Genomic DNA, 57,195 nt, shown 5'->3' on the forward strand with positions numbered 1-57,195 from the left:
CGCCACCGGTGTCCAGAATGGTGCGGGAGTCAATCTTGGAAGTTACTTTGAAAGAGATGCGGCACGGAAAGTTGGCCTTGATAATACCGGTGATTACGTTCACGGAAGGCCGCTGCGTAGCTACAATCAGGTGAATACCAATGGCACGCGCCAATTGAGCCAGACGCGCGATGGGTGTTTCCACCTCCTTCCCTGCTGTCATCATCAAGTCGGCCAACTCATCGATAACCAGCACAATGAATGGCATGAACCGGTGGCCTTTTTTAGGGCTAAGCCGACGCTCTACAAACTTGCGGTTGTACTCCTTCAGGTTGCGGCAGCCAGCATCCTTTAATAGGTCGTAGCGCCGATCCATCTCCATACATAAGGAGTTGAGCGTGTTCACCACCTTTTTTGTGTCGGTGATGATGGCTTCTTCCGTGTCGGGGAGTTTAGCTAGGAAGTGGCGCTCTATCTTGTTGAAGATGCTCAATTCCACCTTTTTAGGATCGACAAGCACAAACTTCAACTGCGAAGGATGACGCTTGTAAATCAATGATGCCAGAATCACGTTCAAGCCCACTGACTTACCCTGACCTGTAGCACCAGCCATGAGTAAGTGTGGCATTTTAGCCAAATCGGCCACAAACACTTCGTTGGTAATCGTGCGGCCGAAGGCAATGGGCAGGTCCATTTCGCTCGTGCGAAACTTCTCGTGGCTCAGCACCGAACGGATGCTCACCATTTCCTTCTTGGTATTCGGCACCTCAATACCAATGGTTCCTTTACCCGGGATAGGCGCAATGATGCGAATACCTAAGGCCGCCAAACTCAGGGCAATATCATCTTCCAAGCTCTTAATCTTGGAGATGCGCACGCCGGCATCCGGCACAATCTCATACAGCGTCACCGTGGGGCCGATGGTGGCTTTGATGCTGGCGATGTTGATGCCATAGTGCCCCAGCGTTTCAACGATGCGGTCTTTGTTGTCCTCTAGTTCCTCCTTGCTCACCTGGGCTTTGGCGGCACCGTAGTCGTTGAGTAGTTCTAGGGTTGGATATTGGTAGCGCGAGAGGTCAAGCGTGGGGTCGTAGTTCTCCGTGCCCTCGGCGAAGAAATCGTCGTCATCGGCCACGGTGATAGCTATGGGGGGCGTTTCGGCGGGAGTTGCCGGGGCAACAGTTAAAGGTGGTGAACTGGGCGCAGCAGCAGTGCCATCAGCCAGATCAGCTAGGGAAAGCGGCGTAGGTACACGGCTACTTACGGGAGCTACCTCGGCATCAACCGGCATTTCAACGGAGAAGCTAGGTCCGCTGATGCTAGCAGCCGAAGCAGCCAATGCTGCCGCGCTCGACGTGGCCACGCTGGGCGCAACCGACAACGGTAGGGACTCGCCGGCTGGCGCTGTTACGCTGAAAGATGGAGAGGCAACCGAACCTGTATATGACGGAACTTCCACTTCCAACTCATCACTTTCGTCCTCCCCTATTGTTGAGGTAAACTGAGGCGCAACTCCCTCCTCCGGTTCCCTCCTAGCGACGGGCTTTATGTTGCGCAGCGTCATCTGGGGGGCAATTTCGGACTCTTCAGCATCGAGTGAGGCGGTGGGGTCAGCCCCGTGATTCACGCCAAGGCCGGTGCGACCATACAGATCTAATCCATCGGTGCTTGCGTTGGGGCTCGCGGCATCTGCTTCCTCTTCGGCAGCCGTTCCCATGTTCAGACTGGTAACATTAAAGAAGAAGACCACGAAGGAAATCAGCAAAAATGCCAGCAGTAGTACCGTGCCCCAGCCAATCAGGCTATCGAGCCAGTAGGCTACTTCGTACCCGATGCCGCCACTCAAAAAATCGAGGGTATGCGCCAGGTTTGGGTCGGCGTCGGGGGTTTGGAGGGTAAGTACCACGTAGCCAAGCAAAGCACTCAGCCACAGCATCGAAAACAGGCACAAGGCAATAACGTAGCTGAGCGACACGCCTATTCCTGCCCGTCGGAACACGATTTTATACCCCAAGAAGAAGACGATCGGAATGACCGCAAACGCGGCTACCCCAAAGCCTTTATAAATGAGCACCTGCGCGGCCATTGCCCCTAACAGGCCCAGCCAGTTACCCGATTCTTGCCCCGCTTCCTTGGCGGGCGTGGTGGCCAAGCTACCCACTACGCTCTGATCGGCGTGGCCCGTAAACAGGAACGACACGAAGGCAATAGTGAGGTAAATGGACCCTAGCAGGAAGAAAAAACCGAGAAAGAGTTGAAAGCGACGGTCGCGCACAAAGCTAAAAATGCCCCCCAATGAAGGCAGCTTCGGCCATTGGCGCGGCGGTTTCGGGGCTTTGATAGCAGCCTTAGCTGCTGGTTTTGGACCAGCCTCATTGCGGCGACTATTCTCGCGGGGCGCCGGAGCGGGGTCTGGCGCGGGCGTTGGGCGCGTGGCGGGACGGGCGGACGGGCGGGGCTCGTTGCCGCGGGCCGGCGGAGTGATGGGTTGTTTATATGTATTCTTTGCCATGCTTAGGCACCGAAAGGCTAAATGTAAAAGTCACGAGGCGGCAGTGTGGCTTCTGCGGGGAATGGGTTCTCCCGGCAGCCAACACCTCACGCTTCGTAAAGATACACTTGCCCGCCCGCAGTCCTAACCGAAAATTTGCCCCCCAAATTGCCCAGATGCTTGAATATGCTGGTTCCAAAACCCTTACAGGGCAAAAAGCCAATAGCAAATAACAAGCTTGAGCCCTTGGGCGGAGCTATCTAATGGCTCTACTCAAGGGCTCAATACAAAGTTGATCTGATACTGCGTGTTTAGCTGCGCGGGTGAAACTCAGTTATAACCTGCTTGAGGTAATCCCGATCGAGGTGGGTGTAAATTTCAGTAGTGGTAATGCTTTCGTGGCCCAGCATTTCCTGCACGGCGCGCAGGTCGGCACCGCCTTCAATAAGGTGGGTAGCAAAGCTGTGTCGGAACGTATGTGGGCTTATAGTTTTGCGAATTCCCGCTTTGTCGGCCAGCGCTTTGATGATGTTAAAGATCATCACCCGCGACAATTTTGCCCCCCGCCGATTCAAAAACACGAAATCCTCGTGACCGCGCTCAATGTCGAGATGGCAGCGCACACCAGTGAGGTATATATTCAGGTGCTTGAGGGCATCGCGGCCAATGGGCACGAGGCGTTCCTTATTGCCTTTGCCCGTGACGCGCACAAAGCCCTGATCAGCATACAAATTGGACAAGCGCAGCTCCGTCAGTTCGGATACACGCAGGCCTGAGGAGTACAGCACTTCCAGGATGGCGCGGTTGCGAGTGCCCTCGTTGGTGCTCACGTCCACTGCATCCAACAATTGTGTTATTTCTTCATACGCCAAGGTATCAGGCAGCTTACGGCCAATTTTAGGCGCCTCCAGCGTATCAGTTGGGTCGAGCAGCAGCATATCCTCCATAATAAGGAAGCTATAAAAGGCTTTGATACCGGAAAGCGTACGGGCTTGGGAAGTAGCCCCAAGGCCCAACTCTCCCAACCAAGCCAGAAAATCGCGTAGAATACGAGTTGTTACCTGCTCTGGGTTAGCCGGGAGTTTCGATATTTCTAGGTACTGCCGCAATTTGCCCACATCCCGCACATACGCCTCCACACTATTGCCTGATAATGACTTTTCGAGTTGTAAATAGCCTTCAAATTGCTTGAGGCTGACGGACCAATTCAATAGTATAAAAGTTAGAAGCGTGAGGTGTGAGGAAGAATCCAAGAGTCGTGCCGAATGGGGGCTTTTTCCAGGAATCTGTAGGAGCATTAGGGTCGGGTAATAGATGTAGCAGCAAGTAGTACTTTTTGGCTCAATCTAGAAAACGCTAGTTTTAGCCACGTTCCCCGACCTTTACCTTTTCGCTTCACTCCTGCTTCATGAAAATCATCATCATCAACGGTCCCAACCTCAACTTATTGGGTCGCCGCGAACCGGGCATCTATGGCAACCGCTCTTTCGAGGACTTTCTGCCTGATTTGCACGAGGCATTTCCCGCCATTAAGCTCGAGTATTTTCAGTCGAGCCACGAAGGCGAGCTAATTGATAAGCTGCATGAAGTGGGCTTCACTTTTCATGGCATTGTGCTCAACGCCGGCGGGTACACGCATACCAGCGTTGCCCTAGCCGATGCCGTGGCCGCTATCAATACGCCTGTAATAGAGGTACATCTGTCTAACCTGGCAGCCCGCGAAGAGTTTCGGCAGAAAAGTTTACTGGGCAAACATTGCGTCGGCACTATCACCGGCTTCAAGCTCGACAGCTACCGGCTGGCCCTGCATTATTTTGAAGGATTACGGCCCAAGCGCGTTGGTTTTAAGGTGTAAAGCTTAATTGGTTGCTGGGGGGCTTTTTTGTGTTCAGGCTCATATACTGAACATGAATCAAGCCACGGTAGGCGTTAGTTACCCTAAGAAAGGCAGCGGCCAAACTCCGCTCCTACTACCTTTGTCTTCTCCACTAGCAATCACCAACTGAATGTATACTTTCAATCCTGGACCATCGGCTGTGTATCCGGCCGTGCGCCAATACCTCACGGATGCCTTCGATGAAGGCTGGCTATCGGCTCCGCACCGCGGCGAGCGTTTCACGGGCTTGGTGCGCCAAACCGTGACTGATCTTCGGGCTAAGCTTAATATCCCACAAGACTACACCGTTTTCTTCCTCAGCTCGGCCACGGAGTGCTGGGAAGTTTTGACCCAAAGCCTGACGCCCACCAAGAGCTTTCACTTGTATAGTGGCGCCTTCGGGGAAAAGTGGCTCGACTATGCCCGCGCCCTGCGCCCTGCCTCTACCGGCCTAGCCTTTGGACTCGATGAGCTGCCCAATGTGCACACGCTCCCCTTCAACGACGACACCGATCTGGTTTGCCTTACCCAGAACGAGACCTCAAACGCGACTCAACTCCGCGATGGTTTTATCCTGAACGTGTTCAACCGCCTCGGCAACGCTTTACTAGCCATCGATGCCACTTCGTCGCTGGGGGCATTCAACTCAAATATATTAAGGCTGATATTTGGTTTGCTTCGGTGCAGAAGGCTTTTGGCTTGCCCGCTGGCTTAGCGCTTATGGTGCTTTCGCCTCGGGCAGTGGCTCGCTTCCGTCACCTCAACGAGCGCGCCCACTACAATAGCCTGACGGCCCAGTACGAGAAAATGCTCAACTGGCAAACCAATTACACTCCCAACGTACTCGGCATATATTTGCTCAGCCGCGTGCTTCAGGATCGAGCACCTATTAAGGCCGTGCACCAGCACCTTCAAGACCGGGCCACCAAGCTCTACGATTTCTTCGATAGCGCTACCCAGCTGAGCCCGCTGGTGCAAAACCCCGAGACCCGCTCCACCACCGTCATTGGCTTGCAAGGCCCCCCAGCCCTCATCGACGAGATAAAGCGCAGCGCTTTGGCCCAAGGCATGCAACTGGGCAATGGCTATGGCACCTGGAAAGCGAATAGCCTACGCATTGCCAACTTCCCAGCCATTCCAGATGCAGCCTACGAGAAGCTGGTGCAGTTTTTCGCTAAGGACTTCGCCTGATTTCAACTTTAAGCGTCAGCAGGCTCCTTCACTTCACAAAGTAGCCGATGGGCGTTATTCTAATTGTTTTGCTCCTCCACTCAGGCTGCATTTTGCAGCCCTCCGGTTGAGGTTACCAGTATGTTTTCACTCAAAGAAATCTTCTCCGTCACGCTTACGCTGTTCGCTATCATTGATATTTTGGGCTCCATTCCCATTATTATTCAGATCCGGCAGCGTGAGGGCAAAGTGCATTCCGAGAAAGCCACGTTGGTAGCGGGGGCACTCATGGTGATCTTCCTATTTCTCGGCCAAAGCATTTTGTCCTTATTTGGTGTTGACTTTCAATCGTTTGCCTTAGCCGGCGCCATCATCATCTTCCTCATTGGCATGGAGATGATTCTGGGCATTGAGCTATTCCGCAACGATCCACTGGCGGCGTCGGGCTCCATCGTGCCTCTTGCTTTCCCCATCATCGTAGGGGCCGGCACCATGACCACCTTACTCTCGCTGCGGGCGGCGTATTCCTTGCCTAATGTACTGGTAGGCATCGCGCTGAATCTTGTCTTTGTATACGCGGTACTCAAAAGCAGCGCTTGGATTGAGCGCAAGCTCGGCAAGGCCGGAGAAGACATTCTACGCCGCGTTTTCGGGGTGATTCTGCTAGCAATTGCTATTAAGCTATTCAAAGCCAACTTTTAAGTAAGTATCTGATTATCCGGATTGTCGGCTGACCATTCACACATCCAATCGATGCGCGGTCAGGCAGTCGGCAATTCGGATATATTGCCATCCAATCCGTAAGAATGATTTATCTTTTTACCGACGGGTCGTCCCGCGGAAACCCTGGTCCGGGCGGCTATGGTGCCATTCTACGCTTCGGCCGACATGAGAAAGAGCTTACTGAAGGCTTTCGGCTCACCACAAATAACCGAATGGAGCTACTTGCAGTAATTGTTGGTTTGGAAGCTGTTACGCGTCCCGAAATGCCCATCACCGTAGTCACCGACTCGAAATATGTGGTTGATGCCGTTGAGAAGCGTTGGGTATTCGGTTGGGCGATGAAGCCTGATTTTGGCAAGAAAGCTAATGAAGACCTCTGGCGTCGCTTCCTAAAGGTATATAAGCAACGCACGGTACATTTTCGCTGGGTGCGTGGCCACAATGGCCACCCCGAGAATGAGCGCTGCGACCGACTAGCTGTATTCAGTGCTACCCAAGGCAAACTACTCGTGGATGAAGGCTATGAGCTTATTGAGGCTAAACGGTAAATTCACGTTCATACCGTTCACTCAGTTTATTCACTGCAAAGCATAGCCATAGTACTAGCTTAATTCACTAATGCGACCCCCTTACTATTCTTCCTTAACGGGTGTGCGAGCAGTAGCTGCGTTCATGGTCTATTTGCACCATTATAATCCGGGGCAACTAATATTTAACAGTCCTTTTTTAAAATCTGTGTTTCACGAATTCCACGTAGGAGTAACAATTTTCTTTACACTTAGTGGTTTTCTTATTACGGAAAGATATTTTATTACAGATGTAGTATCCATCAAAAATATAAAAACATATCTTATCAATCGATTTGCGAGGATATACCCCTTGTATATTATTTTGACTCTTCCAGTCTTCTTTATTGCTTTTTATAATGTGGGTTTTAGTAGATACTATTTATATGCGCTTATCCTAAACATTACACTTCTTAAGAGTTTATCGTTAGAATATGCATTCACCGGGTTGCCCCAAGCTTGGTCGCTAACCGTGGAGGAGTGTTTCTACTTTTTTGCCATATTCTTTTTCGCAGCTCTAAATGCCCCCCGATTCAGTAAAGCTATAGTTTGGGTATCAGCTATAGTTTTACTACCCGCGACAGGGTTTGTACTGGTCAAAATCTTTAACTATCTGCACTTACCATTCTTTGAGAATATGTCTTTTGTGGCATACACCACTTTTTTTGGCCGCTTCTTCGAGTTTTTTATTGGCGCTGGTTTAGCGTTATTACTAAAGAAAGTAAAAACTAATCATTATTTACCTTTTCTCACGTACGGAGGCATTATATTATTTTCACTTGGCGTGTTTGCATTAACAAAAATAAAAATAGCGTACGAAGCCAATTTTGGTATAAGCCCACCCATTGGTATTACAGTAAATAACCTTTATCTACCTTTATGCATAGCCATTATATTTATGGGATTACTCAGAGAAAAAAGCCTAGTATCAACGTTCTTATCTACCAAACCATTATCTGTACTTGGGAAAAGCTCTTATGCATTTTACCTGATTCATATGGGCCTTATTCATGAGTTACTGTCGCCTTATTTCAATGAGGAATCAGTATTAGGAGCTGTGGCCATTTATTTAGTCCTTGTAGTGTTAGCAATAGCTTTGTATTTCTTTTTCGAAGAGCCAGTAAATAAAAAAATCAAATCACTTACTTCTCGTCACAATTGGCCAACTCCTACTTCCAGTTCAAGCAATTCCGCATTGAGCAAGGCCAGTGTGCGATGAAGGTGTGCACCGATGCCTGTGTGCTCGGTGCGGCGGCCTACTTATGTGAGGATACTCGCCTCTTGGATATCGGCACGGGTACTGGGCTGTTGGCCTTAATGGCCGCCCAGCGAAATCCTACTATTCGGATAGACGCAGTTGAAATAGATGAACTGGCGGCCACACAAGCGATTGATAACGTGAGGGCTAGTCCTTGGCCAGAGCGCATCAAGGTTCACGCAATGAGTTTAGCTCAATTTGCTGGTACCCAACCAGAACCTTTCGATCATATTATCTCTAACCCGCCTTTTTTTCGGCATTCCCTGCGCTCCCCTGACGTAGCCCGGACAACGGCCCGCCACACCGCCACTGATACGTTATCCTTTGAGGCACTACTTGCCTTCACTGCACAATATCTGACCCACAGCGGTCGGCTTACTATACTATTGCCTCCGCCGGAAATGCACCATTTCGAACAAACGGCAGCCTTGGGGAGCTTTTTTCCTAGCGTGCAGCTGGAATTGCATCATCGCTTGGGTAGCCGAGCCAACCGCCATATTACTACCTTCACCCGAATGCCAGTGGCTACTAAAAGTCACAGTCTGGCCATCTACACTGATACTGGGTCAGCGTATTCTCCCGAATTCAAGGCTTTGCTACGCGACTTTTATCTGGCTTTCTGAGCTGCTTCTGCCATTCTTAATAAACCTTAGCACGTTAAGAATCGCCCACAAGCTCAAACCTGATGTGAAAAACGATTTATTAATCCGGAAGCTCGCTTTCTTCTTCCTGAAATTGAATTCCGTACTCAGCCTCTAGTTCAGCCAAAATCGGCTCGTATAAGTCGGCGTGCGTTGGGATAACCACACCACGCTGGGGCACCAGACCACGGGTAAGGCGGCGCACGGCCATACCCAGGGGCAAGCCTACTGTTTTGGCCATTGCCGTGTGCGTGGCGTCGTCGCCGGGCACAACCAGCGAGGAGGTACGCCGGTATCGTTTGCCCTGCAACGTAAACTTAAACAGGTGCTGCATCACAATCAAGTCGCGGTCGCCGGGCTGGAGACGCCATTTTTCGGTCAGTAAATGCTCCAGTAGCTGGGCGGGCGTGGCATTGGGGAGGCCAACCGCTACATGCTTGAATAGCCCGAGCCAGCTGAGCAGTCGCATTTCCTCCCCTTCCGGATTCAACTCTAGATAATCGGCAAAGTGTGTTGCCAAATTGCCCCCCACGGCAGCGGCGGGAGGCAAATAGGCAGCAATAAGTTGTTGCCACGTCCAATCGGCTGTATTTCCCAAATGCACGGTGTCGTCGGTGAGGCCGAGGCGCACCAAAGCATTCCAGGCAGCACAATAGCCCGGCCGGCGTAGGGTGCCGCGCAAAATGGTCGGGATAGTATCGAGGCCATACGGCGCGCGGTAATTGAGCGAATCGCGGTTAGCGTAGCCCTCAAACTGTCCGTAGCCGGGCACTTCCAACACCTCAAAGCGGCGAAATAGCTGTTGATACGGAATAAAATGAGGCCGACCATTTTCAAGGTATTTGGCGGTACTTTGCCCAGCTAATACCACATTGCGCGGGTTCCAGGTAAACTTGTATCGCCACGGATTATCCCCTTCCGACTCGGGGGTAAGCAAGCCGCCACAGTAGGATTTGAAAGATAATAATTGCCCCCCGCGAGCTTTAATATCACTTATGGCCTGCATCGCCGACATATGATCGAGGCCGGGGTCGAGGCCACACTCCATCAGCAGCGTGACGCCGGCAGCCTGGGCTTCTGCATCCAAGGCCCGAATTTCGTCGGTGGCGTAGCTGGCGGTGGCTAGGTGACGGCCGTGGTGTAAGCAAGCGCGAGCTACCATCGGATGAAACGCCGCGGGCAGCATGGATATCACTATATCAGCGGCAGCTACTAATTCATTCAGTAGCACATCATTCTGAATATCAAATGGTACTACGCGGGCGTATTCGGTGTGCGCTACGAGTATGGGCACCAAATGAGCTGGCTGCACATCGGCCACGGTGAGGTACCAGCCCTCACTGGGCGCATGGCGCAAGAGGTAGTTTATCAGAGAAGACGCCGAACGACCGGCCCCGAGCAGCAGAATATTTTTCAAGAGATGGGTGCGAAGTGATGCGCAAGTGTACGAACTCTATCTCTAATTGGGCGCCTGACGGCTGGGCATTACGTTTATTGCGAAGAGGCAGCAGTTGCAAATACTGTTGGGGCTGCTAACGAACGAGGCAGGGGCGTGGGGGGCAAATTTTTGAATGTTTGGATGTAGATACACTTGTAAAAGGATAAATGTCTTACATTCACCGCCCCTTCTCCTACCGGGGCCGCTTGGTTGGTGATGGAACGCTGCATTTCCTTAGACCTGCCAATGGCTCACCCGTTACAACTGACTATTACTGTGGATGTACTGGCTTCCGAAGCGGAGCTCACACCATCCGAAGCCATCATTTGGCACGCGGCCCGCGCCGCCACCGATCATGCCTACGCTCCTTACTCTCACTTTAATGTGGGTGCTGCGCTACTCCTCGACGACGGCTCGGTTTTCCGGGGTTCAAATCAGGAAAATGCGGCGTATCCATCGGGTTTGTGCGCCGAACGTACGGCTTTGTTTGGCTTGGCGGTAAGCCAGCCTGAACGTCGCATTATTGGGATGGCGGTGGCCGCTCGACCGGCTCAGGGCGATTTTATGCTGGCAATGCCGTGCGGAGCCTGCCGCCAGGTCATGACTGAGTACGAAAACCGCCAGGGTCAGCTGATACCACTGCTTTTGCCTGGCCCCGAAGGCACTATTTACCGCTTCCGCACGCTGGCCGATTTGCTGCCGTTTCAGTTTTCCGCCGAAAATCTACCGGGGCAGCCCACGTAGTTTACTGCTGCAATATTCTACCCATCAGGTGTGGCTTTAGCTCAGGAACATCAGCTTACAGTGGCGCGTACGGCGCGGTACTATCAGTTGGGTGAGTTTTCTGAGCGCACCCGGCACGTGTGGTTTGTGTGTCATGGGTACGGGCAGTTGGCGGCGTATTTTATCCGGCATTTTGCCGTGCTCACCGAAGCCGACGACATTGTCATAATAGCTCCCGAAGGCGTCTCCCGCTTTTATTTACAGGGCAATGGCGGTCGGATCGGGGCGAGTTGGATGACGCGCGAAGACCGACTGGCTGAGATTGACGACTATGTTGCCTATTTAAACCAATTGGCTGAAACGCTATTCGAAAAAAGCCCCCCCGGCGTAGCTGTCACTGTGTTGGGCTTCTCGCAGGGCGCAGCTACCGTTAGCCGGTGGCTGGCCCGCGCAACGTTTCGGCCAGACCGGCTCATTTTGTGGGCTGGTGCCTTCCCCGACGATATCGACTATGCGGTGGCTACCCACTTATTACAACGCCTGCCAGTAGTGCTAGTGTGCGGCGACCAAGACGAATTTATTAAGGAAGCTGACTTGCAAAAGCAGCGCGACTTTCTCCTTAAGCTGGGCGTTGAGCCAACCATCCTGCGCTTTGCGGGCAAGCATGAGCTTCAGGCTGGCGTCCTACGGCAATTGAAGTAGCGCGGCGCATAGCTAGCTATCAGCATATCAGCATCGTTTTACCTTCCGGGTTGATTTCTTGGCTTTTTTCGAGGCCTCATATCGTTTGTCGGCCTAGGTGAACAATGGAAGCTCGACATAAGCGGTCGTTCTATGAGGACGGCATGTTTCGAATAATTCCTACCGTTGCAAACCAGAAACATAAACTATCAGTGGTTTCTTCCAGCGAACAAGTTGGCATTAATAGCTGATCATTAGAAGGTTGGTTTCGTATAAGCCAGCAAGACAATGCTGCATTCTTATATTATTTTACGATATATGCCTACACCTAGGTGTTTCTAAGCAGCAGAATCGCATGTAATTGACGGGTAACTTTTCATTGCTAATCAGCTATGCAGCGAGGCATTATCCATTTGATTTATCCCACGTTTGCCTGCGATGGATCAGTAGTGATCAGCGCATCCTCTATTGGATTTCCCTGCCTGCCCGTTTGCAGTTATGTAATTGTATTTGTGCTGCTTTTGGGATGTAAGCTCCTGATGCCATCAGTAGTGAAGGCTGCCCCTAATTTACCCCCCAAGCTTGCCGATACGCTTTATCTGCGAGAATCGAATGGCGCTCACCTCTCCGAAACCTACCGTTATTACACAGAGCCTTTTTCAGCCCCTGCCACACCTGCTCACGCCGATAGTATGTTTAGGTCTGGGGCTTTTAGCGCAGGCCCATGGCATCGGACGCTCAACTTAGGCTTTGCGCACCAGCGGCTTTGGCTGCGATTGGCTGTTGTGAATACGTTGCCGCAACGCACACGTTTTATCTGGAGCCTCTACAACTACACTGATAGCGCCACCCTTTACTACCGGCGGGCGGGCGACGAGTTATTTACGCGGGTTTCCGCTGCTTCCTCCCAAGTTCCGGCTGCTGAGCGCATATTTCCGGCTCGGGCCTTGTGCCTCCCGTTCACGCTCGCGACCGGCGAGCACGCCGAATTATATCTCCGCATTGATCATCATGCGGGCGCTCTCTACGTGCCCACCGACGTGACCACGACCGAGGATTTCCTGGCTTGGGAAGTGAATTATGTTTTTACGAAGCGCTGGATTTGGCTCATCGGGTTTTATTTAGGTAGCGCCGTATTCAACCTCGTTTTGTTCGGGTTCCTACGCGACCGAATTCACCTGTGGTATGTAGCGTATGTGGTCTTCACCACGATTTTTCTGCTGATGGAGGACGGGCTGGATGCGTTGGCTTTTCCGGCCGGTATCTACCGCTTGCTGTGGTCCATTGGCCAATTCAACTTTATGCTGCTGGCAGCAGCCTGCGGGCTTCGCATACTGCAGTTGTTTCTGCGGCTGCGCAATGGCTGGTCGTATCTCTACCGTGTGGGTACTGGTTTGATTGTTACGGCCGCTGTTTTTGTGCTGGTTTACACGCTGCTTTATCCGGCCGCTCGCATTCAGGGGAATACGCTGGGGCTTACCCTGCTCAACGGTGGGCGGGAGGTGCTGCTGGTTGCCATTTTCACCTATTGTTGGGTAGCGCTCATAACCGTTTTCCGGGCGCCGAACCACCGCCGGCTAGCTCTGTACTACTCCCTCACCTACTTCTTTTTCTTCGGGGGTTTGTGCTGTTCTGGCTAAACCATGTTGGGCTTACAACTTTACACTTGGTTGAGCCCAATGCCTTGGCTTGGGGGCTATTTCTGGAGCTGTTAGTACTAAGCTTCCTCCTCACCGGACGTTTTCGCCACACATTACGCCAAAATGCCAAGCTGCGCATCCGGCAGCTTCGCCAGCGCAATGACATGGGCGCCCGCCTGATAGCTGCTCAGGAAGAAGAACGTGAACACCTGGCCCGTGAATTACACGACGCCTTGGGGCCAAACCTCATGGCCTTGCACATGGCTTGGCAAGGGCAGGCGATTCGTGATGCCCTGGCTGCTTTCCCTGAAGCCGCCGCCGCCGCACGCCAAACCGAATTGCTATTGCGCCACCTGCGCGATGAGGTGCGTACCCTAAGTCATGCGCTGCTGCCCGCCGAGCCCGGTCTGGGTGGTTTAAGCGACTCTATAGCGCACTTAGGCGAGCTATTGAATCTCTACGGCCATCCAACGGTGCGCACATACTGTGATGCCCAGCTCGACACTATTCCGCAAAACCTGCAAATGTCAGCCTACAGAATTGCGGCTGAGCTGCTAAATAACGCGGTGCGCCATGCTCGTGCCTCCGAAGTAAACGTGCAGCTCCTTAGACACCCAACCTCCTTGGAGGTTCTGGTGGAAGACAATGGAAAAGGCTTTGAATCAAGCACTGCGGGCAATGGCATTGGTTTGCGGGGCGTACGCGCCCGCGCCGATTATTTAGGCGGTCAGGTTCACATCGAGAGTTCCAGCACTGGCACTAGTATCATGGTTTGGCTACCGTGTTGAGTCCACAAAGTCTTGCCAGTAAGGTCATGATGAGTTGGCATTCACCAATTCTTCGCAAGGCTAGGCTACTGACGGTCGATGCTATAGTTTGCCATCGACCGTGACTTGTACACAAAAAAGCCCCCCAGCGCCTACTTTCATGCATTGGGGGGCTTTTCATAATATCCTCCGAAAGACAAGCCTTACAATTCCTTTCGCATGGTCGTAGCGGCTCCTTGGGCAGCTGGCAAAAGCAGAACTTCCGCGATGTTTACGTGGGCCGGACGCGTAACCATAAACTGAATAACATCCGCCACATCTTCGGCTCGCAGGGGTTCGTAGCCTTTATACACGTTACTGGCGCGTTCAGTATCTCCTTTGAAGCGAACTGTTGAGAATTCCGTCTCTACCGCCCCCGGATTGACCTCTGCCACCCGAATGTGGTGGGGCAACAGATCCAAGCGCATACCTTTCGAAAGCGCTGCTACGGCCGCTTTGGAGGCACAATACACGTTGCCATTGGCATAGGTTTCACTCCCGGCTATCGAGCCAATATTGATGATGTGGCCCTGCTTACGCTGCACCATGCTAGGCAAAATGGCTTGGCTCACGTTGAGCAGACCTTTGACATTACTGTCCAGCATCTGATCCCAATCATCGGGGTCGCCGTCTTGAATTGGAGCTAGGCCATGCGCACCACCAGCATTATTGACCAGCACATCGATTTGCTGAAAATCTGCAGGCAGACTCGCCACGGCAGCATCCGTGGCCGCACGGTCGCGCACGTCGAAGAGCAGCAGATGCACAGGTGTAGGGGCTAGCAGTAGCGCTAATTCTTCTAGTCGTTCCCGCCGGCGGCCCGTCACAACAAGTTGAAAGCCCGCGTGGGCCAGTGCTACGGCCGTCGCCCGACCAATTCCGGAAGAAGCGCCTGTAATGAAAGCTGTTTTCATGGTAAGCTGTGCAAATATGGAAGTTACAGACAAGAAAAAAAGCCCCCCAGAGCACGGAAACAGGCGCTGGGGGCTTTTTTGGCTCTTGATTTATTCGAAAGTAAAATATAGTGTAACAGTGTGAGCGCGCATACTTTGCAGGCTACGGCTGTACACGTTGTCGCCGGGCTGCAAGAGGTTGGTCAAGCCGTGAGATACTCGCAATTCAGGCGCAAACTTAAACAGCGGGTAGAATAAGTCGAGCCCAACACCATACTCAATGGCAATGTCGCTATCATCAGTGCGGAGCAGGTTGCGCTCGGGGTCTTTACGGCGGTTGCCGACGTTAAAGCTCGGCTTGACGCCTCCTACTACATACACCCGCGTGTTGCGCCGCCGGTCAGAGTGAAACTTCAACAAAAGTGGAAATTCAAGCTGCGTGGTTCCTATTTCCTGCGTCTGGATGGAGTCGCTGGTGAGTAGAGGTTTAAACTCAACGCGGCGCGTGATAAAGCTCACTCCCGGCGCGAAACGCAAGTTGAAATGGTTAGCTAAGCGTACATCACCCACAAAACCAACCGAAAAGCCGGGACTGATTATAGAGTTAGCGGTTACCGCCTGGCTGCCTACATACGCTTGCGACTGCTCAATGCGGTAACTCGAAAAATTGGGCGCGATATAAAAGCCAGGGTGAAACCACCGGTTGTCATAATCGGCCAAGTTATCAACGGTGATAGACTTAATGTTTCCCCGCTTACCAATTTTGGCGCGGGTCTTTCGTTGCGCCTCTGCACTGAATGGCAGCAGCAACAAAAGAAATCCGACGAGAGCCAGACAATTTATTTTTGAGCTGTGTAAATGGAGCTTATGCCGAACGTGAGGGGTTGCCATGCGGGATTTTTGAAGCCAACCTGCGTTAAAATGGACAGGAAGTCAGGACCATCGGGGAAAGCCTGCACCGATTCGGGCAGGTAGGTGTAGGCAGCGCGGTCTTTGGAAATAAGCTTCCCAAAAACGGGCAATACGCGCCGGAAATAGAAATTATACGCTTGCTTGAGCGGAAAAGCAGTGGGTTTGGAGAACTCCAGAATCACCATTTTGCCCCCCGGCCGCAATACCCGCTGCATTTCAGCGAGTCCTTGCTTAAGGTTTTCAAAATTACGCACTCCAAACGAAGCAGTCACCGCATCGAAGTGATTATCTGGAAAAGGCAGGCTTTCTGAATCGCCTAGCTCGAGCTGAATACGATGAGAAAGGCCTTTATCGACCAGCTTGCGCCGCCCTACCTCCAGCATACCTTCCGAGATATCAACGCCGGTCACCTGCGTTTCCGGCGACAGGCGCAGGCTCTCAATGGCAAAGTCCGCCGTACCGGTAGCAATATCCAGAATGCGCGTCGGGCGCAGATCCTTCAACTGATTCACGGCCTTGCGCCGCCAGTAGATATCAGTACCAGCGCTCAGGAAGTGATTCAGGAAGTCATACTTGCCAGCAATGCTGTTAAACATCTGGGCTACCTGCGACTTCTTGCCGGCAGCATCGTCTTTATAGGGTACAACAGTCATAAGGATCTGGGGCAAACAACGAAAGAAGGGGGGCAAAATTGCTCAAACATAACGCGGCGGGGGCATTATGTTGAAAAAAAACGGGTCGGGCAGTATGCCCGACCCGTTTCTTAGGGTAGTCGAAAGCCGATTAGTCGTTGTCGGTCTTTACTTTGGTCTTGCCATCAGCATCTTTCACTTTGGAGTCAATCTCGCCGTTTTTGGCTTTGGTCTTCGACTCTTCGCCATTGGCTGACTCCGTCTTGATTTTCACTTTCTCGTCGTCCACTTTCGTTTTGATCGTAGTGCCGTCGGCTGTTTTAACCTTGGCTTTACCATCTGGCAACGCGGTGCCCATAGGAGCAGCGGTTGTGGAAGAGTCTGTAGTCGTAGCTGGCGTGGTTGAAGCCGGAGCTACTGACTGAGAAGTCGATGGCGTAGTGCCAGCGCCGGTAGTGGTAGTGCTGCCACCTGTGTTCAGGGCCGGAGCAGGCTCGCCTTCACGCTGAATCACGCGGAACTCAACCCGACGGTTAAGCTGCATGTTCTCAGGCGTATCGTTCGGAGCAGCCGGACGACGCTCACCGTAGCTTGCCGTTACGAGGCGAGCATCAGAGATGCCCTTACGCAGCAAATACTTATAAGCGGCCGTCGAGCGGTTGTCGCCGAGGGTCATGTTGTACTCATCCGTATTGCGCGAGTCACAGTGACCTTCCACCGAAATATTTACGCCGGGGTTAGCCTTCAGAATGCTGGCAATTCGATCTAGTTCGGTGATAGACTCAGGACGCAGTGCGTACTTATCCGTCTCGAAGTAGATTTTCTTGAAAGCATACACATTAGAGCTGTCCACGTAAGGCACGTAGAAGTTTTTCTCAACGATTGTCGAGTCGTTGATGGCTACTGGCACCTGGAACTCCTCTGTAATGATGTTCTTGCCATCTACGGATACGGCAACCTGATAAGGACGACCCGACAGTACGCTTACCTGGTAATCACCCGTTCCGGGCTTAGTAACGTCGCGGTAGCTAAGGGCAGTCTGGTCAGCCTGGGCACCACTGAACACCAACTCTACGCCTGGAATGACAGTGCTATCACGCTGGCTGAATACTTTACCACGGATAATAGCATTCTTGATGTAGTTGATGGTGTAAATATCTTTCTCACCGTAGCCGCCAATGCGGTAGCTTGATAAATACGCATATGTACCATCTGCACTCAGGCGGTAGTAGGTATCATCATCAGGCGTGTTGATTGGGTAGCCCATATTCTCGGGCCGGCCCCACTTCCGACCTATGGAGTCGTAAGTAGACTTGAAGATGTCATACCCACCCATGGTGTTTAGACCACGTGAGCTGAAGTACATTGTTTTGCCGTCTTTGCTCAAGTAAGGGCTGTCATCATCATACTTGGTGTTGATGCCAGTTACCGGCTTAGGCTTACCCCAGTCTCCATTGCCAGAGCGAGTAGATACATAGATATCCAGCGTATTATCCTCAGAGTACTTACCCGTAGAAAAATACATTGTCTGACCATCTGGCGTGATGTAAGCGTCCGACTCGAAAGCACTGGTATTGATGTTGCCATTCAGCTTTTTGGGTGGAGTCCAGTCGCCTCCCGTTTTTTCGGAGTAAAACAGGTCACCATTCTCGTCCTGGCGATACATCAGCATTTTGGTGTCGTTGTCGTACACCTGAATAGATGCGTCATGGCCTTTACCGTTGAGGACACCGCTCAGTGAGCGGGGCTTTTCCCACTCATCGTCCCCAATGCGCTTCGCTTCGAAGATATCCTCGAAATACTCACCGTCTGCAGCTAGATTACCGCCTTTTTTGCTATTGCCAGCGCCGGCACCAGTTACATTCTCGCCCCGGGAAGTGAAGAGTAGAACTTTGTCATCGGACGTAATAACGGGGCTATGCTCAGAGTGAATCGTATTAATCGTAGGTCCGAGGTTCTTCACGAAGATGTCCTTCGGAGTGCTGAACTGAACCTTCGCGTTTTTGCTGTGCTGGATCAGCTGTGCCAATTCGGCTTTACGCGTGTCCTTTTGCTTAAGCGTAGCGTTATAGGTCTGATAATGGGTGATTGCCTCATCAAAGTTGTAGTTGAGGTGATCTACACGGCCCAACCAATACTCAACATCCTTCGAAACCTTCGGCTTCAAACGCTGAGCTTTATAAATATAGTCGCTAGCTTTTTCCTTGTCGAACGACATGTAAGAAACACCGGCCCGAAACAGAGCAAGCGCATTGTTTGGCTCTGCGGCTAGTACCTGCTCGTAAAAAGGAATAGAAGCTCGGTAGTTCTCTTGAGAAAAGAACTTATTCGCAGTCTTGAGTTGCTTACGGGTACCCTGTGCCATTGCGGGCTGAGCTACAGCAGCGGCAAGGGCGAAGGCACAAGAAGCTTTCAATAAACTTCTGACTAAGTTATCCATTGTTGGAGGGGGGTTTATTACTAAAGAGTGCTGGAAGTATGATGTAGCAGAAAGGCGCTTACCTTATGAGGAGAGGAATCCGGTCAAATGGGCCCTTATACTTGAATGTAGTTCTAAAGTTGGGAGCTATTTAGCACGTTCTAAGAAGCGGCGTTTAAAAAGTGCAAATAACATTCTAATTAAACCAGCATATTTCTATCCAAAAAGCAGGTACTTGGCGGCAAAGATAGAAATTTTATAATACGACCTTCATCCTATACAATTTAATTAAAAAAAATCCTGTGACGGGTTTTAAACGCATTAAATTCATTGGCCTAAATATATGGAGGCAAATAATAATGTGCGCAGATAATGCATGCAACAACAACGCTCTGCGAGTAAACTAAATAGTTACGGAGCGTTACGGCCAAGGCTTTCACTTACCTTTGCAGCATCACCCGTGCAGAGAAAACCATGCTGATTCGCGAAGCTAAATTTGTTACAAGTAACTCACGCGCAGACCAATGCCCGCCCGCTACCCTGCCGGAATACGCTTTTATCGGGCGCTCAAACGTAGGGAAGTCTTCACTGATTAACATGCTTACGAATCAGAAAGGATTAGCTAAAACCTCCTCCTCTCCTGGCAAGACGCAGCTAATAAATCACTTTCTTATTAATAATGAGTGGTATTTGGTCGACTTGCCGGGTTATGGCTATGCCAAAGTAAGCAAGACGGCGCGGGCCACATGGAGCAAAATGATTGGATTCTACATGCGGCAGCGCGAGAACCTGACTTGCGTGTTTGTGCTTATCGACTCGCGTCATCCGCCCCTCGCCCCTGATATCGAGTTTATCGAGATGCTGGGCAAAGAAGGCGTTCCTTTCGTGCTTGTATTTACCAAAGCCGATAAGCAATCGGGCTCACGTACCCAGCAAAATGTGGTAGACTATACCCGCAAGCTAAGTGAAACTTGGGACGAACTTCCGCGCTATTTTATCACCTCAGCGGAGGATATGACGGGCCGCGAGGAAGTGCTAAATTTTATTAATGAGATAAATAAGCAGCTAGCGCAGACACCAGACAATCCTTAAATTGGCCTTGTAATTGCCAATACGAGAATATTATTTTTCGACGTATTAATCTGTTTTTTTCATGAAAAGAATCTCATTTGTTTTTTTTCTGGCTTTACTACTTGGTGCCGTACCAAGCTTTGCTCAAACTCCGGCTGCCAAACCAGCAGCGCCTACTGGCGTAGGAAAAGCTATTCCGGTTGCTGAGTATTACGAAGGTGGTCAGGAAGCCATGTATGCTTTCATCGATAAGCAAATCAACTACCCTGTGCTGGCCCGTCGCAATCGTATTCAAGGTACTTGTATCGTGAGCTTTACGCTGAACACGGATGGTACCATGACGGGTATTAAACTGGTGAAGGGCGTGGGTGGTGGCCTTGGTGAAGAAGCTTTGCGCGTTGTGCGCCTGCTCAAGTTCAACAAGCCCGATTACGCGATTCTGACTAGCTTGCCCATCGTTTTCCGCTTGTCGGCTAACAAGCCGGCCGGCAACACCGAATAACTTTTCTTTTTCATCCCAACTGTTTTTTTATGCCCTACGACCTGAAGGAAATCGCCGCCATAAGCGGAATGCCGGGTCTTTACCGCTTGGTGCGCCCAACCCGCAACGGCGTTATTGTAGAGTCGCTCGACGAGAAGGCGGCCCGCTCGGTAGCCTCAGCCCGCAACAAGGTTTCGCTCCTGCAGGAGATCTCCATTTATACCCAGGATTACGACCAGACGGTGCCTCTGACGGAAGTATTCGATCGGATTTATCAGCAGCACGGCACTAGCCTGTCTGTCACGAATAAAGCTGATGACCGCGACCTGACGTCCTTTATGGAAAGCATCATTCCAGACTATGATCGTCAGCGAGTGTATATGTCTGACATTAAAAAGCTGGTATCGTGGTATCATGCCGTAAGCAGCCGCCTCGACTACCAAGCGCCGGCCGCAGAGGAAGCTGCCAGCACTGAGGAAGCAGATAAGCCCGCCAAAAAAGCCCCCCAAGCCAAGTCGAAAGAGGCGGATAAGGCTGGCACGCAGCAGGAAACCGCAGCAGCAGATGAGGCGCTGAGCACGGCTGGTATAATCCCCGCCGAAGGCGAATCGGATGAGCCTACAAACCCCGAAGCGGGCGATGAGACCAAAGCAGCTAAGAAGAGCAAGAAGAAAGCTGAGTAAATAGCTTCGACTCTATAAAAAAGCCCCCAGAAATTATTCTGGGGGCTTTTTTATAACCTAGGGATGATTCTATTAACTGACTGCGACATCGGCGGCCGCTTGCTCTTTGGCCAATAGCTCCTCAGCTTTTTCTACTAATTCAGTGGAGCCAATAAATAAAGGGCAGCGCTCGTGCAGATTGCTTGGCTCAATTTCCATCGTCCGTTGGCGGCCATTGCTGGCTTTGCCGCCAGCCTGCTCTACAATGAAAGCCAACGTATTGCACTCATACAGCAGGCGTAATTTGCCTTGGGGGGCTTTTTTGGTTGCTGGATAAATATAGATACCACCTTTGAGCAGGTTGCGATGGAAGTCCGCAACCAAGGACCCGATATAGCGAGCCGAAAAGCTGTTCTCTTTACAGTGAGCGACGAAAGCCGCTACGCCCGGCGAAAACGAGTCAGAGCTACCTTCATTGATCGAGTAGATCGTGCCCGTTTTAGGCGAAATAATATTGGGATGTGAAAGGAAAAACTCACCCAGCGAGGGCTCATACGTAAAGCCATTTACACCATTGCCCGTAGTGTACACGAGCATGGTGCTGGAGCCATAAATAACGTAGCCAGCCGCTACCTGGTGGGTGCCAGGCTGCAGACAATCCTGCTCTGTGCCATCGGTGCCGGTGGGCGATATGCGCCGGTAAATACTGAAAATAGTCCCGATAGAAACGTTTACGTCAATATTGGAAGAGCCATCCAGCGGGTCGATTGCCACGACGTACTTACCCTGGGTGTTGCCCGTTTGGATCATCTCATCGTCTTCTTCCGACACGATGGTGCACACCTCGCCGCCATTGCGCAAGGCCCGGATAAAGCGGATATTAGCAATCACGTCCAGCTTCTGCTGATCTTCGCCCTGCACATTACGGTTGCCATAAGCCCCGGCGATATCAATGAGGCCGGAACGATTGATTTCGCGGTTCACGATTTTGGCCGCTAAAGCAATGTCACGCAGCAGTTGAGAAAGCTCCCCCGTAGCGTAGGGAAAGTCCTCCTGCTTGCGCATAATGAAACGGTCGAGGGTGGCGCCGACCGGAAGAGCGAGTTTATTATGATCCATATGGGTGGGATAGAGAACCGTGGGTCTGGTATGCAAAACTAAGCGATTTGAATTGTTTCCGAAGTGCTGAGTTGCAGCGATTGTACCTTTTCGGGCACAATTCGCAACACTAAAGCCGAGTACGTACTTTTGGCCCATGCAGGAAAAGCATCGTTTGCTGATTTACAAATTTGGCGGCGCATCGGTGCGCGATGCTGAAGCTATTCGCAATTTGGCGCGCATTGTGGGCGCAAATGCCCCCCATACTCAACTACTCATTGTGGTATCGGCGATGGGCAAGACAACCAATGCGCTAGAGGAGATTTTCCATCTGGCGCATTCGGGCCTGGATTACGCCGCTCCGCTCGCTGCATTGCGGGAATACCATCAGAACGTAGCGTTGGAACTGCTGCCGGAAATCGGGGGGCAAATTGGTACTGATGGAGCAGTCGAAACGCAGCTCGGAATGCTGCTAAGTCAGCTCAGCGACCAGCTCACCGTCCTCACTCCCGGCGACTACGACCGACAGTACGACCAGATTGTGAGCTACGGCGAGCTGCTAGCAACCAGCATCGTGGCACAGGCGTTGGGCGCACATTGGCTTGATTGCCGGCCTCTTATTCGCACTGACTATACCTGGCGCGAAGGCCGCCTCGACTGGCCCACCACGGAGTATAATATTCGCGATGAAGTGCCCCGCCTCCTACTGACGGGCCCCGTCGTGACGCAGGGGTTTCTGGGTGGAACGGCTAGTGGTGCCACCACTACGCTTGGTCGCGAAGGCTCTGACTTTACCGCTGCCATTTTTGCGTATTGCCTACACGCAGAGTCAGTTACGATCTGGAAAGACGTGGCCGGCCTGCTCAATGCCGACCCCAAAATATTTGCCGATACGGTGCGCTACCCGGAAATCAGCTACCAAGAGACAATTGAAATGGCGTATTATGGCGCCTCCGTCATTCATCCCAAAACCATTAAGCCACTGGCGGTGCAACATATTCCGCTGTACGTGAAGTCGTTTCTGGACCCCACGGCCGAAGGAACCCGCATTGGTGATTGTCGACACGCGGCCTTGGCACCCGCCTTTATTCGCAAAACCAATCAGTGCCTTATTTCCTTCGAATCAAAAGATCTCACCTTTATTTCGGAGGAAAATCTGGAAGTCATTTTTGGCGCATTAGCCCAAGTGCGGCTCAAGATCAACCTGATGCAGAACTCCGCAATATCCTTCTCCGTCTGCACCGACTTTTCCGCCTACCGCTTAGAAAAACTGCTAGAGCATCTGCGCGACCAGTTCACCATTCATTACAACACGGAATTGGAGCTATACACCATCAAAAACTACGACTCGGCCAGTATCCAACGTCTCACTAATGGCCGCGAGCTACTGCTGGAACAACGCACCCGCCTTACTTTTCAGTTTGTATCGCGAGGCGGGTTAAATGAATTCGTAAAATAAGTTTGGTTACTAATCAGCCTTCGAGCACTACACCAGCCTCTTAATCCAGCATCTTCTACCTCACCCACCACATGGAGTTTATAACTGTTACGCCCGCTGCGCGGCCTCAGGTAGCCCTCATTCAGCTCAATCGGCCCAAAGAGCTGAACGCTTTGAATTTGCAACTGATGCAGGAGGTGGCCGCGGCCCTGAAAGAATTGTGCGCCGACGATACCGTGCGCGTTATTGTGCTTACCGGTAGTGAGCGAGCTTTCGCGGCCGGCGCCGATATCAAGCAAATGGCGGGGCGTACGGCCATCGATATGCTCACCATCGATCAGTTCAGCACCTGGGACCAGATTCGGAAAACGCATAAGCCGCTAATTGCGGCCGTTTCGGGCTTTGCGTTGGGGGGCGGCTGCGAGTTGGCCATGACCTGCGACATGATTGTGGCCTCGGAAACGGCGCAGTTTGGGCAGCCTGAAATTCGTATCGGTACGATGCCGGGCGCGGGTGGTACACAACGGCTCACGCGGGCGTTGGGCAAAGCGCGCGCCATGGAAATGGTGCTTACCGGCCAGTCGATTTCGGCGCTGGAAGCTGAGCGCCACGGCCTTGTAAATAAAGTAGTGCCCGTGGGGCAATACTTGGAGGAAGCGTTTCGATTGGCAGCCAGCATTGCCCAGATGTCGCCGGTAGCGGCGCGCCTCGCTAAAGAATCGGTGAACCGGGCGTTTGAGACGCATTTGGACGAAGGACTGCACTTTGAGCGCAAAAACTTCTATATGACGTTTGCTTCTGAAGATCAGAAAGAAGGAATGGCGGCGTTTGTGGAAAAGCGGCCCGCCGATTTTAAGGGGCGCTAGTATTTGGTATCCAGAGTGGGGCGACGTAGTCGAAGGCGTTGTTCCACTTTGGATCTTCTACTGCAACGCCACATTTTCGCTTCCCAGCGAACATTATTGTCCTCCTACGCCTTATTAAGGTACCGTTTAAGGAGAATCTATTTTTCTGTGAGCACTTCAACTAAACATTCTGACGCTTCATTGCCAGCGGCTCCTACCCGCCAATGGCTGCGCGACCGGCTAACGCAGGCGGGTTTGAGGGCTACGCGCCAGCGGCTTGTTATTCTGGAGAGCGTGGTTGTGGAGAAGGGCCACCCGACAGCCGAACAGGTGCACCGCCAAGTGCTGATGCACGATGCGACGGTGTCGCTGGGCACGGTGTATAAGGCGCTTGACAGCTTTGTTACAACGGGGCTGTGCAAGCGGGTGCCTACGGCTGAAGGAGCGTGTCGCCGCTACGATGCCGACTGTTCAATCCATCACCATTTGTATTGCTCCAACACGCAGGAAATAATTGACTACTGCGACCCGCAGCTGGACGCGCTGATTCAGGAATTTCTGGAAGCTCGTGGCTTTCAGAACTTTTGGCCCCGCTCCTTTTCGCTGCATATCACCGGCGAGCGGGCTGACGTAACAAACGAGCAGCAATAATTGCCCCCCAGCTTCATCTTAGCGTATAGCAAAGCTGCCGAAGCTGCACGTTAGGATACAATGCGACTTTAGGCAACGTACAAGTCATCTACGTTCACCTTATTTCACCCCTCAATCACCTTTTCCATGGCAGTTTTAGTTGGCAAGCGTGCACCCTCTTTCAAGGCTACGGCCGTTGTTGATGGTGAATTCGAACAAGAGTTTTCCCTTGATCGGTACCTGGGCAAAAAACATGTAGTCTTTTTCTTTTATCCCGCCGACTTTACGTTCGTTTGTCCTACCGAAATTCTTGCCTTCCAGGATAAGCTGGCCGAGTTTGAGTCGAAGGGCGTTGCCTTAGTGGGCTGCTCTACCGATACGCATTTTTCGCATTTTGCTTGGCTCAGAACGCCACGCGCAGATGGTGGCATTGAAGGCGTGACGTATCCGCTAGTGGCCGATGTCACCAAAACTATTGCCGCTAATTACGACGTGCTTGGCGGCCACTACGACTACAACGAAACCGGCGAAATGACCTTTGTTGGGTCGCCTCTCGCGTATCGGGCCCTTTTCCTGATTGATAAAGATGGTATCGTACGCCATCAGCTTGTTAACGATGGCCCGCTGGGGCGTAACATTGACGAGGCCTTGCGTATGGTGAGCGCCCTTCAATATTATGAGGTGAAAGGCGAACAATGCCCTGCTAACTGGACTGAGGGTCAAGAAGGAGTATTCGCAACCCGCATCGACGTGTTTGACCACCTTTCCAAACAGGGCGTTACCCAATAATTTCACATTTCGTATCAACAACAAGCAGAAGCTCTGGCCACTTGGTCAGAGCTTTTTTGCAAATGGCTAACCAGAAGGCTGTAATTTTGCCCCCCAACTGCTGGCCGAACGCTACTGGACGGCGGCACAAAGCCATAACTGCCACCCCAGATAGTGAGCAGTTTGGCGTTGTTCTCTTACCCACTGACAATCAATTCATTGCTTTTTCTATATAATCTTGCTCTCCAAACCTATGCCTTGCTGCTGCGCTTGGTTGCATCGTTTGTGCCCAAGGCAGAGCAATGGCTGAGTGGGCGGCGCGGGTTGCTGCCTCATATTCAGCAGACGCTCAAGGACGAAACGGCGCCGTTGGTGTGGTTTCACTGCGCTTCGCTAGGCGAGTTTGAACAGGGCCGTCCGCTAATGGAAGCGTTCATGCAGGAATATCCCCAGTTCAAGCTTGTGCTCACGTTCTTCTCGCCATCAGGTTATAACGTGCGCAAATCGTGGCCCGGCGCACACTATGTGTTCTACCTGCCGCTCGATACTGCGGCCAACGCCCGCACTTTTCTCGATGCCGTGCGCCCTCAGCTAGCTGTATTTGTGAAGTACGAGTTCTGGTATCATTTCCTGACCCATCTTCAGCGTCGCCGCGTACCGGTGGTGTGTGTTTCGGCTATTTTCCGGCCCCAGCAAATATTTTTCAAACCTTGGGGGGCTTTTTTCCGCAAAATTATTGGCCGTTTTACGCACATATTCACCCAAAACGAGACGTCAGTAGAGTTGTTGCGGACCATCGGCATTCGGCAGGCCAGCGTGGCCGGCGACACCCGCTTTGATACGGTGGTGCGCACGGCCCTGGCCTCGCCCAAGCCGCTGCCATTGGTGGAGGCCTTCGTGGCCGATGGCGCCCCGGTGTTTATTGTAGGCAGCAATTGGCCCGAAGATTTGCCGGCCCTCACGCCCCTGTTGCGGCAGTATCAGGAGGAGATGCGCTTCATAGTTGCCCCCCACGAAATCACGGAAACCAATCTGGCCTTAGTAGAGGCGGCGCTGCCGGGCCGCGTGGCGCGCTACTCAACCGCTACTCAAGCTACGGTAGCCAAAGCACGTGTGTTACTCATGGACAATGTGGGGTTGCTAAGTCAGCTGTACCGCTTTGGCACCTACGCCTATATCGGTGGCGCATTTGGGAAAGGGCTGCACAATACGCTGGAAGCGGCGGCCTTTGGCTTGCCTCTGTTTTTCGGCCCTACCTACACTAAGTTCCAGGAAGCCGTTGATCTGGTGGAGATGGGGGCTGCGTTTCCTGTGCACACAGCCGAAGAGTTGAAAACGGCGTTTGGGCTCTTATGGTACCAGAATGAGGTTCGACTGCGCGTGCAGGATATGAGCTTGGAATATGTACACCAACAGGCCGGAGCCACCGCCAAGATTATGGCGGAGCTGGCAAAGATGCACGTGGTTCCTGTTGTTAATTAATTCATAATCAAGCCCCCATGACTGGCACTGTCATCAAATCAACCGGCTCATGGTATCTGGTGCGCGAGCATGGCACGGGGGTATTGCACCGCTGCCGGCTACGCGGCAAATTCAAGCAGAAAGGCTTGAAAGTGAGTAATCCATTAGCCGTCGGCGACCAGGTGGAGTTTACGGTAGAGGAGCAAACCGAGGGCGCCGGTGTGATTCATCACATTGAGCCCCGCCGCAACTACATTATTCGCCGCTCGGTGCACAAAACCGAGCACGCCCACATTGTAGCCGCTAACCTCGATCAGGCCTTGCTGGTCGTGACGCTAGTGTCGCCGGCTACTTCGTTTGGTTTTATTGATCGGTTCTTGGTGACGGCTGAGGCTTATAGCATTCCGGTAACGCTAATCTTCAATAAAACCGACCTGTACGACGACGATCTATCGGGCTATCAGGATCAGATTTCGACTATGTATGAGCGCACGGGCTACTCCAGTTTGCGCTGCTCCGCCGCGTCGGGCGAAGGGCTGGAGGCGGTAGATGCGTTGCTCGATGGCAAAGTAACGCTGCTGTCGGGGCACTCAGGCGTGGGTAAAAGCACGCTTATCAATGCACTGGTGCCGGATCTGGATTTAAAAACCGCCGAAATCAGCGAGTTTTCGGATAAAGGCGTGCATACCACTACGTTTGCCGAGATGCTGGAAGTACGGGCGGGCACTTACCTGATTGATACACCGGGCATTAAGGAGCTAGGCTTGGTCGATATTCCGCCGGCTCAACTAGCGCACTTCTTCCCCGAAATGCGGGCTTTACTAAATCAGTGCCGCTACCACAACTGCCAGCACGTGCACGAGCCGGGTTGTGTAGTGCGCGAAGCCGTTGATAAAGGCCGTATCGCGCTGCCTCGCTACGACAGTTACCTGAGTATGCTGGCTGGGCAAGATAACCGGCATTAGGCTTGCCTCCTGGGCTTGGGTAACAAAAGGCCGAACAATCCCGCTGTATCCTCGTTTTCCTTAGAAAACTGACTACATGCAGCTCCAAAACTCCACTTTCCTTATTACCGGCGGCACGCTGGGCATTGGTTATGCTACGGCCAAATTACTGATTCAGCACGGCGCCAAAGTCGCCATTACGGGGCGTACGGCAGCTACTGTAAAGCGCGCCGCCACCGAGTTGGGTGCTCTTGGCATTACGGCCGACGTTAGTAAGCCCGCCGACGTGCAGCGCACCTATCAGGAGTTTTTGGCAGAATTCGGCCACCTAGATTGCCTAATTAACAATGCAGGTGTTGGAACCAGCAAGAAACTGGTGGATCTAACGCCCGAAGATTTCCAGCGGGTGCACGACACCAACATAGTGGGCGCGGCGCTGATGGCCCAGCAAGCAGCTAAACTGTTTATGGAGCAGAAATCCGGCAACATTATCAATATCGGCTCTTCCGCCGCTACCAAAGGCTACGAAGGCGGTTCCATATACGTGGCATCCAAGTTTGCCCTGCGCGGCATGACTCAATGCTGGCAAAGCGAATTGCGCAAGTATAATGTGCGCGTTATCCTAGTGAACCCCAGCGAAGTAACGACGGCCTTCGGCAGCAAGGAGCGCCAAGAGCGGCCGGAGCAACCCAACAAGCTGCGCGGCGAAGAAATTGCTTCCGCCATCAAAGGCGCCCTCGAAATGGATGACCGCGGCTTTATTACCGAGTTGAATGTGTGGGCTACCAATCCTTTTTAGCACTTAAATTATCTACAGAAAAAAGCCCCCCAGATTGAGTCTGGGGGCTTTTTTAAAATGGTTTTGTTGCCTGCGCTTATTTGGCAGCAGGCATCAATACCTGGTCAATAACGTGGGCTACACCATTGTTAGAGAGCACGTCGGCTTGTACTACATTGGCGCCGTTTACGGTTACTTTGCCGCCTGCTGTGCTTACTGTTAGCTTCTCGCCCTGCACCGTAGTCAACTGCTGTCCATCCTTCAGATCGGCAGCCATCAAACGACCTTTTACCACGTGGTAGGTCAACAAGCCAGCCAGCTTCTCTTTACTTTCTGGCTTCAACAGGCCATCGAGGGCTCCCTTAGGCAACGCCTCAAATGCAGCGTTCGTCGGAGCAAATACTGTGAACGGACCCGCGCTGGCTGCTTCGTCATCGAGGCCGGCAGCCTTCAGGGCCGTGGTAAGCGTGCTTATTTGCGATACAGCCATGGCGTTTTCGGCCAGGTTTTTACCCGAGGTATCCATGCGCGACGAGTCGTTCATTGCCATTGCCGGATCCATAGCCGTGGTATCGGTCATGGCTGCGTCGGTGGTTTCGGTGGTAGTGGTCGTCTCGGCAGTTTTGTTGTCGCCGCAGCTCGTAACGCCAAAAGCGAAGGCAGTGGCGGTAAGCAACGTAAACGAGGTGTTTCTCAGGGTCTTTTTCATAAGACGCGAATCAGGGTTTTGGTTGAAGAAAAAAAGAAAGTAAGGTGGTAAGGCAGAGGAAGGGAACGCAACTTTACTGGGTAATTATGGCTAAGCATACGCTCTGAACCGACCAATGGGCACGTGCGCCCTGGGTTTTGGCTACCTTTGCGCCGCTTAGTTGAGCTTAATAAGCGCCAACTTGCACTTTGTGTTTAAAAAATTTATTTACTGCCCGCATGAAAACTGCTGAAATTCACACCAATAGAGGTGTAATGAAGGTGGAGTTCTTTGAGAAAGATGCTCCCCAAACTGTCAAGAACTTCACCGACCTCGCCCAGAAAGGCTTTTACGACGGTCTGAAATTCCACCGCGTTATCCCCAATTTCGTGGTACAGGGTGGCGACCCGAATACCCGCGAGGGCGCCAAAGGCATGCCTGGTACCGGCGGGCCCGGCTACAAAATCAAGTGCGAAACCTCCGGTGATAACCAGTACCACGACCGGGGTATCCTGAGCATGGCCCACGCTGGCAAAGACACGGGTGGCTCGCAGTTTTTTATCGTGCACTCGCGCGAAAACACTGCCCACCTCGACCGCGTGCACACCGTATTTGGCAAAGTAGTGGAGGGCCTGGACATCATCGACCAGATCAAAGCCAACGACGAAATTCAGAAAATCGTGGTGACGGAGGCGTAGTCCACTGTAACCCAATTCTCAAAAAAGCCCCCAGAAACATTTTGGGGGCTTTTTTTGGCATCTAGGTATTACACGCCAAGTGGTGCTAAAACAGATTACAAAGTCTGATTTAGCACCATTAATCTACTGTATCACAACCACTTGATTCATAGTAAATATTCTATACAAAGTCAGATAAGGGCCACAATTGGTTTGACTTGGCCATTTACAATGGCCTACTTAGAGGTGAGCACACGCGCTTCGCATTTTACTCCTCTTGTATGGCCTCTGCCTCTACCCCCACGTTTGCTGTTGTGCGGCTGTTTCGCCAAGGGCTCGTTTCCATTACGCTTAGCTGGCTTGCGCTGGCCGCCCACATCATCCTACTTTCAGGGTGCAATTATTACCGCACAAAGCCCCAGGAAATAACCCCGACGGCAGTTACTCAGCTAGCCGAATCCAAGATTTTCCTGATTCATCAGGGCAGCACGATCTGGCAGCTCAACAATCCGCAACTCAACGGCGAGGAGCTTACAGGCCAAAAAGCGAGCGTACAGCCCAGCTTGGCTCCTTACGTTGGGCCAAACGCCCGGGTACCGCTGCGTTACAAATCGAAGGATAGGGAGCAGGTATTAAACCTGGTGCACATCTATATCACCGATTTCCGAGCAGGTGAAGCAGACCAGGTCAACATTCCGCTAACGGCAATGAATCGCCTGGATTTGGTTGAAGCCAATACTGGCAAAACCACCCTCTCCTATCTGCTTGGGGCAACAGGCATTGGCGTGGGGATCTTCGTCTTGGTCGGGGTTATTGCGTTGCTCACCAAAAGCTCCTGCCCGTTTGTGTACGCGCACAATGGCGAGCAATATCAATTTGTGGGTGAGGCATATGGCGGGGCCATTTTTGCGCCATCCGAGCGCGACGACTATATGCCTCTTCCTGGTATCCAAGCCACTGGGGGGCAATTTCAGGTCAAAATAACGAATGAGCTGCGCGAGCGGCAGTATACCAACGTAGCCGAGCTGTGGGTGGCGCACCACGCCGAAAAGGTGCAGGTGCTGCTGGACAAAACCGGCAACGCACACACCATAACCCAGCCGCAAACGCCGACTAAAGCCATATCCATGAGCGGCGTAAACTATACGACTCAGCTTAGCGCCCCCGACCACAAGGTGTTTCTGTTCAATGAAACTACGCCGGGCACAACCCAAAACAGCGTGATCCTCAGCTTCGATAACCCGACCCAATCTAAAACGGGCAAACTGGTGCTTCATGCCCAGAACTCGCTATGGCTAGATTATCTCTACGGCGAGTTCACCAAGAAATTCGGGAGCGCCTTCAACAAATGGGCCCGCACCCAGAAAGATGTCCCAGCCGAGGAACTGAATCAATGGTCATTAGACCAAGGCATTCCGTTAAAAATCTCGCTCAAAACCGCGAAGGGCTGGGAACTCATCGACAATATTCCCACCGTAGGTCCTCTCGCCTCCCGCGATTTGGTTATTCCCTTCGCTTTGCCCGCTGGGTTGGCTTCGCAGCCGCTGCAAGTGAAAATAGAAACGGGCTTTATGTTCTGGGAGCTAGACTATGCCGCCGTCGATTTCACGCCAAATCAGCATGTGCGCCTGGAAAAAAGCCCCCCGCAAACGGCCCGCGACGAAATCGGCCGCGACCAGCGTCAGGTTCTTTCAAAAGTGGATAACGACTATCTGAGCCAGCTTCAGCCCGGTACGGAGGTCACGCTCACCTACCATGCCACGCCGCCAGCGGCCGGCCAACGCACCACCGCTTTTTTGCGCACTCGCGGCTATTATGAGCACATTCGTCAGTATGAGGGAGTGCCCAATCTGCCCCAACTGTATGCATTTCGCCGGCCGGGCCGCTTTATCGAGTTCTCGAAGGAAAAGTATCAGGAGTCGCAACAGGAAATGAATCTGGCCTTAGTTAATCCTTAGCACGATGGAATCAACCCTCATTCCTGAACTCAACTATTTGGTTGCTGCTCCTGCTTCGTTAGCCACAGAGCCGATTTCAGTAGCCTTGCCAACTTTGCCCCCCACGGTAATTGCGTCGCCGCTCAAGCGGGCTATGCTGAATGGCGTGATTGATCTGGCGGGAAATAAGCTCGTATTTCAATTTATGCGCACGCCAGCCCGAATCATTTTAGCGGCCAAGCAGGTGCAGATGCTGCGGACCACCTACTATGGGGGCTTCAGGTACGAAAAATAGCGTGCGTGGCGGGGCGCTATTACCAGGAGTTTCAAAAGCCGGGCTGGCCATCGGCCGCGTTCAACAGCTATATAGCAACCACCATCGACCGCTTAGTGCCCTTCCGCGCTAAGCAAGACACGTTGCAGATGGTGTTTATGGCTATCACCAAAAAATGTCCCCTGGCCTGTGAGCATTGCTTTGAGTGGGATTCCCTGAATCAGCGGGAGAAGCTTTCCTTGGCTGATTTGCGCTCGATGGTGGCAAACTTCCAGAATCGGGGCGTCACCCAGCTATTTTTCAGCGGCGGCGAGCCTATGGTCCGTATCCACGATATGCTGGAGGTGCTGCGCACGGCCAGTTCCGGTACCGACTTCTGGGTATTCACTTCCGGCTTCAACTTTACGCCCGCCAATGCCCAGCGACTCCGTGGGGCCGGCCTGACGGGCGTTTCCATCAGCCTCGATCATCATGAGCCCGCGCGGCACAACACATTTCGCGGTTCGGCGGAGGCATATGAGCTCGCCATTCAGGCCGTGATTAACGCAAAAGAAGCTGGCTTGGTCGTCGCCCTTACTTTGTGCGCCACACAGTCGTTTACTACTGCCGCCAACCTAATGGCGTACGCCGCAATGGCTAAGCAACTGGGAGTCACGTTTATTCATGTGCTGGAGCCGCGGGCCGTGGGGCATTATGCTCAACAGGAAGTTGACCTGAGCCCGGCCCAAACGGCACTCTTAGACGAGTTTTACCTGAAACTCAACTACAGCGGCGACTACCACGATTACCCCATAGTGCACTACTACGGCTACCACCAGCGGCGCATGGGCTGTAGCGGTGGCGCCGACCGCTTTCTATACGTGGACACCGACGGCGACATGCACGCTTGCCCTTTTTGTCAGAAGAAGTCGGGCAGCGCGCTTTCCGCTTCGTTTGATGAGGCGCTACAGGGAGTTAGGCAAGGCGGGTGTCATCAGTTTCCGGCGTCTCGTATATGAGCTAAGAATCCGGAAGGTGAAAGCGGGCCTGTACTGTTACAGGCTCGCTTTTCTGTTTTTAACGCGTTGGGTGTGCTGCAAGTAATTAGGCGCTAACGGGTTGAAGCGGTTGGCTACCTCTCCCTTTCTACGCAACTGAAGCAAACCAAGAAAAAATGTAAAGTTTCCATAACAGTCCTAAGCCGAGGATTACCGTTCTTTACTTCTCACCCTCTAAACCAAACCCCTCTATGAAACACCTTACTCGACTAGCAGCCTGTTGCTCGCTTGCCTTACTGGCAGCCTGCAACGACGACAACAACCCGTTTGTCATTAACAAGCCTATTCAGGTTACGTCGCTCCGCTTTATTGGCGAGCATATCGTGCCGTTTGGTCAAACGTACAATGGCACCACGCTGGGGGGCTTTTCCAGCATTGACTACCGTGCAGATAATGGTTCCTATTACATTATGTGCGACGATGCCGCTACTCTGCAGCCGGTTCGGTATTACACCGCCAACCTCAATTTCAACCAGAATCAATTCCTGGGCGTCACCTTCACGAGCGTGACTACGCTGAAGCGGCCTGACGGCGGTAATTTTACCAGCCTCGCCGCCGACCGTAATAACGCCATTGACCCAGAAGGCATCCGCTATGACCCTACCACGATGCGCGTTATCTGGTCGAGTGAGGGCATTCGGAATTTGACTTTCACGCCACCCGTGCTAAACCAGCCGTTCCTACGCGAGGCTAACCTCGATGGCTCCTACGTGGCTGATTTCAGCATTCCATCGTTGTTCCGCATTCAGGCCACCGAGAATGGCACCCGTTCCAATGGCGGCTTTGAGGGTTTTGACCTCACGGCCGATGGCCGTTACCTGTTTGCTGCCCAGGAAGAACCGCTGTACGAAGATGGCCCCCGCGCCGATGTAGGCGTAGCAAACTCACCCACCCGCATCTTGCAGTACGATAAAGCTTCCCGTCAGCCCATTGCCCAGTATGCGTACCTACTCGACGAGGTGCATCAGGCGCCAAATCCTTCTAACCAATTCCGCCTCAATGGTATTGTGGAAGTACTTACGCTCTCCGACAAGAAATTGCTGGTGATGGAAAGATCGTTTGCCGTGGGTGCCACGCCCGATTATTCGGTGAAGATCTACGAGGTTGAGCTGGCTGGGGCTACAAATATCTCGGGCCTCAATTCGCTGCAAGGTGCCAACTACAAGCCCGTGCGCAAGCGCCTGTTGCTCGACGTAGCTACCACTGGCATTCGCCGGATCGACAACCTGGAAGGCATGACATTCGGTCCGAAACTGCCCAATGGCAACCGTTCCCTAATTCTGGTAGCCGACGACAACTTCAGCAACGGCCAGATTTCGCAGTTCCTGGCGTTTGAGGTTAAGCCATAAAGGAGTATCAAAACCCGCAGCGTAAAGGCAGTCTATGATCTTCATAGGCTGCCTTTTTTGTAGCCGCCCAGGCCGGCCTACTTACTGCTAGTCCCCATTTTCAATGCGCCGTAACAGGCGCAAGATGAACAATTTATAATGCTGACCCGTAAGCACAGAAGTACATAAGATATAGATACTATGATGTTCAGGACCAACATACAGCGAGGAATCCTGCTTCTTTCCCTGCCCTTGACGATGAGTTGCGCTCTTATTGGAGGCGGCAATTCATCCGACCCGCAGGTGCAGGAGCTGGAGCAACGGGTAGCAGAACAAAAACGAATTTCGGAAGAAGCTGACTTGCGGGCGAAAAGCGAAAAGCAGGAGCTAAAGGCGCGTCAGTTGCGCTTGAAGGCCGCTAAAAACGAAGCCAAAGCCCGGAATATATAATTAACATAGCTTCCACGCATAAAAAAGCCCCCAGACATAATCTGGGGGGCTTTTTTGGTTAGCAATGCGTACTATCGACGACGGCGCGGCTTCTCTTCTTCCTCGTCCTCATCTTCGTCTCCGCCGAAGCTGGGCATGGTAAACATAGAGCTAAGCAGGTCTTTAAACTGCGTACCAGCCGTAACGCGGTTGCGCGAAATCAGGCTATGCTCAGCTAGGCCGTGCAGGCAGAATTCCATCAGGAAGTAAGTTGTGTCTTTATCCTCATTAGGGTGCAGGAAGGTCACAATATCGCGCAGGCCGGGCACCTCGTCCAGCGACTTACGATACTCCTTATCGCCTGAATCGTTGAGTACATCGACGGTGTTGCCGGCCCCAAACCAGTCCTGAACGGTTTTATAGGGGTTCGGAATGGTCTTCTTTTTCTTCTGCTTATCTGGGTCGGGGAAGTAGTTGAGGAAGTAGGTGCGGATGGCTTTGCCCATGAGCTTCTCGGCCACCAAGCCAGCTCCCTCCTGCTCGCCTTCGTACACTAGCTCCACTTTACCCGTGAGGGCCGGCACGGCGGCCATAAAGTCGGCGATGCGCACGTAGGTTTTCTTCTCACCATTAATGAGCGCCCGACGCTCAGCCGCACTAATCAGGCTTTCGTAGGCCGCAATGGTTAAGCGGGCTGACACACCACTTTTAGCATCCACAAACTCGGAGCCACGGGCCTCAACTGCTACTTGCTCTACCAAGTCGCGCACTAGCTCGTTGGTAGTCACCATGCCTTCCTGGGCGGGCTTAATGCGGGCTTCCTGACGCGTAATGCGCTTCCCAATTTCAATCGACTTCGGGTAGTGCGTAATGATCTGGGAGTCGATACGGTCCTTAAGCGGCGTCACGATGGAGCCACGGTTGGTATAGTCCTCGGGGTTGGCGGTAAACACAAACTGAATATCCAGCGGCAGGCGCACTTTGAAGCCGCGAATCTGAATGTCGCCTTCCTGTAGAATATTAAACAGCGAGACCTGAATACGAGCCTGCAAGTCAGGCAATTCGTTGATCACGAAAATGCCCCGGTGCGAACGTGGAATCAAGCCAAAGTGTATCACGCGCTCGTCGGAGTACGGTAACTTTAGCGTGGCCGCTTTAATCGGGTCGGCATCGCCGATCAGGTCGGCTACGGATACGTCGGGAGTGGCCAGCTTCTCAGTGTAGCGCTCCGAGCGGTGCAGCCACGAAACGGGCGTATCATCGCCTTTCTCAGCAATCAGGTTTTTGGCAAAAATCGACAAGGGCTGCAACGGGTCGTCATTCAGCTCCGAGCCTTCCACTACCGGGATGTACTCATCGAGCAAATCCACCATCAGGCGGGCAATGCGGGTTTTGGCTTGACCACGCAATCCGAGCAGATTGATATGGTGCATGCTCAAAATAGCGCGCTGCAAGTCTGGAATCACGGTTTCTTCGTAGCCGTAGATACCAGGAAACACATCTTCTTTGCTTTGAAGTTTAGCAATCAAATTATCGCGTAGCTCCTGCTTCACGGAGCGGGGCGTATAGCCGGATTTTTTCAGGGCACCAAGGGTGCGGATGTCGGTTTGGATCATAGAGGGAGAGAGTTACCAGCCCAGATGCAAAAGCAGAACAAAGGGAAGTTCAACTTAGGGGCTAGTTGCTGATGAATATAACTAGCAAGGGGGCCGGTTGGTTCGGACAGAATCGGTTAAGCTTGCAGATACTCGCTCTACAAGACCACTTTTTATTACAAGGCACCATCTGGGACAGCCCTTACGCTTTGATTCTTGAAGTAGCTCAACTAGCCTGGGGGGCTTTTTTCGTCTTTATAAACCACCTTTGTCCGCGTAGCAGCACTCATTTACAGCGTGGATTTAATTCTGCAACACCCACACTAGGCGCTAGAGCGAGTGGCAGTGTTTACAGATAGAAAGACCTACTCTCATGAGAACTCAAACTGAGTAATCTGACAAGCCATTAGACCTTTTACCAAAGCGACGGGGGGCAAATTTATGGCTTGGTGAAGTTCATCCGCTGAATACGCACCGCATTCAGAATAGCCAGCAAGGCCACGCCTACATCGGCAAAGACGGCCTCCCACATGGTAGCTAGGCCACCAGCCCCGAGAGCCAGCACCACGGCTTTCACTCCAAACGCCAGCCAGATATTCTGCCACACCACCGAGTGCGTGGCCCGAGCAATGCGGCGGGCAGTAGCAATCTTACTGGGGTGGTCGGTTTGAATTACCACGTCGGCGGTTTCGATGGTAGCATCGGAGCCCAGGCCGCCCATGGCAATGCCTACATCGGCCAACGCCACCACGGGCGCGTCGTTTACCCCATCACCCACAAAAGCCAGCTTGCGACCCTCGGTGAGATATTGCTGCACGTAGCGGGCTTTATCTTCGGGCAACAGACCACCGTGGGCCTCCTCAATACCTAGCTCTTTGGCTACGCGCTGAGTGATGCTGTCTTTGTCGCCCGAAAGCATCACGAGCTTGGTGATGCCATCGGCTTTCAGTTCTTGCACGGCCTGGGCCGCGTCGGGTTTGGGCGCATCAGCTACGGTCAGGTAACCAGCGTATTGGCCATCAATAGCGACTACCACAATGCTGTCTACCACCTGTTCCACTGCGGCTGGATATGGCACGTTGAAGCGAGTGAGCAACTTGGCATTACCGGCCAGCACCTCGTGGCCACTTACTCTGCCGCGCAATCCATGACCAGCAATTTCTTCTACCTGATCTACCACGGTATTCACTGCGGCTGAGCCTACGTGCGCTACTACAGCCTTGGCAATCGGGTGAGTAGACTTGGCTTCCAGAGCGCCTACCAGACGGAGCAGCTCAGTCGCGTCGGTACCTGGGGCGGGCTGCACCTGCTGCACGGCAAATACGCCCTGCGTGAGTGTGCCCGTTTTGTCCATCACCACGGTATCAATCTCGCGCATGACGTCCAAGAAGTTAGAGCCCTTGAAGAGAATCCCCGCCTTCGAAGCTGCCCCTATGCCACCGAAATACCCTAGTGGAATACTCACCACCAGCGCACACGGACACGAAATCACGAGAAAGATGAGCGCGCGGTACAGCCAGGTGCGAAACACGTAGTCGTCTACAATAAAATAAGGCAGCACAATAACCAGCGTGGCCAGCGCCACCACAATGGGCGTGTACACTTGGGCAAAGCGGGTGATAAAAAGCTGGGTTTTGGCTTTGCGTCCAACCGCATCCTGCACCATGGCCAGAATTTTGGCCAGTTTGGTATCTTGGTAAGTGGCCGTCACGGCTATCTGCACTAAGCGCTCCAGGTTGATCATGCCGGCCAGTACCGTGTCGCCGGCCTGCTTGGTTTGGGGGGCCGATTCGCCCGTGAGGGCTGCCGTATTGAAGCTGGCTGCCGCCGTTTGCAGGGTGCCGTCAAGGGCTACCTTCTCGCCCGGCTTCACCTCGATTACGTCGCCTAACTGCACCTGCTTAGGGTCCAGCACCAGATTTTGCCCCCCACGCACCAGCGTCACTTCTGTGGCCTGAATTTCAAGTAAGGCCCGAATGCTACGCTTAGCACGGTTCACGGCGGCGTCCTGAAACAACTCGCCTACGGTGTAAAATAGCATCACAGCTACACCTTCCGGGTACTCCCCAATGGCGAACGCTCCCAGCGTAGCCAAGCTCATCAGTAGAAACTCATTGAAAATATTGCCGGAAGGAATACTGCCCAGAGCCGAGCGAATCACCTTCCAGCCTACCAACACGAAGGCCAAACCATACCAACCCAGCCGTACTGGACCAGAAAAAAAGGCCACGGCGGCGTAATCAAGGGCCAGGCCGCTTAGCAACAGTACCAGACTAACGCCGGGCCACAGGTAAGGATTGGCGCCAGCAGCATCGTGGGTATGGTCGCCGTGGTCGCGGGTATTTGTGGGGGGCTTTTTAGCAGGCTGATCTACGCTGCAGCAATCATCAGCGGAGGTAGCGGTTGGGAGCGCGTGGTCGTGGCCGGGTACGTCGTGGCCTTGAGGTGAAATAGCGGCTTCGGGCGTGAGCTGGTTGCGGCTAATAGCGCCTGCGTTGGCCGGATCAGCTTGCTTGGCGGTGTTTAAAGGCTCGCTTATATCGGAGGATCCCTTCATAGTGCATGTATTCGAGCAAGGGAAAACAGGTGCTTTCTCTTCTGTCCAGTACGATTTTAGATTACTTCAGCCCTGCCTCAAGCGGGCGCCTTCATTGCTTAATTAGCTATGTTTCAGCACCTGCTAACCTTACTACGCAATTCAAAAAGAAAGCAGAGAGAAATTATGCTTGCGTTTGCTTTCGCAGCGACCTTTTTCGCAACCAACAACTTGTCACCAGCCACCCTTAGCCCTATGGATATAAGAAAGCCGCCGAGGTGTTGACCCCAGCGGCTTTCTTAAATACTGCCTCTAAATAGGCTAAGCTTCTAACTCTGCAGCTGTCTTACAGCGTTTTACGCCGGTTCTTTTTGTAGTCTTCAAAAATCAGGTGGCCCAAACCTTTCAGTCCACTGAAATAAGCTTTGCCTTGGTTCACCTCCGTAAATTCATTCACAAACTGCTGCAAATATGGATCTGAGGCAATCATGAACGTGGTAATCGGGATTTTGAGGCGACGGGCCGCAGCGGCCAGATTCAGCGTTTTGTTGACCACTTTACGGTCGAGGCCGAAGCTGTTTTTGTAGTAGCCGTTGCCTTCTTTCAAGCAGGTCGGCTTCCCGTCGGTAATCATGAAAATCTGCTTGTTAGCGGTTTTGCGCTTGCGCAGCAAATCCATCGCCAGTTCCAACCCAGCCACCGTATTGGTATGGTACGGACCGACTTCGAGGTAGGGCAAATCTTTCACCTTGATTTCCCAGGCGTCGTTGCCGAACACGATGACGTCGAGGAAATCTTTGGGGTACTTTTGCTTTACTAGCTCGGCCAAGGCCATTGCTACTTTCTTGGCGGGCGTGATGCGGTCCTCGCCGTACAGAATCATGGAGTGCGATATGTCGATCATCAGCACCGTGCTGGTTTGCGACTTATGCTCGTTTTCGCGCACCTCCAGGTCGCCTTCGGCCAGCATAAACTCATCGGTGAGGCCGTGGTTAAGCTGAGCATTGCGGATACTTTCGGTCATCGAAATCTGGTCGAGCGAGTCGCCGAAGCGGAATTCCCGCATATCGGTGCTTTGCTCGTCGCCTTGGCCGGTGTGGGGCGTGCGGTGGTTACCGGTGTTGCTTTTCTTAAGCTTGCCGAAAATCTCTTCCAGCGCCGACTTCCGAATACCCTGCTCCGTTTTGGGCGTGATCTTGAAAGCACCCCGTTCCTGCTCGTTTTCGTCGATGTAGCCTTTGGTTTTCAAGTCGTCGATAAAGTTACCGATGCCGTACTCGCCCTCGGTCAGGCCGTATTGCTTATCAAGCTGGGAAAGCCAGGAAAGAGCCTCTGCCACGTCGCCGGACGTGATAGTGACCAGTTGCATAAATATTTTGAATAAAGAATCGAAGCCTTTTTCAGGCGATTCATCGGGCACGAAGTCCCGGAAGCGAAAACCAGCAGCCATAGGAAGGGAGATTGAGGCTTAAGAACAACGGCACGGGCGGCAATGTTCATCCGAAGTGCCATAAGCAAGTTACGGCTTTGCCCAGACACCTTGCACCCGCATTTGCGCGTTGAACAATGCCAGCGCTTGTTTGTATTGTAAAGGCGTCACTAACAGCGTGTGAGGCGCGTACAAATATCTTCTGATTCATCCCTCCCCAACCTCTCCCCCTATGAAAGCTATCTGGAATAACACCGTTCTGGCCGAAAGCAACGATACGGTTGTTGTTGAGAATAACCACTATTTCCCCGCCGACTCGATCAATCGCGAGTTTTTTGAGGACAGTATTGCCCACACCACCTGCCCTTGGAAAGGCCGGGCCAGCTATTACTCGGTGCGCGTGAATGGAGAGCTAAACAAAGATGCCGCCTGGTATTACCCCGAACCGAAAGATGCTGCCAAGCAGATTGCAGGCCGCGTGGCGTTTTGGAAAGGCGTACAAGTACAGCCCTAATCCCTCCAAAAAGCCCCCGCGTAACCTGTACTGCCCCAGACCGTTTGCACTAAGCGTTGGCCGCGGTAGGCTGACGGCCGAAGTCAGTAACGGATTATGTTATGAAGCAATACTCTTTCCATGTCCTTCTGGGGGGCTTTCTACTGGGCATTCTACTTCTGGGCAGCAGCTGTGACAGTCAGCGCACGGCTACTGAGGGTGCCAACCCGGGAGCACCCAGCGCGGAGGCTACGGTTCCCATTAGCTTTCAGAAAGAAGTAGCCCGCGACGATTACCGTTTCAGTGTGCAAACAACCGGCACTGGCACCAGCCGCACGCTTTCCTTAACCGCCGCCAAGGACAATCGAGAGCTGTTTAAGACGTCCGTTCCGATTGAGGGCCAAGTGCGCGACGCCATTGCCACCAACCTCAACGACGATAAATATCCGGAACTGTTCGTATTTGTAGCTGGTGCCGGAAGCGGCTCCTATGGCCGCCTTGTGGGTTATGAGTTCATGAATCAAGGCCATCGGCCCCTGACGTTGCCGGAGCTAAGCGGACCGGCCGCAGCCGGGTACATGGGTCACGATGAGTTTCGGGTGGAAGGCAGCCAACTGCTCCGCTCCTTCCCCGTCTATCGCCCCGACGACCCAAACAGCACGCCTTCCGGGGGCATTCGCACGGTGGCCTACACGATGGAACCGGGCATGGCGCTGACAGTAGCTGGTTTCAGCGATGCGCCCGCGCAGACTCCATGAGTTTAACATTTTGCATCATGAGAAGCCCCCAGGAGTCAGATGGCTGCGGGGGCTTTTTGTTGTAAAGACCGCAAGTTTCGGGTGGCAGCGCAGTGGGCGCGGTAGTACATTTGACTATTATCTCAGCTATTTCCCGATGACGGATTACGAACGTATTGCGGCCGCCATTGCTTACGCCCGCACCCACTTTAAGGCCCAGCCCGACCTAGATGAAATGGCCCGACAGGCGCACTGGAGCCCGTTTCATTTTCAGCGTAAGTTTCAGAAATGGGCTGGCGTATCGCCGAAGAAGTTTCTGCAATACCTCAGCCTCGACCACGCCAAAACCTTATTGCGACAACAACTGTCCGTAGCCGACACCGCCTACGAGACTGGCCTGTCAGGGCCCGGTCGGCTCCACGACTTATTTGTGAATCTGGAAGCCATGACGCCCGGCGAATACCGCCAAGGCGGCGCCGAATTAGCTATTGACTACAGCTTCGGCGACAGTCCTTTCGGGCGTTATTTGGTAGCTACGACTTCCAAAGGTATCTGCAAGCTAATATTCCCCGAAACCGATGAGGCGGCCGTAGCTGAGTTGCGACAGGAGTGGCCTCAAGCTACTCTCACCGCTCAACAAACGGCTATACACGAGCAAGTTGACCGGTTTTTTAACGGTAGTCTCTCCCCCACCGACCGCTTTACAATGCACCTGAAAGGCACGCCCTTTCAACTCAAAGTGTGGGCTGCGCTATTGCAAATCCCAGAAGGCCAGCTTACTACTTATTCTCAGCTAGCCCGCGTTGCAGGCCACGAGCGAGCCGTACGGGCCGTGGGTACGGCCGTGGGCGACAATCCAATCAGTTACCTCATTCCCTGTCACCGCGTCATTCGCCAGACCGGCGAGTTGGGTCAATACCGCTGGGGCGCGACGCGGAAAGTAGCACTAGTTGGTTGGGAAGCAGCACGCGTACACCCAAATGCGCTGGTAGCCGCGCCGGGGCTGTTTGATTAAGGAACATAACTTCACAAAAAAGCCCCCAGAAACGTTTCTGGGGGCTTTTTTATAGGGTCGAAGCTATTTACTCAATCCACTTAAACTTGTATTCGAGCTTCGGTACAGGCATACGGTCGGCTACGCGGCGCAGGCGGTTAGGTAGCGCCATAATGTACTCACGAGCCTTTTCAGCCTGACCATTGAGGCCAGTAATTTGGTCAATTTTCCAGGTATTGATGAGGCCTTCCAGAATATCAGTGTAGTCTTGGCTGGTGTATACGCCGAGGCGCTGAGCGGCGTCGGTGAAGTGACCAAAGGTTTTGCCCATATCTACGCCCATCTCGCGCATGTAGTGGGCCGGCATCACAATCTTTTTGCGCATCATATCCTCGAAGGCCAGCATCATTTCGGATGGATCGACTTCGAAGATCTTATCTACAAACGTCTGATAGACACGGGCGTGACGCGACTCGTCGCCAGCAATCATACCACAGAGCTTAGAAAGCTGATCATCACCGGCCTTGCGGGCCAGCGTACCTACACGACGGTGCGAGAGGTTGGTAGCAGCTTCCTGATAGCTTGTATAAATGAACGCGCGATAGGGGTCGTGAGCAGTGCCGAGGTCGAAGCCATCAGCAATCAGATACTGCGTGCTCACCTCAAACTCGCGCATATTCACGCGGCCCGAGAGGTAGAGGTAACGGTTGAGCAAGTCGCCATGCCGGTTCTCTTCTGCTGTCCAGCCCCGAATCCACTGCGCCCAGCCGTTATTGGGGTCGCGGTTGAGGTCATCGAGCTGGTGAAACCAAGCTTCGTAATTCGGGAGTGCTTCTTCCGTAATCGTATCGCCAATGAGTACCGCTAGCAGGTCGTAGCTGAGTTCTTTGGCGCGCTCACGCATGAGCTTTACTTCGTCAAAAAACGTATCAAGGCGGGAGTCGGGCAAGAAATCGGAGGGCTGCCAGCTGTCCTCCACTTTCTTGAGGAAGGAGCCCATGTTTTCCCGTAAAAAGGATTCCAGATGCTGAAGCACCTCCCCGCGGGAGGTTACGGTTGCGAGCATGACGTAGGGGAGATTAGTAGAAGGGAACGGAAGGCCAAATGTAGGCATTCCCATTTCCCAAATACGTTATATAGCCATTTTAGGGCTATTACAAAATTTTGGCTTTTACGGCTTTTCTATAATTTCTAGCCGCACTTCATAAAGCTGTGACAGGGTGGAGTCCGGTGTTATCCTATTAAGCAGAGTAAAGGAAATACCAGCCTTATCAGCTGAACGGTGATATTGGGCGTAGCGTTGCAGAAACGGCACTATCTCGGGGGCTAAAACCCATCGCACGCCGGGCCGTTCGGCCAAACGATATAAGCTGGTGCTGAAGTCGCGGGTGCCAGTAAGCTGCTGCCGAAGCGTGGGCAGGGAAGGGTGAAGCGTGGCCCAACCCGTAAGCGGCATCTGCGGCTGCGGCAGGGCATATACATTGAAGGGCGACAACGACTTATATGCTACTTCCAGATTCGCTGTCACCAATATTTGCCCCCCAACCGTGGCACGGTTTAGCGCGGTCAGATAAGATTCATGGCGGGAGCGCTCAGCTGCCAGCAGTTGTTTTCTATGCAGCGTTTTATAGCCGTAAATACCTGTTGTCAAAATTAATAGGCTTACCACTAAGCGTGGGAACGGTACGCGCGCTGGCGGTGGTAGTCGCAGCCAGTAAATGACATTGCCAAGGGTGAAAAGAGTGAACAGCGGCAGTCCAAGGCGTGGGGGCAGCTTTAGCCCTACTCCTATACCTAGAATCAGCAAGCTAAAGGCAACCTGAGTTAGCCAGAAGATAAGTCGGCCACGAGTGGGCGAACTCCGCATTAGGCTCACGAAGATGAGCGCGTTCAGTAGGAGCAGCGGAAAGTAGTCACGCACCACCAAGCGCCCCAAAGTAGCCAGCTTCACAGGAGCCGATTCACGCAGGAAAAAGTCAGCATTGGGGGGGCAGTTCGCTGAAAAAAAGCTTCGTTGACTAACGTGGAGTCGCTTAGAATCCAGTGACTGACGGCCTGCACACCAAGCGTATCGAAGGTAGTTTTTGGCTGTGGCTGGTATAATTGAAAGTCATTGAGGTTAGACTTAAGCACATCGAGCACGCGAAAGCGGGTGGCCTCAGGTGAACGGGTAACGGTGAGAAAAAAGCCCCCCACCCCTGCCAGCAGCAACGCCGAGGCCAATAGGTAGGTCCCGCGGCGCTGGCCCAGCCACAGTCCACCCGGCACCGCCACCAAGAGTCCGAGCACGGCTGCGCTGGGCCGAATTAGCCATGCCGCTCCAAACGCTACCAAGCCAACTACTATAGCCCAGCCTCGGTCGGTGCGTTGGGCGGCAAAAAGCCCCCAGCGCCGGCCAGCAGCAATGGTACCCGCATATAGTTGAACCACAGGCTATTCTCAATGAAGACTAAGCCAAAGAACAGGGTCAGCGCTAAGGTAATTTGCCCCCGGTCAGCCAGCCGACCAACAAGCGGTTGAGCACGGCGAAAAGCAAAACCAGCGCCACGTAGAGCAGAGCATACAGCGACAGCCCATACCAAGGTACCGCTGGAAATTGGGCGTATAAGGCAGCCAACCCGGAGGCAAAGCCGTGGAAATACAGGTACAGATCTGTGACGGGCGCGGCAGCCGTAATACCCCGCAGCAATTGCGTGATGATGAGGTCGTCGTTAGTTTCATAGTAGGCCCCCAGCCCGCCGATAGACAGCAGCAGCAAGAGCAGTGGCAGCAGCATTACCCGAAAATAGCCCCCAGGGTAGCGGTGTTCATGCCTGCAAGGTAGGGAGCGGTGCGAGTTAAGTTAGCAGGGCATGCGCAGTGCTGCCTACCTTGTAGCCGTGAATACTCGTTCGTTCGTTCGTTTGGCTTTCCTCGCCCTGCTGTTTGTGGGGCTGTTTACCGTTGCGTACTTCTTCCTGACGCATGAGGGCTTATATGCCCTCGACGATTATTACTATTCTCGCTACGCGCAGCAAGTAGCCACCGGCACCTTCCGCCTGGCTCCCGATCCTCAGGGTTTACTTGTTGACCCGTTGCGCGAAAGGCCACTTATTTTCGGGCCTGTTGCCCTCTTGTATAAAGCTTTCGGCGTCAACATTATTACCACCACTTTGTGGCCGCTCTTGGCCACGCTGGGGTGCGCCGTAGTGCTTTGGCTTTTGTATGGAAAGCGCGAGCCAGTAGTGGCGGCAGGGGCTATCCTACTGTTGGGGCTCCATTATTTCACTCTTAACCTAACCAATTATCTATACCCCGATAATATTCTGATGTTCTGGTGTATATGCTGTGCAGCATCACTACTTATCGGGCGACGTGATGGGCAGCTTGCAGGAGCCTTGTGGGGGCTTTTTTTGCTCTGCTCAACTTCGCCGCCCTGCTCAGCAAAGAGACGATTATCTACTACCTACCTTTTTACTTAGGGTACTTCTGCTCGATGGATGGCGGCGGCGCAACCGCCGATTTTGGCTAACTACTTTCGGAGTAGGCACGGTGCTGCTATTGGGTTATCTGGCCTTGTATCAGGTGTACACCGATGATGCACTGTACCGTATCCACTTAATTGAGCGCACCAATGAGTTCTTGAAAGAAGGCAATTACATTCTAGGTAAGCGGGGAGCGTTGTTCTATCGGCTTACTATGGCACCCCTCGATTTTTTTATCGGCACAGGGCTGGGTGGCGTCATTCTTTTTGCCTTGTTAGCCTTATTAAATCAACGGCGCTGGCCCGACTCAGACGCCAAGTTCTGGCTGGCGCTGGCCGGTTCCACGTTGGTCTTCTACTGGTTTGGCAGCACCTCGCTCACCCAATACAACCCAATCACGTTATTGCCGCGCATGACTACCCCCCTGCTGCCACCGCTGTGCTTGGCAGCAGGCTTCGGGCTCCGCGACTTTAGCCGATCTGGTCGTGGGGCAGGTTGGCTAGCACTGGCTTTGCTGGCTTGTACAGCCTGGGCGCGAAGCTCCGTTTCACTGATTTACGGCGGGCTAAGTTTGTACTTCGGATTGATGGCCATCCTGGCAGGTCCTTCCACCCGCGCCGGCTGGCGGCGGCCGGGCACTTACGCCTTTGCGGCGCTTCTCCTATTGGTAGTGGCCGGTACTACGGCAGTTAGGCCTGCCTACTTTATGACCAAACCAAGTGTATCATCGCATTTTGAGCAGAATCAGCTGATTGACGGCTACTTACAACCACCAGCGCGAGGCGTAGTGTTCGTGGACGACTACCTGGTGAGTAACTACGATTATTATTACGATCATAAAAAGCCCCCCGGCATCTATTTCCGGCGCTATGCCGCCCGCGATTCCATTCGCTTAGAGCCCGGCCAACAGGCTTGGTTGCTCCTGAACCGCAGCACCCTGACCAACGATGAATTGACGAGAAAGCTTATCCGCTATTCAGAGACGGATGTATTAGCTTGCTATCCGGGTCGGCAACTGGTGGCCGAAGTGGGCAAGGTTAGCTTATATAAGCTTGATTGGGGCCGAATGGCAACTGCTCTGCCAGTAACTACGCTGCGCAGAAGTGAATAAGAATGAATAGTACGCCTAGAAGGATCTGCATTCAAACAGATTCACTATCAACTAATTGGTGATTAGCATCAGCAAGCAACTCACAGCCAGCAATAAGGTAACCATATAAGTTTGGCGACGGTAGTAGAGAGATGTTTTCATAAGCGCGTCACTAGCATTTAATTAATATCCAAATCTCCCGATAAAGCAGTTGCCTAACAAGGAAAAATAGGGGCCATTTGTGACATGACTTACAACTGAATAATAGGCAATTACAAATAAAAAATACAAGTATTTGAAGGAATTTATGCCGTGTAGCGCATGCTTCTATTTCAGCTTAACTATAAGATTAAAATAAGAAGAGTTGCTTAGATGCGGCAGCGCCCAATCTGGCTTTTATATTAGAGAACACCCTTGATTTCGCAGCGTTAACCAATCGTTTCTACTGGCCAAAATCGCATTTCCAAGGATAAGCGGGTGGCATCTGCGTTAAGATTTACTGCGCCACCGTGTAGTAGGTAGGGCGAAAAGAGTAATACTTCCGCTGGACCTGGATTAGGACGAATAAGCTCCAAAGGTTCAGCTGTTTGCTTGACGGCCGGCACCGTGTAGGCAACGCCATTGTATACAGCCCCATTCTGGGTTCGCTCTACCCGGTTTTCGGGCCACCAATGACTTCCCGGAACCAGGCTCAGGGATGAGTCGGCAGTGCTACCTGTTACCGGCACATAGATGTTAATGCAATCATCATAGTCAGGCAGCCACACATCACGGTGGAGCGGATTATTATCGGAGCGGCCGGGCCTTACCAGACGCAGATGAAACAGACGCATCTGATCAAAAGGGTTATACGCCTGAACGGGGTGGCCGCATAGCTCCGAAACCCGGGCCTCCAGCAGCGCCGCCGGCACTGGCAGTCGGTCAATTATGTATTCCTTCGTCAAATTTACGACTGCTAGATGCCGCTGTTGGTCATCGCCAATCACCTTGTGGTAGTCAGCCACCGGAAAATCCGCCGCGACCAGCAGGCCTGCCGCTACCAAAGCTTCGCGTACTAATGCTTCAAGGCCAGCCTGTAGTTGCCGCTGCTCAGGCGCCGACAGAAATTCCGCCACCGTATAGCCATCATCAGCCCAAGAGGTACCACGGGTAAGGTCGATGCTATCAGCCAGAAGCACTTTGTTTTCGGCCTGGCCACTTTCGCCCTCAATTTGGTACGTTACCTCACGTGCGTTAATGCTAGCTTTCATAGAAGTGGAAAGAAGTGGAAAAGTTTGATTTTGACTAAGTAAGCGCTACAAATACGGCGATGATTCAGGGTAGCGAGGTATAATAGTCGCGCAAAGTAGGGCAAAGCGGTAGTCAGGCGCAAAATTCATTCCTCCGACTGCCCCTTATTAACGCATCAACATTGGATAACTTGCCCCCGTGTCAGCGCCTACCCTCCGTCTACTACCCCACGCTACGCTTGTCTTCGTTGGGCTTTTCACGATTGCCTTTTTCCTTTTCGCACATGAGGGCCTTTATGATTACGATGACTACAATTATGCCCGCTATGCCCACCAGCTAGCCACTGGCACCTTCGACCTAGCCCCCGAACCCGGCCATCGTGATTATACCCCGCTCCACCAACGCCTACTGGTTTTTGGGCCGGTAGCCCTATTCTATAAGTTGCTGGGCGTCGGAATATTTACAACTACCTTCTGGCCCTTGCTCTGCACGCTCGGCACCAGCCTAATTTTTTATCTGCTTTATCGACAGCGGGTTCCAGTGGTTGCCAGTGCGGCGATTTTATTACTGGGTCTGCATTACTTCACCCTCAACCTCAGCATCTACCTCTATCCCGATAATGTACTGATGTTTTTTGCGGCGGGCAGCGCGGCAGCGCTCCTGCACGGCCGCCGCCCCGAGCGGAAGCACCCCGTTTGGTGGGGCTTTGGTTTTGCCCTGCTGAACTTTGCGGCCTTCCTGAGCAAGGAAACCATCGTTTACTACCTTCCTTTTTACCTGGGCATCCTGCTGCTCGATTTATGGCATCGCCGCCACGGCAGGTTTTGGCTAGCTGCACTATGCACCGGAATTACCTTACTGGCCATTTATTTGGCTGTATATCAGGCGGCTGCACATGATTGGTTGTATCGCTTCGACGTTATTGAATCGATTAACGAGGTGCGAAAAGTAGGTAACACGTCCGCTGGCTACGGCGGTCTAGTAGCCCGCATAACTTATATGCCACTTCAGCTACTTCTAGGTACCGGGCTTGGAGTCGTGTTGCTGCTTGTGTTGGTAGCCACAACCTGGCGCAACCGCTTGAGCAACGACGCTCGCTTTTGGTTAGCATTAGCGGGCAGTTCGCTGGCCTTTTACTGGCTGGGAAGCACGTCATTCAGCTACTACAATCCTAATTCGCTGCTGCCTCGCATGCTCACCCCACTCCTGCCACCGCTGTGCTTGGCGGCGGGCTTTGGCTTAGAATATTTTGCGCGCACAGGCCGGGGCGGCTGGGTGCTAGCCCTGGGGTTGTTGGCGGAGCTGCATGGCTGCGAAGTAGCATCAGTATTGTTTATGGCCTATTGGGGGCTTTTTTGCATTAACGGCCGCACTAATATCAACGGAGTTTGGTCGCAAAATAGCTGGGCGAGTGGGTCCGGGAACCGCATTTTTTGCTGCTGCCACGCTGGCTGTATTAGGCATAGTCTTGGCCATTCGTCCTACTTACTTTCTGATGCAGCCGAGCAAATCGGGCTACTTTGCCCAGCAGCGTATCATGCAGCAGGAATTACGTGGGCCGGCTGGGGGCGTCGTCTTGATGGATAACTTCTCGCTGCATAAGTGCGAGATAATGGTTGGATTTCAGGTACCAGCGGGCCTACGTTTTCACTCCTATGCTGCCTACGACACACTTCGCAAGGTAGCGGACCGGCCGATCTGGCTGCTGATTAACCGGCCTATTCTCAGCAACGACGAGCTAATTCCACAGGTAATCACTGCTTCAGCGGAGCAGATATTGGCTCGCTTTCCTCACCGCAAGCTACAGGTTAGGGATAATGGCGTGGAGTTGTACTTGTTAACGAACCAAACAGAGACCGATATTCGCAATTAAGTTTGCGTAGCCGGTGGCAATAAGCGTGAATTAACCGCGCAGGCGACTCCAGCGGGCCAATAGCCAATCGAGGAAGCCCGCATTATTTGTTTGACGTAATAACGCATAAAAGGCCAGTGAGTGCCTGAAATTGCCCCAGCGTACCGTTTGCCGCATCTCCCAGCGCAGGCGCACCGCTAAAGCTGCCAACTCCCTCGGGTTTTTACACAAACCTAGCGCCTTATGGCAAGTCTGGATGGTGGAATCCAGATGAGGATCGGAGGGTAAGTAGGCGGTGCGCGACATAGCCTGCGGATGCTTGCGCTTGCGGGTAGTTACCTCGTCCAGAAAGTAAAAATGCCAGTTGCGCGCCGCCCGAACCCAGAAATCGAAATCCTCATAATAGAGGGTTTCATCGTAGCCCCCCAGCTCGTCGAAGGTGGCGCGGCGCATCATCATGGTAGGGGTACTGATAAAGTAGCGCTCCAATACATCCACAAATACGTCGCCGGAGGCCGGGCGCGGCTGTAGGCCATTCGCAGTACGCCGGAAATGGTGGCGCATGAAGCGCGACTGCTCATCAATCAACTCGGCATCGGAATATACTACGCCATAGCTGGCCGGAAGGCGCTGAAAAGCAGCTACCTGCTGCGCTACGCGCTCGGGCAGCAGCACATCATCGGTGGCAAAATCAATTAAAAAAGCCCCCGCGACTGTCGGTAAGCCTGATTGAAGCCAGCGCATAAACCCAGGTTTTGGGTATGCAGCGTGAGCTTCCAGCTTGGATTGGCAGCCGCATACTCGCCCAAAATCTGGGGACTGGCATCGGTGCTGCCGTTATCAACCAGAAAAACCTCAAGCGCCGGGTAAGTTTGGGCTAAAATAGAATCCAGCGCTTCACGCAGAAAAGGCGCGTGGTTGTGACATAGCGCTACAATCGTGACTAGCGGAGCGGAGGCACCTAAGTCCGGCTGGGGGCTTTTTTCTCCTTATCGTTCATCGGGGCCGCGCTGTACATAAGACCGAAAGTATACCACACAAATCAGCAGCAGCACCCCGAAACGTGCCGCATGCGCCAGTGGCACCCCCAGCAGACCATAATGAGGCAACAATCCTTGCAATAAAGCCACATACAACATTGCCGAACCCGCCTGCACGGCCACGTAGCGCCCTACCTGTGCCTTGGCCGTAAGCAGAAACAGCAAAATCCAGGTCAGAAATTTAACCCAATCGCCCAGGAGCTGGGGTGCAAAAAGATAGCTGGCAGCCGCAAAACGCGCATCGAAAAGCAACGGCAGTAACCAGTCGCGCAGCAGATAGATCATCCCAAGCCCCACCGCTAGCACCGGCGCCAACAGCAGCAGCACCGTTCGCACATAAGCGCGCTGCGCGGTTGGCTGGGTGCTGAGGGCGGCCAGTCGGGGGTAGTACACGCTGCTCATCAGGCCGGTAAATACCATTGTGTAGTTGTCTGAAACTTTAGCCACGGCTTGCCAGAGGTCAGTTTGGGCCAAGCCGAAGCGCGCAATCAGCACTTCGCGGAGCGCGAAATTCACGGCCGTCCCAAACAAAAGCAAACTGCCCGCCATTAGCAGGAAGCGACCTAAGCCCCGTAAGGCGGCCTGGCTCACCTTGCCACGTATGCGCGGCAACAGACCTGCCCGCCAACATACGGCCACCGTCGGCAGCAGCGTAAGGCCCTGGGCCAGCAGATAAATAAGTAGCACTTGCTCAATAGGCAATCGGAACGTCAAGGCAAATCCTACTCCACTCACGCTTAGCATAGTAAGCGTCACCGTTAGCCAGACATAGGCCCTCAGCCGCCCGGCGGCCAGCAAGACGGAGCCAAGCAGGGCATGCGCCGAGAGCATACTAATTCCCAAAGCAAACCACAAGAACCAGCCAGCGGTGAGTCGGAATACGCCGACCAAGGGTCCCGGCGCCAGCACCAATGCTAAGCCACCCAGCAGCAGGCCTACTATATTCAGGATGATACCTGCCCCAAACCAAGCTCGGTAGCGGCCGGAGCCAACGCGCAATGGCGCCAGGTACTTTACCACCCCCACATGCACCCCATCGTTAGGCAAGGTGGTGAACAGCGCCAGTAAATTCTGAAAGTGCGCCAACAGGGTAAGCCCACCGGGACCACCGTACAGCGCCAGCATTTTGTTCAGAAGCAGAGCCCCACCCGTCCGCGCTCCAATGCCTAGTGTGGAACCCAATGAGCCGCGCAAAAACCGCCCAACCATCTTGGCTTCAATCTGGGGGCTTTTTGGACAGTGCCGAGGGGCTTTCTGAAACGCACGAATCGGGGTTTTACAGCTCCACCATCCAGCAGCAGCCTAGATGAGAAATAACAGTAGCGCGGGTGGTTATCCGAGTGCAATATTACCCGCTGAGCCTGTATTTTTTTCAAAGCCAGCCGACTCGACGCGGCCGCTATGCGGCGGACCACTCAAGAGTCAACTTCAAGCTCAAAACGCCCCCCAGGTGCCGCTTGAACTGCAAAAGCGACTGATTTAAGCCAGTAGGCAGCGTGGAAGTACCCAGATCGAGGAGTGATAAGCCGCTGGCCCGGCCAAACGCGTGCAGCCCTTCATTGAGCAACACCACCGGGCTAAATGCATTATAAGCCAGTGGACTAGCGGGATAAAAGTTATACAGGACCCTCTCATTTACCTGAATAGCGACCGTAAGCGCAGCCCACTCCCCCATTGGGTCGCGCACCGAGAACAGGAAATGGTTGTTGGGAAACGCCCGAAACAGCTCGGTTAGCCTCTCCTCGCTAAGCGACAGGTGCTGGCCTTTTTCTTCACGGCAGCGCCGTAAAAACTCGTACGCTTTCGGCAGGAAAAACAGCGGTTCCTGCTCAAAGTGAAAGCCGTGGCGCCGACATTTGGCCAAGCGTCGCCGCTCCGATGGGTGCAGCCGCGCCTCAAAATCCTGCTCCAGTGGAAGGTGATTATTCAATTCGGCCAGTGTCACCTGATAGCCTAACTGGCTCAACACTTGGGTCATGAGCGCGCTTCCTACTGGGTCGTAGGCGAAGGGATAGGCACGGATGCGTAGCCGCCGCACTCCTAAATCCTCAAGCGTTGCGTGCACTACCAGCATGAACGCCTTCAGCGCCGCGTTCGGCACCCCCGAGGCCAACTGGATTCCCCCGAATGGAGCCTGATATGGGCTGTAGGCTAGCCCATGCGTGCCAGCGTCTATAACAATGTGCAGTTGGGCTACGGTCTGGCCACGGGCTTGGTCCTCCAGGTAAAACGCCAACTGCTGGCCCGCCGACCTTTGTAGGCCTAGATGAGCGGGCTGCATATACAGAAATGACTCGAACGCCAGCGGCAAAACAGGTTCGCTCATCGGCCCACACCGCACCACGTACGGTGTCTCAGGTGTAGAGCAAGTAAGCAGTGAGGCAACGCCTGTGGTGGAGTTCACTAAGAAAAACGTCAAATTCGAACTGCGAAATTACAAGTAAAACCGGGTGGTTCGGTTTACTTACTAAAGAATGATGCCCCGAAGCCAAGCCGTTCCATACGCAAGCTAAGGTCCATCTGATTCTAACCCTGCTTACCTTAGATACCGCAAACGCCCTTTTTCTTTTTGCTGCATGGAACCTACTTCATCGCAACCTACTGCAACCCCGGCGACCGACAGCCCGGAAATGGAGCATCCAAATGGCGTAGCCGACCGCGCCGCTACCCGGCAGGCCAGGGAGCAATCCGTGGGTCAACGGCCAGGCACGCTTACCCTCCGCTCCGATGCGATGGTCCCGCGCTTATTCATGATTTCGTACACCAATGATTTCTTCCTAGAGAAAGAGTACAGCAGCTATAGTGAGCTAATGCAGTATTTCCAGGCCAACCAGCATCTGAAGCACTGGATTGACGTGCGCGGCTACAACGACTTGGCCCTGTTACAGCGTCTGATGACCGATTTCGCAATTCACCCGCTCCTGATGGAAGATGTGCTCAGCGACTATCAGCGAGCCAAAGTGGATATTCTTGATGATGGACGGCTGTTTATGGTTTCGCGCATGACGGAGTTCACACCGCTTCTTGAAATTGACGACGACCAGCTTTCCATCTTCACGGGGCCCAACTACATCCTCAGCTTTCAGGATGACTACGATGATTGTCTGGATGCCGTTCGCAACCGGCTGCGCTCCGGCTTTAGCCAGATTAAAACTCGCTCTTCGCTTTATCTGGCCTATGCACTCACTGATGTAGTGCTCGATCACTACTACCCGACCATGGCCGCCATTGGCGACTATATCGAAACCCTCGAACATCGGATCTTGACTGGGCGGCGGGGCGACCGGCGCTTGCTCAACCGGATTTTGCACGTTAAGAAAGACATCATCCGCTTCCGGCGCTTGGTGTACCCGGAGCGCGAGAAAATCGCGGAAATTCTGCGCCAGCCCGACGACGTGATTCCTGATGATATCAAGCTATTCTTCCGCGACTGCTACGACCACGCTATCCAAAGCCTTGACCTGGCCGAGAGCTACCGTGAATCCGTTACCAGCCTCGTCGATCTGTTTATGTCGGACCAAAGCAACCGCATGAATGAGGTAATGAAGGTGCTTACCATCATCAGTAGCATCTTCATTCCGCTGAGCTTTGTAGTAGGCTTGTACGGGATGAATTTTCAGCGTGAAGCGCCCGATGGCCGCATCAACCACCTCAATATGCCAGAACTCTACGAGCCCTGGGGCTACCCCGTCCTGCTGGGTGCCCTGGCTATTATTGTAACTGGTCAGCTTATCTACTTCTATCGCAAAGGCTGGCTTACTAGCCGATGAGTAACTCAGTTACTACAACGCAAAAAAGCCCCCAGAGCCCGCATACGAGCGTCTGGGGGGCTTTTTTCGGGCGTGAGATTAGCGCCGGGTCTGTAGGGACGTAGCTGGGGCACGTGGTGCGGGCGAGCTACCGGAGTTAAGCTGGTTGTTTTTATGCTTTTTGTAATAAGCAGTAGCCTCCCGATACGACTCCGATTTACGGTCGGCCTTGTCGCGCACCACGCTATAGTAGCGAAGAGCCGTTTTGATATCACGCTGGGCCGCAGCCATTTGCGCCAAACTTTGGTTGGCGTATACATAGAATCCAACCGTTGTCTCGCCGGCCGCTTCCGCAAACACGATACAACGCTCATAGTAGTCTTTTGCCTTTGCTTGGTCTTTGTAGCGCAGTTGCATCAGTGAGCCAAGCATATAAGTGGCATACTTACCGCTTACACCCTCGTAGCCAGGCATTCCCCGGTTGAGCTTTGCCAAAATATCGCGAGACACCCGCTCGCATTCTTGGTTTTGCTGCTCCCGGAAGCAAGTGAGGGCGTATATGCGCTGGAAGTAGCCGTTGTCGGGGTAAGTGGTGGCCAAATAACGCGCTACCGGCAGGCATTGGGCCGGATTATCTTCCTCATTCAGCAGGATTTTCATTAGGAAGAATTTGGCTTCCATGCCCGTATAAAAGCCATTATCGGCTACGGTACGCAGTTGCTGCAATCCTAGCTTTTGGTTTCCTTTAGGAAAGAATAGCAACACCGGCCGTAGCAGTGGGTAGTTCTCCGAAATCCAGACGGCATAATAATTCATGAGTGCCTCCCCCAGTAGAAAGTCAGCGCTCAAACCATTCGCTTCTCTGCTCTTAGCTAAGTAGTCGAGGGCGCGCTTGCTGCTTACGGTAGCTTTGCGCCAGTTAGACCGTTCGGCGTTCAGGCGAGCATCAAAGCCGTAGGCAGCGGAGAGGAAAAAGCAGGCTTCGTAGTTTTTATTATCAGCCTTGTAAAGCTTCTCGCCATAAGTGATAGCCGTATCCATGTAGGCATAAAGCATCTTATCATACTTTTTCTCCTGCATATTGGTAGGCAGAATCTTCCACCACGTGCTCAGGCCCAGCAGAAAATATGGCATTGGGTGCTCAGGATAGCGCCGCCGCAACGAGCGAAACTGCTTCTCCGCCTTATCGAATTTAAAGTTGTAGAGATTATGCACAGCTCCCTCCAATTCCGTTTGGATATCTTGGTCGAGCAGCAGCCAGCCTTTTGTATCTACAGCACCAGGAAGTACCTCTACATCAGCTACCTCAACACCAGGCATAACTGGTACCGGCGGCACGGCATTAGAGCCTTGAGCTAGTGTTAAGAAAGGAAGGAAGCCAAAAAATAAGAGTAAAAGTTTTCTATACATAGTACAACTTTAAAGTCTGCTTTCCTTTCATTACTCGAAGTTAGAAACTTGCAAGTAAAATCGACTTTTATGGCTATTTATCTTTGATTATTATAATAAAAAATAAACCCCGTTATCTTCGCCAGACAACGGGGTAATGCAAGCAATTAGTGTACCTAAGCTATTGGATAGTCCTGCTAAAG

The 57,195-nt window shown here is 52.9% G+C and carries 56 protein-coding genes (1 of these 56 cut by a window edge); 34 read left to right on the forward strand and 22 right to left on the reverse strand.

Annotated features, from left to right (window positions below; translation table 11 throughout):
* Together EPD59_RS22605 and xerD are read right to left on the reverse strand one after the other, a co-directional pair.
* A protein-coding gene (locus EPD59_RS22605; RefSeq protein ID WP_133273118.1) for an FtsK/SpoIIIE family DNA translocase crosses the window boundary here: on the reverse strand, positions 1-2,491 show its 5' portion. The gene continues 443 nt to the left of window position 1, outside the view; the window shows 2,491 of its 2,934 coding nt (coding positions 1-2,491); it begins with the start codon at positions 2,489-2,491; the stop codon falls past the left edge of the window.
* A gap of 290 nt (positions 2,492-2,781) precedes the next feature.
* Positions 2,782-3,681 (reverse strand): site-specific tyrosine recombinase XerD, encoded by a 900-nt coding sequence (xerD, locus tag EPD59_RS12760; RefSeq protein ID WP_133273119.1) that lies wholly within the window; start codon positions 3,679-3,681, stop codon positions 2,782-2,784.
* A gap of 197 nt (positions 3,682-3,878) precedes the next feature.
* Here xerD and aroQ point away from each other — a divergent pair, with 197 nt between their 5' ends.
* From aroQ to EPD59_RS12790, 7 genes are all read left to right on the forward strand, one after another.
* The gene (aroQ, locus tag EPD59_RS12765) at positions 3,879-4,325 is read left to right on the forward strand and encodes a type II 3-dehydroquinate dehydratase (protein WP_133273120.1); all 447 of its coding nucleotides are present in this window, start codon (positions 3,879-3,881) and stop codon (positions 4,323-4,325) included.
* 151 nt (positions 4,326-4,476) lie between these two features.
* The gene (locus EPD59_RS22610) at positions 4,477-5,061 is read left to right on the forward strand and encodes a hypothetical protein (RefSeq protein WP_240731392.1); all 585 of its coding nucleotides are present in this window, start codon (positions 4,477-4,479) and stop codon (positions 5,059-5,061) included.
* 5 nt (positions 5,062-5,066) lie between these two features.
* Positions 5,067-5,537, forward strand: coding sequence for a hypothetical protein (locus EPD59_RS22615; protein ID WP_240731393.1), 471 nt, complete (start codon positions 5,067-5,069; stop codon positions 5,535-5,537).
* A gap of 120 nt (positions 5,538-5,657) precedes the next feature.
* Positions 5,658-6,218, forward strand: a complete 561-nt coding sequence (locus tag EPD59_RS12775) for a MarC family protein (protein ID WP_133273121.1) — start codon at positions 5,658-5,660, stop codon at positions 6,216-6,218.
* 104 nt (positions 6,219-6,322) lie between these two features.
* Positions 6,323-6,787 (forward strand): ribonuclease HI, encoded by a 465-nt coding sequence (gene rnhA / locus EPD59_RS12780; protein ID WP_133273122.1) that lies wholly within the window; start codon positions 6,323-6,325, stop codon positions 6,785-6,787.
* Between the two features lie 124 nt (positions 6,788-6,911).
* Positions 6,912-8,024, forward strand: coding sequence for an acyltransferase family protein (locus EPD59_RS12785; RefSeq protein ID WP_165963582.1), 1,113 nt, complete (start codon positions 6,912-6,914; stop codon positions 8,022-8,024).
* Positions 7,964-8,686 (forward strand): tRNA1(Val) (adenine(37)-N6)-methyltransferase, encoded by a 723-nt coding sequence (locus EPD59_RS12790; protein WP_240731394.1) that lies wholly within the window; start codon positions 7,964-7,966, stop codon positions 8,684-8,686. Before EPD59_RS12785 ends, EPD59_RS12790 begins: the two co-directional genes overlap by 61 nt.
* A gap of 79 nt (positions 8,687-8,765) precedes the next feature.
* Here EPD59_RS12790 and EPD59_RS12795 read toward each other — a convergent pair whose 3' ends face one another.
* Positions 8,766-10,121 carry a saccharopine dehydrogenase family protein gene (locus tag EPD59_RS12795; protein WP_133273124.1) on the reverse strand — a complete coding sequence of 452 codons (1,356 nt, stop codon included), beginning with the start codon at positions 10,119-10,121 and terminating at the stop codon, positions 8,766-8,768.
* Positions 10,122-10,388: 267 nt separating this feature from the next.
* On the opposite strand from EPD59_RS12795, the gene cdd reads away from it, so the two are divergent.
* From cdd to EPD59_RS12815, 4 genes are all read left to right on the forward strand, one after another.
* Positions 10,389-10,886 carry a cytidine deaminase gene (cdd, locus tag EPD59_RS12800; protein WP_133273125.1) on the forward strand — a complete coding sequence of 166 codons (498 nt, stop codon included), beginning with the start codon at positions 10,389-10,391 and terminating at the stop codon, positions 10,884-10,886.
* Positions 10,887-10,916: 30 nt separating this feature from the next.
* A complete protein-coding gene (locus tag EPD59_RS12805) occupies positions 10,917-11,567 on the forward strand; it encodes an alpha/beta hydrolase (protein ID WP_133273126.1) in 651 nt (216 codons plus the stop codon).
* A 371-nt stretch (positions 11,568-11,938) separates the two neighbouring features.
* On the forward strand, positions 11,939-13,186 hold the full coding sequence (locus EPD59_RS12810) for a 7TMR-DISM family protein (RefSeq protein ID WP_133273127.1): 1,248 nt from the start codon (positions 11,939-11,941) through the stop codon (positions 13,184-13,186).
* A complete protein-coding gene (locus EPD59_RS12815; protein ID WP_133273128.1) occupies positions 13,171-13,974 on the forward strand; it encodes a sensor histidine kinase in 804 nt (267 codons plus the stop codon). Before EPD59_RS12810 ends, EPD59_RS12815 begins: the two co-directional genes overlap by 16 nt.
* A 182-nt stretch (positions 13,975-14,156) precedes the next feature.
* On the opposite strand, the gene EPD59_RS12820 is transcribed toward EPD59_RS12815, so the two are convergent.
* The 4 genes from EPD59_RS12820 to EPD59_RS12835 form a co-directional block, all read right to left on the reverse strand.
* Positions 14,157-14,906 carry an SDR family NAD(P)-dependent oxidoreductase gene (locus tag EPD59_RS12820; protein WP_133273129.1) on the reverse strand — a complete coding sequence of 250 codons (750 nt, stop codon included), beginning with the start codon at positions 14,904-14,906 and terminating at the stop codon, positions 14,157-14,159.
* A gap of 90 nt (positions 14,907-14,996) precedes the next feature.
* Complete coding sequence (gene porT, locus EPD59_RS12825; protein WP_165963583.1) at positions 14,997-15,698, reverse strand: type IX secretion/gliding motility protein PorT/SprT; 702 nt, start codon at positions 15,696-15,698, stop codon at positions 14,997-14,999.
* Positions 15,699-15,724: 26 nt separating this feature from the next.
* Positions 15,725-16,450 carry a bifunctional demethylmenaquinone methyltransferase/2-methoxy-6-polyprenyl-1,4-benzoquinol methylase UbiE gene (gene ubiE, locus EPD59_RS12830; protein ID WP_133273131.1) on the reverse strand — a complete coding sequence of 242 codons (726 nt, stop codon included), beginning with the start codon at positions 16,448-16,450 and terminating at the stop codon, positions 15,725-15,727.
* Positions 16,451-16,580: 130 nt separating this feature from the next.
* The gene (locus EPD59_RS12835) at positions 16,581-18,794 is read right to left on the reverse strand and encodes an OmpA family protein (RefSeq protein ID WP_240731395.1); all 2,214 of its coding nucleotides are present in this window, start codon (positions 18,792-18,794) and stop codon (positions 16,581-16,583) included.
* A 528-nt stretch (positions 18,795-19,322) separates the two neighbouring features.
* Between EPD59_RS12835 and yihA the strand changes: the two genes are divergently transcribed.
* From yihA to EPD59_RS12850, 3 genes are all read left to right on the forward strand, one after another.
* Positions 19,323-19,940 carry a ribosome biogenesis GTP-binding protein YihA/YsxC gene (gene yihA / locus EPD59_RS12840; RefSeq protein WP_133273133.1) on the forward strand — a complete coding sequence of 206 codons (618 nt, stop codon included), beginning with the start codon at positions 19,323-19,325 and terminating at the stop codon, positions 19,938-19,940.
* Positions 19,941-20,001: 61 nt separating this feature from the next.
* Positions 20,002-20,421 (forward strand): TonB family protein, encoded by a 420-nt coding sequence (locus EPD59_RS12845; protein WP_133273134.1) that lies wholly within the window; start codon positions 20,002-20,004, stop codon positions 20,419-20,421.
* A 29-nt stretch (positions 20,422-20,450) separates the two neighbouring features.
* Entirely contained in the window at positions 20,451-21,083 is a 633-nt protein-coding gene (locus EPD59_RS12850; RefSeq protein ID WP_133273135.1) for a DUF5606 family protein, read from the forward strand.
* Positions 21,084-21,155: 72 nt separating this feature from the next.
* On the opposite strand, the gene fbp is transcribed toward EPD59_RS12850, so the two are convergent.
* Positions 21,156-22,181, reverse strand: coding sequence for a class 1 fructose-bisphosphatase (gene fbp / locus EPD59_RS12855; RefSeq protein WP_133273136.1), 1,026 nt, complete (start codon positions 22,179-22,181; stop codon positions 21,156-21,158).
* 136 nt (positions 22,182-22,317) lie between these two features.
* Between fbp and EPD59_RS12860 the strand changes: the two genes are divergently transcribed.
* From EPD59_RS12860 to EPD59_RS12890, 7 genes are all read left to right on the forward strand, one after another.
* On the forward strand, positions 22,318-23,619 hold the full coding sequence (locus EPD59_RS12860) for an aspartate kinase (protein ID WP_133273137.1): 1,302 nt from the start codon (positions 22,318-22,320) through the stop codon (positions 23,617-23,619).
* Between the two features lie 71 nt (positions 23,620-23,690).
* Complete coding sequence (locus tag EPD59_RS12865) at positions 23,691-24,464, forward strand: enoyl-CoA hydratase-related protein (protein WP_133273138.1); 774 nt, start codon at positions 23,691-23,693, stop codon at positions 24,462-24,464.
* Positions 24,465-24,611: 147 nt separating this feature from the next.
* Positions 24,612-25,094, forward strand: a complete 483-nt coding sequence (locus tag EPD59_RS12870) for a Fur family transcriptional regulator (RefSeq protein ID WP_165963584.1) — start codon at positions 24,612-24,614, stop codon at positions 25,092-25,094.
* Positions 25,095-25,220: 126 nt separating this feature from the next.
* Entirely contained in the window at positions 25,221-25,862 is a 642-nt protein-coding gene (locus EPD59_RS12875; RefSeq protein ID WP_133273140.1) for a peroxiredoxin, read from the forward strand.
* A 237-nt stretch (positions 25,863-26,099) separates the two neighbouring features.
* Complete coding sequence (locus tag EPD59_RS12880; protein ID WP_240731396.1) at positions 26,100-27,323, forward strand: 3-deoxy-D-manno-octulosonic acid transferase; 1,224 nt, start codon at positions 26,100-26,102, stop codon at positions 27,321-27,323.
* Between the two features lie 17 nt (positions 27,324-27,340).
* Entirely contained in the window at positions 27,341-28,267 is a 927-nt protein-coding gene (rsgA, locus tag EPD59_RS12885; protein ID WP_133273141.1) for a ribosome small subunit-dependent GTPase A, read from the forward strand.
* A gap of 76 nt (positions 28,268-28,343) precedes the next feature.
* Positions 28,344-29,045, forward strand: a complete 702-nt coding sequence (locus EPD59_RS12890) for an SDR family oxidoreductase (RefSeq protein WP_133273142.1) — start codon at positions 28,344-28,346, stop codon at positions 29,043-29,045.
* Positions 29,046-29,121: 76 nt separating this feature from the next.
* Here the strand turns inward: EPD59_RS12890 and EPD59_RS12895 are convergent, their stop codons facing one another.
* On the reverse strand, positions 29,122-29,733 hold the full coding sequence (locus EPD59_RS12895) for a fasciclin domain-containing protein (RefSeq protein ID WP_133273143.1): 612 nt from the start codon (positions 29,731-29,733) through the stop codon (positions 29,122-29,124).
* Between the two features lie 218 nt (positions 29,734-29,951).
* Between EPD59_RS12895 and EPD59_RS12900 the strand changes: the two genes are divergently transcribed.
* From EPD59_RS12900 to EPD59_RS12925, 6 genes are all read left to right on the forward strand, one after another.
* Positions 29,952-30,410: a peptidylprolyl isomerase gene (locus EPD59_RS12900; protein WP_133273144.1), complete on the forward strand. Its 459-nt coding sequence runs from the start codon at positions 29,952-29,954 to the stop codon at positions 30,408-30,410.
* A 260-nt stretch (positions 30,411-30,670) separates the two neighbouring features.
* Positions 30,671-32,347: a hypothetical protein gene (locus EPD59_RS12905; protein WP_133273145.1), complete on the forward strand. Its 1,677-nt coding sequence runs from the start codon at positions 30,671-30,673 to the stop codon at positions 32,345-32,347.
* 4 nt (positions 32,348-32,351) lie between these two features.
* Entirely contained in the window at positions 32,352-32,621 is a 270-nt protein-coding gene (locus tag EPD59_RS12910; protein ID WP_133273146.1) for a hypothetical protein, read from the forward strand.
* Positions 32,622-32,626: 5 nt separating this feature from the next.
* Entirely contained in the window at positions 32,627-33,598 is a 972-nt protein-coding gene (locus tag EPD59_RS12915) for a radical SAM protein (RefSeq protein ID WP_133273147.1), read from the forward strand.
* A 230-nt stretch (positions 33,599-33,828) separates the two neighbouring features.
* Positions 33,829-34,986 (forward strand): esterase-like activity of phytase family protein, encoded by a 1,158-nt coding sequence (locus tag EPD59_RS12920; protein ID WP_133273148.1) that lies wholly within the window; start codon positions 33,829-33,831, stop codon positions 34,984-34,986.
* A gap of 237 nt (positions 34,987-35,223) precedes the next feature.
* Positions 35,224-35,415 (forward strand): hypothetical protein, encoded by a 192-nt coding sequence (locus EPD59_RS12925; protein WP_133273149.1) that lies wholly within the window; start codon positions 35,224-35,226, stop codon positions 35,413-35,415.
* A 71-nt stretch (positions 35,416-35,486) separates the two neighbouring features.
* On the opposite strand, the gene EPD59_RS12930 is transcribed toward EPD59_RS12925, so the two are convergent.
* From EPD59_RS12930 to EPD59_RS12940, 3 genes are all read right to left on the reverse strand, one after another.
* Complete coding sequence (locus EPD59_RS12930; RefSeq protein ID WP_133273150.1) at positions 35,487-37,010, reverse strand: sigma 54-interacting transcriptional regulator; 1,524 nt, start codon at positions 37,008-37,010, stop codon at positions 35,487-35,489.
* Positions 37,011-37,428: 418 nt separating this feature from the next.
* Entirely contained in the window at positions 37,429-39,546 is a 2,118-nt protein-coding gene (locus EPD59_RS12935; protein WP_133273151.1) for a heavy metal translocating P-type ATPase, read from the reverse strand.
* Positions 39,547-39,871: 325 nt separating this feature from the next.
* Complete coding sequence (locus EPD59_RS12940) at positions 39,872-40,975, reverse strand: vWA domain-containing protein (protein WP_133273152.1); 1,104 nt, start codon at positions 40,973-40,975, stop codon at positions 39,872-39,874.
* A gap of 211 nt (positions 40,976-41,186) precedes the next feature.
* On the opposite strand from EPD59_RS12940, the gene EPD59_RS12945 reads away from it, so the two are divergent.
* The 3 genes from EPD59_RS12945 to EPD59_RS12955 all read left to right on the forward strand — a co-directional run bounded on the left by EPD59_RS12945 (position 41,187) and on the right by EPD59_RS12955 (position 43,199).
* Positions 41,187-41,468, forward strand: coding sequence for a DUF427 domain-containing protein (locus tag EPD59_RS12945; protein ID WP_133273153.1), 282 nt, complete (start codon positions 41,187-41,189; stop codon positions 41,466-41,468).
* 101 nt (positions 41,469-41,569) lie between these two features.
* Positions 41,570-42,205, forward strand: a complete 636-nt coding sequence (locus EPD59_RS12950) for a hypothetical protein (RefSeq protein WP_133273154.1) — start codon at positions 41,570-41,572, stop codon at positions 42,203-42,205.
* A 136-nt stretch (positions 42,206-42,341) separates the two neighbouring features.
* Positions 42,342-43,199: a methylated-DNA--[protein]-cysteine S-methyltransferase gene (locus EPD59_RS12955; protein ID WP_133273155.1), complete on the forward strand. Its 858-nt coding sequence runs from the start codon at positions 42,342-42,344 to the stop codon at positions 43,197-43,199.
* A 67-nt stretch (positions 43,200-43,266) separates the two neighbouring features.
* Here the strand turns inward: EPD59_RS12955 and EPD59_RS12960 are convergent, their stop codons facing one another.
* The 4 genes from EPD59_RS12960 to EPD59_RS12975 form a co-directional block, all read right to left on the reverse strand.
* Positions 43,267-44,244, reverse strand: a complete 978-nt coding sequence (locus EPD59_RS12960; RefSeq protein WP_133273156.1) for an acyl-ACP desaturase — start codon at positions 44,242-44,244, stop codon at positions 43,267-43,269.
* A gap of 105 nt (positions 44,245-44,349) precedes the next feature.
* Complete coding sequence (locus EPD59_RS12965; protein ID WP_133273157.1) at positions 44,350-45,129, reverse strand: hypothetical protein; 780 nt, start codon at positions 45,127-45,129, stop codon at positions 44,350-44,352.
* On the reverse strand, positions 45,126-45,608 hold the full coding sequence (locus EPD59_RS12970) for a hypothetical protein (RefSeq protein WP_133273158.1): 483 nt from the start codon (positions 45,606-45,608) through the stop codon (positions 45,126-45,128). The genes EPD59_RS12965 and EPD59_RS12970 overlap by 4 nt, the downstream gene beginning before the upstream one ends.
* A 43-nt stretch (positions 45,609-45,651) precedes the next feature.
* Complete coding sequence (locus tag EPD59_RS12975; RefSeq protein WP_133273159.1) at positions 45,652-45,954, reverse strand: hypothetical protein; 303 nt, start codon at positions 45,952-45,954, stop codon at positions 45,652-45,654.
* Between the two features lie 551 nt (positions 45,955-46,505).
* Between EPD59_RS12975 and EPD59_RS12985 the strand changes: the two genes are divergently transcribed.
* Complete coding sequence (locus tag EPD59_RS12985) at positions 46,506-47,753, forward strand: hypothetical protein (protein ID WP_165963585.1); 1,248 nt, start codon at positions 46,506-46,508, stop codon at positions 47,751-47,753.
* Positions 47,754-48,160: 407 nt separating this feature from the next.
* Here EPD59_RS12985 and EPD59_RS12990 read toward each other — a convergent pair whose 3' ends face one another.
* Positions 48,161-48,982, reverse strand: coding sequence for a phytanoyl-CoA dioxygenase family protein (locus EPD59_RS12990; RefSeq protein ID WP_133273162.1), 822 nt, complete (start codon positions 48,980-48,982; stop codon positions 48,161-48,163).
* Positions 48,983-49,160: 178 nt separating this feature from the next.
* On the opposite strand from EPD59_RS12990, the gene EPD59_RS12995 reads away from it, so the two are divergent.
* Both EPD59_RS12995 and EPD59_RS13000 read left to right on the forward strand, forming a co-directional pair.
* Positions 49,161-50,549 carry an ArnT family glycosyltransferase gene (locus EPD59_RS12995; RefSeq protein ID WP_133273163.1) on the forward strand — a complete coding sequence of 463 codons (1,389 nt, stop codon included), beginning with the start codon at positions 49,161-49,163 and terminating at the stop codon, positions 50,547-50,549.
* Entirely contained in the window at positions 50,500-50,835 is a 336-nt protein-coding gene (locus EPD59_RS13000; RefSeq protein WP_133273164.1) for a hypothetical protein, read from the forward strand. The genes EPD59_RS12995 and EPD59_RS13000 overlap by 50 nt, the downstream gene beginning before the upstream one ends.
* Positions 50,836-50,865: 30 nt before the next feature.
* Here the strand turns inward: EPD59_RS13000 and EPD59_RS13005 are convergent, their stop codons facing one another.
* From EPD59_RS13005 to EPD59_RS13020, 4 genes are all read right to left on the reverse strand, one after another.
* The gene (locus EPD59_RS13005) at positions 50,866-51,558 is read right to left on the reverse strand and encodes a glycosyltransferase family protein (RefSeq protein WP_133273165.1); all 693 of its coding nucleotides are present in this window, start codon (positions 51,556-51,558) and stop codon (positions 50,866-50,868) included.
* Entirely contained in the window at positions 51,510-51,752 is a 243-nt protein-coding gene (locus EPD59_RS24160; RefSeq protein WP_133274687.1) for a glycosyltransferase family A protein, read from the reverse strand. Before EPD59_RS24160 ends, EPD59_RS13005 begins: the two co-directional genes overlap by 49 nt.
* Before the next feature lie 51 nt (positions 51,753-51,803).
* On the reverse strand, positions 51,804-53,063 hold the full coding sequence (locus EPD59_RS13015; RefSeq protein WP_133273166.1) for an MATE family efflux transporter: 1,260 nt from the start codon (positions 53,061-53,063) through the stop codon (positions 51,804-51,806).
* Between the two features lie 190 nt (positions 53,064-53,253).
* The gene (locus tag EPD59_RS13020; protein ID WP_133273167.1) at positions 53,254-54,273 is read right to left on the reverse strand and encodes a hypothetical protein; all 1,020 of its coding nucleotides are present in this window, start codon (positions 54,271-54,273) and stop codon (positions 53,254-53,256) included.
* 157 nt (positions 54,274-54,430) lie between these two features.
* Here EPD59_RS13020 and corA point away from each other — a divergent pair, with 157 nt between their 5' ends.
* Positions 54,431-55,624, forward strand: coding sequence for a magnesium/cobalt transporter CorA (gene corA / locus EPD59_RS13025; protein ID WP_133273168.1), 1,194 nt, complete (start codon positions 54,431-54,433; stop codon positions 55,622-55,624).
* 78 nt (positions 55,625-55,702) lie between these two features.
* Here corA and EPD59_RS13030 read toward each other — a convergent pair whose 3' ends face one another.
* A complete protein-coding gene (locus EPD59_RS13030) occupies positions 55,703-56,923 on the reverse strand; it encodes a tol-pal system protein YbgF (RefSeq protein ID WP_205703400.1) in 1,221 nt (406 codons plus the stop codon).
* Positions 56,924-57,195: the final 272 nt, after the last annotated feature.

Origin of the sequence: Hymenobacter radiodurans (genome assembly GCF_004355185.1) — a bacterium.
In the GTDB taxonomy this organism is placed as follows: domain Bacteria; phylum Bacteroidota; class Bacteroidia; order Cytophagales; family Hymenobacteraceae; genus Hymenobacter; species Hymenobacter radiodurans.

Excerpts from the sequence above, each read along its gene's own strand:
- aroQ (WP_133273120.1), top strand. The coding sequence starts at position 3,879 with ATGAAAATCATCATCATCAACGGTCCCAACCTCAACTTATTGGGTCGC.
- EPD59_RS22610 (WP_240731392.1), top strand. The coding sequence starts at position 4,477 with ATGTATACTTTCAATCCTGGACCATCGGCTGTGTATCCGGCCGTGCGC.
- EPD59_RS22615 (WP_240731393.1), top strand. The coding sequence starts at position 5,067 with ATGGTGCTTTCGCCTCGGGCAGTGGCTCGCTTCCGTCACCTCAACGAG.
- EPD59_RS12775 (WP_133273121.1), top strand. The coding sequence starts at position 5,658 with ATGTTTTCACTCAAAGAAATCTTCTCCGTCACGCTTACGCTGTTCGCT.
- rnhA (WP_133273122.1), top strand. The coding sequence starts at position 6,323 with ATGATTTATCTTTTTACCGACGGGTCGTCCCGCGGAAACCCTGGTCCG.
- EPD59_RS12785 (WP_165963582.1), top strand. The coding sequence starts at position 6,912 with ATGGTCTATTTGCACCATTATAATCCGGGGCAACTAATATTTAACAGT.
- cdd (WP_133273125.1), top strand. The coding sequence starts at position 10,389 with ATGGCTCACCCGTTACAACTGACTATTACTGTGGATGTACTGGCTTCC.
- EPD59_RS12810 (WP_133273127.1), top strand. The coding sequence starts at position 11,939 with ATGCAGCGAGGCATTATCCATTTGATTTATCCCACGTTTGCCTGCGAT.
- EPD59_RS12820 (WP_133273129.1), bottom strand. The coding sequence starts at position 14,906 with ATGAAAACAGCTTTCATTACAGGCGCTTCTTCCGGAATTGGTCGGGCG.
- ubiE (WP_133273131.1), bottom strand. The coding sequence starts at position 16,450 with ATGACTGTTGTACCCTATAAAGACGATGCTGCCGGCAAGAAGTCGCAG.
- EPD59_RS12835 (WP_240731395.1), bottom strand. The coding sequence starts at position 18,794 with ATGGCACAGGGTACCCGTAAGCAACTCAAGACTGCGAATAAGTTCTTT.
- yihA (WP_133273133.1), top strand. The coding sequence starts at position 19,323 with ATGCTGATTCGCGAAGCTAAATTTGTTACAAGTAACTCACGCGCAGAC.
- EPD59_RS12845 (WP_133273134.1), top strand. The coding sequence starts at position 20,002 with ATGAAAAGAATCTCATTTGTTTTTTTTCTGGCTTTACTACTTGGTGCC.
- EPD59_RS12850 (WP_133273135.1), top strand. The coding sequence starts at position 20,451 with ATGCCCTACGACCTGAAGGAAATCGCCGCCATAAGCGGAATGCCGGGT.
- fbp (WP_133273136.1), bottom strand. The coding sequence starts at position 22,181 with ATGGATCATAATAAACTCGCTCTTCCGGTCGGCGCCACCCTCGACCGT.
- EPD59_RS12860 (WP_133273137.1), top strand. The coding sequence starts at position 22,318 with ATGCAGGAAAAGCATCGTTTGCTGATTTACAAATTTGGCGGCGCATCG.
- EPD59_RS12865 (WP_133273138.1), top strand. The coding sequence starts at position 23,691 with ATGGAGTTTATAACTGTTACGCCCGCTGCGCGGCCTCAGGTAGCCCTC.
- EPD59_RS12875 (WP_133273140.1), top strand. The coding sequence starts at position 25,221 with ATGGCAGTTTTAGTTGGCAAGCGTGCACCCTCTTTCAAGGCTACGGCC.
- rsgA (WP_133273141.1), top strand. The coding sequence starts at position 27,341 with ATGACTGGCACTGTCATCAAATCAACCGGCTCATGGTATCTGGTGCGC.
- EPD59_RS12890 (WP_133273142.1), top strand. The coding sequence starts at position 28,344 with ATGCAGCTCCAAAACTCCACTTTCCTTATTACCGGCGGCACGCTGGGC.
- EPD59_RS12895 (WP_133273143.1), bottom strand. The coding sequence starts at position 29,733 with ATGAAAAAGACCCTGAGAAACACCTCGTTTACGTTGCTTACCGCCACT.
- EPD59_RS12900 (WP_133273144.1), top strand. The coding sequence starts at position 29,952 with ATGAAAACTGCTGAAATTCACACCAATAGAGGTGTAATGAAGGTGGAG.
- EPD59_RS12905 (WP_133273145.1), top strand. The coding sequence starts at position 30,671 with ATGGCCTCTGCCTCTACCCCCACGTTTGCTGTTGTGCGGCTGTTTCGC.
- EPD59_RS12910 (WP_133273146.1), top strand. The coding sequence starts at position 32,352 with ATGGAATCAACCCTCATTCCTGAACTCAACTATTTGGTTGCTGCTCCT.
- EPD59_RS12920 (WP_133273148.1), top strand. The coding sequence starts at position 33,829 with ATGAAACACCTTACTCGACTAGCAGCCTGTTGCTCGCTTGCCTTACTG.
- EPD59_RS12925 (WP_133273149.1), top strand. The coding sequence starts at position 35,224 with ATGAGTTGCGCTCTTATTGGAGGCGGCAATTCATCCGACCCGCAGGTG.
- EPD59_RS12930 (WP_133273150.1), bottom strand. The coding sequence starts at position 37,010 with ATGATCCAAACCGACATCCGCACCCTTGGTGCCCTGAAAAAATCCGGC.
- EPD59_RS12935 (WP_133273151.1), bottom strand. The coding sequence starts at position 39,546 with ATGAAGGGATCCTCCGATATAAGCGAGCCTTTAAACACCGCCAAGCAA.
- EPD59_RS12940 (WP_133273152.1), bottom strand. The coding sequence starts at position 40,975 with ATGGCTGCTGGTTTTCGCTTCCGGGACTTCGTGCCCGATGAATCGCCT.
- EPD59_RS12945 (WP_133273153.1), top strand. The coding sequence starts at position 41,187 with ATGAAAGCTATCTGGAATAACACCGTTCTGGCCGAAAGCAACGATACG.
- EPD59_RS12950 (WP_133273154.1), top strand. The coding sequence starts at position 41,570 with ATGAAGCAATACTCTTTCCATGTCCTTCTGGGGGGCTTTCTACTGGGC.
- EPD59_RS12955 (WP_133273155.1), top strand. The coding sequence starts at position 42,342 with ATGACGGATTACGAACGTATTGCGGCCGCCATTGCTTACGCCCGCACC.
- EPD59_RS12960 (WP_133273156.1), bottom strand. The coding sequence starts at position 44,244 with ATGCTCGCAACCGTAACCTCCCGCGGGGAGGTGCTTCAGCATCTGGAA.
- EPD59_RS12975 (WP_133273159.1), bottom strand. The coding sequence starts at position 45,954 with ATGCTGCTGCCACTGCTCTTGCTGCTGCTGTCTATCGGCGGGCTGGGG.
- EPD59_RS12990 (WP_133273162.1), bottom strand. The coding sequence starts at position 48,982 with ATGAAAGCTAGCATTAACGCACGTGAGGTAACGTACCAAATTGAGGGC.
- EPD59_RS13000 (WP_133273164.1), top strand. The coding sequence starts at position 50,500 with ATGCAGCAGGAATTACGTGGGCCGGCTGGGGGCGTCGTCTTGATGGAT.
- EPD59_RS13005 (WP_133273165.1), bottom strand. The coding sequence starts at position 51,558 with ATGCGCTGGCTTCAATCAGGCTTACCGACAGTCGCGGGGGCTTTTTTA.
- EPD59_RS13015 (WP_133273166.1), bottom strand. The coding sequence starts at position 53,063 with ATGGTTGGGCGGTTTTTGCGCGGCTCATTGGGTTCCACACTAGGCATT.
- corA (WP_133273168.1), top strand. The coding sequence starts at position 54,431 with ATGGAACCTACTTCATCGCAACCTACTGCAACCCCGGCGACCGACAGC.
- EPD59_RS13030 (WP_205703400.1), bottom strand. The coding sequence starts at position 56,923 with ATGCCTGGTGTTGAGGTAGCTGATGTAGAGGTACTTCCTGGTGCTGTA.